This window comes from Candidatus Amarolinea aalborgensis (genome assembly GCF_900491745.1).
GTDB lineage: Bacteria > Chloroflexota > Anaerolineae > SSC4 > Amarolineaceae > Amarolinea > Amarolinea aalborgensis.
Genome location: NZ_UETR01000006.1, coordinates 1 through 57,671, shown reverse-complemented (window position 1 = coordinate 57,671; position 57,671 = coordinate 1). Strand labels below are relative to the sequence as shown.

The following is a 57,671-nucleotide window of genomic DNA, read 5'->3' as shown; positions in this document are numbered from 1 at the left end:
AAATGTTGCGGAAGGCCCGCGGCCACTGCTTGCCGAGGGTGTACAGCCTCCCCCCTGGCCGCGGCTGCACGAGTGCCCGCCGCTGGAGCCACTCGCCTGGCGCGGGGATGGGGCAGACGCCGCACCATAACCGGCCCGCGAACGGCACCAGGAGCAGGATCAACAGCGCCCACCAGACGATCCAGACGAAGACGATGCCAAAATTGCGGTTGCCGGCCGGCGTGCCTGCCAGTCCCGCGATGATCGCCAGCACGAAGAAAAGCAGCGTGATGGCGGTCAGGCTCCATTGAAGCCAGCGCGAGCGGAGCATGCGCTTGATGACAGGGATGTCTGAAATGGCGTAGCGCATCAGCGTTTCCAGAAGGCGGCCATCGCGCCGACCGCCGTGATCACGGTAGCTGCGATCGCCCGCAGCCAGGTCAGGTTCGGGCCGACTACCAGCTTGCCGATCATGAACGGATGCAGGTTACCGCAGGCCACGTTACAGCGGAAGCGGAACGCGCCGTCCTGGTCGGCGATGAAGGTGAGCTGGCCTGGCCGGCCTGGCTCGGCCTGGGTGGCGAGGCCATAGCCGTCCACGTACAATCCGTGCACCACGTCGGTGGACTCCAGGTTTACGACCAGCGTATCGCCGCGGTTCACTTGCACCGTCCCCGGTTCGAACGCAAAGGTGTGGGCCGAGATCGTGATGTGCCGTTCCTGCGGCGCTGCGCCTGTGACCGGTAGCGGCGCCAGCAGAGTCAGCAACACGAGCGACACGGTCACTCCGGCCGCCCACCACCGTGTTTTGGGTACGCTCGGCAAGCCCACCATGCGGCCTCTGCTATCTGTCATTTGCCCTCTGCTCACTGGTTGGCCGGCCCGAACTTGCTGTAGGTGTCCACGATCTGCTGCCGGATAGCGGCCGGCGACTTGCCCTCGCCGGTCATCTTCATCACGTCGGTGGCGATGTCCACGCAGAGGCTGCAACCCATGGCATGATCGTCGAAAACCGGCTTACCGTCCGCGCCGAACTCCTTGATGTAGCAGGCCAGGTTGCTCTTGTGCCCGATGGCGCCGCAGCCACAGTAGCACGGCACATTCTTCAAGGCGTCAGGGTGCATGACGGCGAACTGGTAGGCGGTGCGCACCGCAGCCGGCGCATCCTGCATCGGCTGGGGCAGCGCAGAGACAGGAGCCAGGGTGACCTTGCTAGTCTGCTGCCCACCCGCGGTGCAGGCTGCCAGCAGGAAGCTGCCGATGATGAGGGCCGGTAGTAGAAAGAAGCGTCGTTTTGACAAGGTATTGCTCCGCGAAAGTCCTTTTGTGGTGAAGAATGGTGCTAACATCAGCAAGCATCGGTAGTATACTTGCCTGGCCTCGTGACGCTAAGCGCCGTCCGGCGCGAGGAGAGTGCGCCATTTGGCGCGACGATCAGGGCGCTCACAGGTCACCTGCTATGGCCGCGCCGAATGGCCTGACGCCCTGTGCGCCAATCTACCCTTGACACGTCGTCGTCGTTGCGCGATGATAGCGGTGCAGTTGGGAAACAATGCGCGGTTGAATGTCGTTTCCATCAAAAAGAGAGTGAGGGTAGTCATATGATGGGTAGTTGGGGGTGGGGCATGGGCCTCTTGGGTGGCTTGGGCATGCTCCTGTTCTGGGGGCTGATCATCGGCCTGGTAGTCTGGCTGGTCGTGACGCTGACGCGATCCGGTGACCATGGGGCATCCCGCGGCGCGCAGCCTGACACGGTGCTGGAGACGCTGCGGCGCCGGCTGGCATCTGGCGAGATCACGCCGCAGGAATTCGACGCGCTGCGCCAGAAGCTTGGCGTTTGATACAAACGATGCGGCGACGATGGGTAGGATCGTCGCCGCATCGTTCATGAAATGGGAGCGTATCCGATGAAGAGACCGATCCTTGTCCTTCTGTTGCTCGTCGCGGGCGTGGTCTTGAGCGCCTGCGCGGCGGCTCCGACTCCGCCATCTGCGCTGCCGCCAACCGCGGCTGCCAGCGCAGCGGTCACGCGGATCACCGTGGAGCAGTTGGATCAGATGTTGGCGGGACCGAAGGATTTTACCCTGGTCAACGTGCACGTGCCTTACGAGGGAGACATAGTCAAAACGGACCTTTCGATCCCCTACGATCAGATTGACACCCATTTGAAGCAACTGTCTGGCAAAGACGCCAAGATCGTGCTATACTGTCGCAGCGGGCGCATGAGCGACATCGCCGCGCGGCGATTGGTCGAGCTGGGCTACATGCACGTTTACGATCTGACCGGCGGCATGCTCGCCTGGGAAGCCAGCGGACGCTCACTCATTCAGCGTTAGTTTTATCGCATGATCGAGGGCAGTGTACCATGACAAGTTCGGCGCCGTTGCGCGTTCTGCTCGCCGATGACCATGCCGTCGTGCGCAAGGGCATCCGAGAATTTTTGGAAGAGGACGGCGAAATCAGGGTGGTCGCCGAAGCCACGGACGGAGCGGACGCGGTGCGCTTGGCCGGTGAGCACCAGCCGCACGTGGCGGTGCTCGACGTTCAGATGCCTGTAATGAACGGCATCGAGGCCACGCGCCAGATCAAGGCCGCCTACCCGGATGTGCGAGTCCTGATCCTCACGGCCTACGACGATGATCCCTACGTGTTTGCCCTGCTGCGCGCCGGCGCCGACGGCTACGTGTTGAAGAACACCGATCCTGACGACCTGGTGCGGGCCGTGAAGGCGATCGCGGCCGGCGGCAAGGTGCTGGCGCCGGACATCGCGGCCAAAGTCGTGGCCCAGGTGACTTCAGGCAAGCCGGCTGCCGCGCAGGAGCAGGTAGAGGCGTTGACGGACCGCGAAGTGGCCGTGCTGCGGCTGGCGGCGCTGGGTTGGACTAACAAAGCCATCGCGGCGGAGCTTGTGATCAGCGATCGTACGGTGCAAGGCCACCTGGCAAATATCTACAGCAAGATCGGCGTGACCACCCGCACCGAGGCCGTGACAAAGGCGCTCAAGTTGGGTTGGCTGGTGTTGGATGCCCGCTAAAGCAACGGGCCCTCAGCCGACAGGGGGCCGGCGCCTCTTGCGCGGCGTGCGCGCGCAACTGCTGCTCTGGACGATCCTGCCGTTGGCGGTCGTGCTGATCGTGCTCTCGCTGGCCGGCGTCGCCCGCCATCGCCAGGCCATGACGCGCCTGGTGGAAGACCGCGACCGCGGCGTTACGATCGCCGAGGCGAATCGCCTGGGACGTGAAGTGGCCCAACAGACGGCGCTCCTCACGCGGCTGGCTGCTGCGCTTCCTGTTACTATGCCCCTTACAACCTTGTTGGACCCTCCGCAAGAGGTTGGAAGCAGCTACGCCGGCGGTCTGGCGCTGCTCGACAGCCAGGGTGCGCTGCGCGCGGCCTCGCCCAACGGATCCGCCTGGGCCGGGAGCGACACGGCGCGCCTTCTGGCGGCGCGAACTGCGGCCTTGGGCCAGGCGCAATACGAAACCGATCTGCCTAGCGGCGATGCCGTGCGCCTGTTAGTTGGCGTGCCGGCGTCGGCCGGGCTGGTGCTGATCGGCGCGCTGCCGGTGGAAGCCCTCAGCCTGGTCGAAAGCAACCTGTTGATGGAAGGCGAGATGCAGGGCGCCATGTTCGTGCTGGACCAGAGCGGGCGCCGCGTTCACCATCATGACCCCAGTGGTTTGGATGTTGATTCGACCGCACTGGCGAACCTGCCGCGGGCTGGCGCCGGTTCGACCTACCTGCGCGACCAGAAGGGACGGGAACTGCTCGTGTCGTACGCACACGTTGAGCCGCCGGGTTGGACCCTGGTGACCGCCGAGGATGTGCGCACGTTTGCCTCAATGGGCGTGAGTGCGGTTGAGGCTTTGCCGCTGCTCCTACTTTTCGTCGCCGTGGTCGCGTTGCTGGCGGTGTCGCTCGGCGTCGTCAACATCGTGCGTCCGCTGCAGGAGCTCGATCGGCGGGCGGCGCGGGTCGCCTGGGGTGATTTCGACGCCGTCGAGCAGCCGGTGGGCGGTGTGCAGGAAATTGACGACCTGCGCGTCACCCTGGCCCAAATGGCGGCGCGGATCCGTTCATATCAGAGCGGCATGCGTGACTACCTGAGCGCCATCACCCAAGGCCAAGAGGAGGAGCGCACTCGCCTGGCCCACGAGTTGCATGACGTCACGATCCAGGGCCTGGTTGCTTTGAAGCAGCGCGGCCAGATGGCCCGCAAGGCCATTGCTCACGATCCCCAACGCGCCGAGCAGCGGCTGGATGAGTTGAATGGGTTGATTGATGACGAGATGGCCAGCCTGCGCCATCTGATCGGCGACCTGCGACCGATCTACCTGGAAGACCTCGGGTTCGTGCCGGCGCTGGAGATGCTGCCGCGCCAGATGCAGGAACGGTACGGTCTGAGCCTGCATCTCACGGTGCACGGCGATGCGGTACGCCTGACCCACGATGTCGAACTGGCCGCCTATCGCATTGTCCAACAGGCGTTGGCCAACGTGGCGGCCCACGCGCAGGCCCGCAACGTGTGGTTGGATGTGACCTTCACCTCCGAGTCCCTGACGCTCGTCGTCCGTGACGACGGTCGCGGCTTTACCCCGCCGGATCAGCCGGCCGACCTCGTTCATCAGGGCCATTTCGGGTTGATGGGGATGCGCGAGCGTGCCCTGCTCTACGGTGGCCAGCTCACGATCACGTCCAGCCCCGGTCAGGGCGCCACCATCACAGCGCAGCTTCCCCTGCTGCGCTGATTGCGCACAAATCGGCTATCTGCAATCGCTCTCGTTCATCTGATTCGGCCGATCAGCGGCGTCCTCGCTTCACTTTCCACCACCGCGCTAAATGGCTGAGCCTACGACGCGCCGCTTGGCGCTGTACATCCCATCGCCCTTTCTCCTATCATAGACCTCGTCAGCCTGAGAAAGTCCGATTTTGAGGTGAGGACTGCCATGTGCGACCGGACTATTTCCAAGATGCTCGTCCCTCTGCTCGCTGTTTGTTGCCTGGTACCACTCGCGGCGCTCGCCGCCGTACTCTACCTCGCCGCGCCGGTGTGGTTCGTGGCCCCGGCCGGACTGCTGATACTGGTACTGCTGGCCCGGCGGCTGACGGGGCTGCTGGCCGCTGACGATGGGCCTGGCTCCTCCGGCGATTTCCCTGCACAACAAGGACGATCGCCGCATGATCACCATCCTTCATCAGCGCCTGGCGGATCGCGGGCCGGAACGCACGAAGGAATGATGCCATGACAGCTATCTCTCCATCAACTCCTGCCTCCCCCCTGGCCGTAAGAGTAGAGCGGTTCGTCCAGGGTCTACGCCGGCACTGGTTGTTCCTCTTCGGCCTGATTCTGGGCATCTGGACGACACTGCCCTGGCTGGCGCCGGTCTTGATGCACCTGGGCTGGTACCGGCAGGCCTGGTGGATCTACTTCATCTACAGCCTGTTCTGCCACCAACTGCCGCAGCGGTCCTGGTTTCTGTTCGGCCCGAGTATCACGCCCTCGCTGGCCCAGATCCAGGCGGAGAGCGGCGCAGGCGCCGACTTCTTCGCCCTGCGCCAATTCCTCGGCACACCCGCACTGGGCTGGAAACTCGCCTGGAGCGACCGCATGGTGAGCTTTTACGGCGGGTGGTTCCTATTTGGCCTGCTCTATGCGCTGGTGCATGGCCGGATCAAGGGACTGCGTTGGCCGTTGGCCCTGGCGCTCCTATTGCCGATGGCGGTGGATGGGATCACGCACATGATCAGCGACCTGTGGGGCGTGACCGCCGGCTTTCGCCAGAGCAACGCCTGGCTGGCTGCCCTGACCGGCAACGCGCTGCCGCCCACATTCTACGCGGGGGACGCCTGGGGATCCTTCAATTCCCTGGCGCGGCTGGGCACCGGTCTGTTGGCCGCGTTCGCCCTGATCTTCTGGTTATTGCCCATCGTGGATCGCGCTTTGCGCGACGATGGATCATCTACGGGTGCGACGCACCCATCTCGAGAGAGGAGCATCGTATGACAGACACGGCATCGGCGCCCCCTGAATTTGACACGGCCGCAGCAACAGGCCAGGTCGCGTCGCCGCGGGTGCGGCAGTGGCTCGCCCCGGCGTGGTTCCTGCTGGGCATGCTGGTCGGCATGTGGAACGAACCTCCACAACATCGCAGGCCGGCTGCCGACGATGTTCCGTCAAGCCGGCTTCACCGCCATGGCGCAAACGGCGCAACACATGACGATCCTCGGTACGCTCGCACTGTACCGCGGCTGTAAGTAAGTCGCTCCGTCGCGCCGTGGACCTTGGGGGGCAAATCCAGCCGGGCGTCATAACACCAGAATGAGATCCCGACAGAGCGGCTCCAGCCACGATGACGCCAAACATCGTACGCTAGAAGTTGAAAGGGTCGCCCGGAAATGCAGCTTTTTTGCTATACCAGGTCTATCGTTTGCGCTGATGACAGGGCCGATCCCTTCGGCTATGCTGTTCCTATGTACAACACTACGCCCAAAGCGAGGTTGAAGCAGGTGTGTGGGCGTCCAAGATGCCCGCGGCTGACTCCGGTGGGTCTGCTGGGCGAGCGTGAAGGGGTAATGGGGGGTGAATTTGTAACTATGAACACGAAAACAGCGGTTGCCATCGCATTACTCGTCGTCGTGACGGCTCTGTGGCTCACAGGCTGTACGCCTTCCAACGGGGCAACGGGCCCTGGCGTGGGGTCTGGTGGTACCATTGGATCAACAGGGCCTAGCGTAGGCGCAGGCGCGGGACAGGGAATGATGTCTGGTGGAACTGGGTGGGGGGCGGGAGCCTTTCGCTCGAATGGTGAACGGATCTATTTCACCGCCACGAGTGAACGCGGTACGGCCATCACCTACACGGGCGGTCCGGCGTCGAGCGGCTGGATGATGGGGAGCGGGCAACTGGCGTGCGCCTCGTGCCACGGCACGGATGGGCGGGGCGGCGTACACCGCATGGGCATGAATCAGGTGATGGACGCCAAAGACATTCGCTGGTCGGCCTTGCAGGGCGAATTCGACCTCGAAAAGTTCCGCCTGGCGGTAGTGAAGGGTCAAGATCCCGACGGCACGCAGTTGAAATCGGACATGCCGCGCTGGACAATCAACGACGACGATCTGGCCGACGTGATCGTCTACCTCAAAACACTACCCTGATAAGGGAGAAAACCCTATGGCGACTAATATTGGTATGCGCGCTAGAATCAACCTGCCCTACGAGCAAGCCGTCCAGAAAACCACGGATGCGCTCAAGGCAGAAGGCTTCGGCGTGTTGACGCAGATTGACGTGAAGGCCACACTGAAACAGAAAATCAACGCGGACTTCCGCCGTTATGTGATCCTGGGCGCGTGCAATCCCCCGCTCGCTCATCGTGCGCTCTCGGCCAACCTGGACGTGGGCTTGCTGCTGCCTTGCAATGTCACCGTGTACGAAGAAGGCGAAGGTTCTGTTGTCACCGCCGCGGACCCGGTGGAAATCCTTGGCGTCCTCAAAGAAGACCCGATTGCACATGAGGTTGCCGTGGAGGCCAGAACCAGGCTGCACCGTGTGATTGCAAGCCTCAAGTGACCTGGATGAAATGAGGCGTCAGCAACAAGCTATTTGGCGGGGTAGAGCGCCCGCCTATTGGCTTCCCGACGGCCCGGCATTTGGCACTGTACACGCGATGATCTCAGTGCGAGAATGTCGTTGAACACTTGAAGGATGTGAGTCGGTTTGATCACCGGAGTGAATGTTCTCACACTCAAGTTGAATTGAAGAAAGGAATGTGCTCATGGCCAAAGATCCCGTGTGCGGCATGGACGTAGATCCGAGGACGGCGGCTGGTATGTCCGACTACCAGGGGCAGACGTACTACTTCTGCTCGGCCGGCTGCAAGAAAGCGTTCGACAAGGAGCCGGCCAAGTACGCCGGCAAGGTAGAAGATCACAGCGCCCACAAGCGCTAGAGCGCCAGGGGTAGGCGATGTGAAGGCGGGGGGGCGGTGGATCTCCTGCCTTTTTGTTGATGGGTCCACGCGGAATTCAGGCTGCACCACCGAGATTCTGGCGGTCCCGGTGACCATAGGCCGTTTGACGCATGCCAATTCCCATGAATCGGCGCTTGTGCCGGAGGGCCTGGTCTGTTATCATGGCATCTGGCGCTGAGACGCCGAAGAAGGAACTTGCATCATGGTCAAAGATCCCGTTTGCGGCATGGAAATCGAACCCGAAGCTGCTGCGGCGACGCGCGAGCACATGGGGCAGACGTTTTACTTCTGCTCACCCAATTGCGTCGCGCAGTTCGACGCCGACCCGCACCGGTATGCGCAGGCGGCGCTGACCGCGGCGGAAGGGGTGCTGCCAGCTGGCTCGGCTACGACCGGCTTCAACCCGGCTCTGCCTTTCGTCAGCGTAAACTTGCCGGTGCTCGGACTGAAGCAAGAACACGCGGCCGGCGTCGAGGCGGCCGTGCGCGGCGTGCCGGGTGTCCGCAGCGTGCACGCGGCCACCGGTACGGGGATCGTGGCGGTCGAGTACGACCCGCAACGCGCCACCACCGTCGCGCTGACCGCGGCGCTCAAATCAGCCGGCTTCCGGGTCGGCGGCGCACAGACTCGCATCGGCATCGACAACTTGCGCTGCGCCTCGTGCGTCGGCTTCATCGAGGACGACCTGCGAGCGACGCCGGGCGTGCTCAGCGCGTCCGTCAATGTCGGCACGCAGGAAGCCACGGTCGCGTACTTACCCCAGCAAACCACCCTGGCGCAACTGCACAGCGTCATCCAAGACTGGGGCTACCAGGCTCGCCCGGCCGCCAGCGAGGAGCCGGTTGACAAGCAAGAAGCCGAGCACGACCGCGAGTACCGCAGCCTGTACCGCAAGTTCCTCTTCGCGGCCGTCATTTCGCTGCCGGTGCTGCTGACGGCCTATCCGCAGTATGTTCCGTTCGTGCGCGACTGGAGCATGGCGACCTTGCGCCTGGCGTGGCTTGGCGCAGCGCTGTTGACCCTGCCGGTACTCTTTTGGTCAGGCGGCCACTTCTTCACCGGCGCGTGGGCCGCGCTCAAGCACCGCGCGGCCAACATGAACACCCTGATCGCGCTCGGCACCGGCGCGGCCTGGCTCTACTCTACCGTCGCCATCTCCTTTCCACGCCTCTTCCCCGAGGGCACAGCGGAGCCGTTCTACGACGTGGCGGCGGTGGTGATCGCGCTGGTGGTGCTGGGCCAGGCGCTCGAATTGCGCGCCAAGGGCCGCACCAGCGAGGCGATCAAGAAGCTGATGGGGTTGCAGGCCAAAACCGCGCGCGTGATTCGCGACGGCCAGGAGCTTGACATTCCGGTCGAGGAAGTGCTGGTTGGCGACGTGGTGCAGATGCGCCCCGGCGAGAAGGTGCCGGTGGATGGCGTGATCCTGGAGGGCAGCTCGGCAGTGGACGAGTCCATGCTCACCGGTGAGTCGCTGCCAGTGAGCAAGCAGGCGGGCGACGAGGTGATCGGCGCGACGCTGAACAAGACCGGCGCGTTCAAATTCCGCACGACCAAGGTCGGCAAGGATACGACCCTCGCACAGATCGTCAAAATGGTACAGGACGCGCAGAACAGCAAGGCGCCCATCGCCCGCCTGGCCGACACGATTTCCGGCTACTTCGTGCCCGTCGTGATGATCCTGGCTGTGTTGACCTTCGTCGCGTGGTTCAACTTCGGCCCGCAGCCGCAGTTGGTGTATGCGCTGGTCACGAGCGTGACCGTGCTGATCATCGCCTGCCCCTGTGCGTTGGGCCTGGCGACGCCGATGAGCCTGATGGTCGGCATCGGCAAGGGCGCGGAGTACGGTATCCTGATTCGCTCCGGCGAGGCGCTGCAGACCGCCCAAGCCATCAAGACCGTGGTGCTGGATAAGACTGGCACGATCACCAAAGGCAAACCGGAACTGACCGACGTGGTCGTCGCCGGCGCCTGGGCGGCGGACGACCTGCTGCGCCTGGTGGCCGCCATAGAACGGTCGTCGGAGCACCCGCTGGCTGAGGCCATCGTCGAAGGCGCCAAGGCGCGCAATCTGACCTTAACCGAGCCAACGGCGTTCGAGGCCGTCCCCGGCTACGGCGTGCTCGCCACGATTGAGGGCCATAAGCTGGCAATCGGCAATCTCAAGCTGATGCAACGCGAGGGCATCGCCTTAGGTGGCTTGGAGAGCCAGGCCGCAGAGTTGGCGGACCACGGCAAAACGCCGATGTACGTCGCTGTGGACGACCTGGCCGCAGGCATCGTCGCCGTGGCCGATACCGTGAAGGCCGACTCCGCCGAAGCCATCGTGGCGCTGCACCGCATGGGCATGGAGGTGGTGATGATCACCGGCGACAACCGCCGCACGGCCGAAGCCATCGCTAAGCAAGTGGGCGTGGATCGCGTGCTGGCCGAGGTGCTGCCGGAGGACAAGGCGCATAACGTACACCTGTTGCAGGCGGAGGGCAAGAAGGTCGCGATGGTGGGCGACGGCATCAACGACGCGCCGGCGCTGGCGCAGGCCGACGTGGGGCTGGCCATCGGTACGGGCACGGACGTCGCCATCGAGGCATCGGATATCACCCTGATCAAAGGTAGCCTGCGCGGGGTGGTGACCGCCATCGAGGTCAGCCGCGCGACGATGCGCAACATCAAGCAGAATCTGATTGGCGCATTCATCTACAACGTGTTGGGTCTGCCGGTGGCGATGGGACTGCTCTGCCCGTTTTTTGGCATCTTGCTCAGCCCGTTGCTCGCCGGGGCCGCCATGGCCTTCTCCAGCGTGACCGTGGTGGGCAATGCCAACCGATTGCGCGGGTTCAAGCCGCGGGTCAGCGCCCGCTAGAGCAAAGGAGATACGACCGATGACTGCAAGTCAAATCGTCGTTACGTTGACAGGACTCGCCTTGAGCGGCTTTATTGCCTGGTTCTTCTGGTTCGCGCCGAAAGGCCAGACTCGCGCCGCGGCCGGCGCGGGTGGCGTCCAAGAAGTCGCCGTGATCGTTAAGGGTGGCTACACGCCCGACGTCATCGTCGTCAAGGCCGGGCATCCGGTGCGCCTGCGCTTCACGCGCCAGGAAAGCGCAAGCTGCTCGGAGATGGTGCTTTTCCCAGACTTCAACCGAAACGCCAAGCTGCCGGAAGGCGAGGAGGTCGCGGTCGAGTTCACGCCGGACAAACCGGGCGAGTACGGTTTCCAGTGCCAGATGGGGATGTTGCGCGGCAAGCTGATCGTCGAGTAGCGCGGGATCCCGCTAATCGCTTCTTGGCGGAGCTAAACAACTTTCTAATTCCTTACCACCCTACCGTGCCAGGGCCGCCTTTGAACGGCCCCTCAATGTCCGACGTGATCCAGCCGCCGTAGAAATCACCCGGCTGCGGCGTCACGGTTTCGCCATCCACCAGGCACTGGTCCATCCGCCCTGGATAAAAGGCGACGTAACCGGCCAGCGCCTCGTAGCCCGCCGTTGGGTCCGGATAGAACCACGCCGCATTGACGGCCGTCTTGTCGCCAACCGCGATCGTGTAATAGCCTGCCCGCCCTTTGAACTCACAAAACGAGCTGCGCGGCGTTTGTGTCAGATACGCCATGCGGATGTCCGCGGGCGCAATATAGTACACCGGCGGATGACTGGTCTCCAGGACGCGCAACGCGCGCTGTGTGTCGGCAATCAGCACGCCGTTGAAAAACACCTGCACGCGTTTATTGGTCGCCTCAACCCGCGGGGGCCGCGGATAATCCCACACCGACTCGGGCAGGAATTCTGAATGTGGAACGCTGAACGCTGACTTCTCGTTACTCACCCCTCACCTCTCATTCGTCTCTTCATCCCTACACGCGATCATCCTCTGCACTCTGCACTTTGCACTTTGCAGTCTGTATCTCCTCTTCTGACTACTCCCCCCGCACAACCGTCACTGCCAATCCATCCACGTAAGGCACGACGGTGCTGACGAGGCGTGGATCGGTGGCTAACCTCGTCATCGTGCGCTGCATGCCCTGCACGCGGGAGGAGTTCTGCGCGGCCTGATCTACCAGTTCGCCATGGAGTTCCACGTTATCCAGCACGATCGCGGTTCCGGGCCGCGCCAGGCGGATGGCCCATTCCAGGTAGGCGGGATAATTCTCCTTGTCCGCGTCGATAAAGATCAAATCGAAAGGCGCGGCCGGGGTCAGGGTGGGCAGTGTAGTCATCGCGGGGCCGCTGAGTACGGTTGCTTTGGCGCCCAGACCCAGACGATTCCACTGACCCTGGGCAAACACCGCGTGGTGGGGATTGACCTCCAAACTGATGAGGCGGCCGTTGGGCGGTAGGGCGCGCGCGATCCAGGCGCCGCTGTAGCCAGCCAGGGCGCCGATTTCCAATGCGTTGCGCGCGCCGGTCAGGGCGACCAACAGCTGCAAGAATTTTCCCTGCTCGGGGCCAATGCTGATTGCAGGCAGACCAGCCACCTGCGCCTCGACCTGGAGCTGCACCAGGTCAGGATCATCGTGATGAAAATGGGTGCGCAGGTACGTCTGAAGTGCGCTGAGCGGCATCTCTTGTTCAAGCCTTGACATCGAATCACCTCGCTGTGGATTTACGCCGAATGGCAGGGGTGATTGTATCACAAAGGGCGGCGGTTTGGCCTTGCAGGCAAGCGCGGCAAAAAAGGCTTGACAATGCAGGGGAACAGTTATAGACTGAAGTCAGTGACAGAGCCATGATTCGTTGCGCGCCTGGCGGGATGACATAGCCTCCCCCGGCGATTTGCTGAGCAGATCTGGCTGTCGCAGGCTCAACGATCCAATGGACTGCGCACACCGCGACCGCCGCGGTTGAGCACGTGGTTAGGCGAGACGAGTTGTCTACGTGGCGGGCGACTACATCCTAAAGGAGGAACGCCATGAGATACATACAGAACTTGCACGGAAAGTCACTGGCCATTGTGGCCCTGGGCATTTTGGTCATCGTGATGGTGATCGCCTTCAGCGGTCTAGGCGGGAACGCCACTGAGTTCACGGCGCAAGCGTTTCAGTCGCCCATTGAAACACCGACCCCAATCCCTTCCCCAATGCCAACCCCGCTCTCCCCGACGCCACCATCCGGCCCCTCGTTGGAAAAAGATGGTGACGCTTTGCTGGACTTCTTTGAAAAAGAGTTGGAGTTTCAGGATGCGTTTGGGGGCATTTACCTGGAGCATGCTGCGGGTAGTGAGGATTATACTGCCGGTGGCAAGTTGGTCTTGCAGCTTGTGCGAGACCACGAGGAAGTAAATGATATTCTTGCAATGCTACCATCCCTCCGGTATCCCGAACGACTGCGCATCGAGTGGGTTGATTTTTCTGGTGAGCGGCTGGAGCAACAATTTTGGGCAATTTCGAACGCTGCTTCACGACATCCCGAGCTCCGAGCGGTGTCTATTGATGAAAGAAATAATCGGGTTGAGGTGCTAATCGCTCCATCCGATGCATGGAAAATATCTGATGGAGTCGTTGACAAAGCATCTCTTCCCGACGACCTTGCCACATTGGTAGTCGATCCATGCGTTATCGTCAGGGAAGGTGAGATTGAAGATGAACCCGTTGCAGTGAGAGGGGGTGACAGTTGGAGCAATACCAGTGGTGGGAGCAATTGTACTCTTGGATTCAAAGTCGAATACAACAACACGTATTCCATGCTGACCGCCGGGCACTGCATAAGCGCGCTGGGGATGTCGGCAGGGGACGATGTATACCATAACACCACGAAGATTGGTACTTACTCAGGTGTTTATAAAGATGGAGCATCGTCAAGTAGCGGTACGGGCATTGATGCTGCCATTCTTTACATGAACGATTTTTGGACTGCTTACGAGGATGTTATTGACTACAGTTCCTACCGTGACATCGTTGGCTCAACTGATAATTACGTCACAGGATACTGGCGGTGCTGGACAGGAAAGAACTCTGGAACGAAATGCGGCGAAATAAAATGCACAAGTATTACGTATCAGTCCGGTGGACGCTGGTACACTGACGTGTTCACGGTCGACCCGGACCCGGTGGCAGGCGACAGCGGTTCACCAGTGTACAGACCAGAGACCAATTCAATGGCAAGCGTCACTGGAGTTGTGCACAGTCGTGCAAGTGGGGCGACTTGTATGAACGGCTGGGACACGTCTGCTTCAAAATGGCACAATATACACGACTATTGGAGTCTAGCATTGATAACTGGCGATGCCTATCTCCCCCTGATACTAAAATAGATAGCAAGTAGCGAAGGGTGCAGTGGACCCTAAAAATTGGACGGTAGGTAAAGAAAGTCTTGTGTACAAAGGAGGTCAAGATGAAACGTTTCATTTTGGTTGGCTTTCAGTTATTCGCCGTAACCGCAGGTTTTCTCTGTTTGACAGTGGGTTGTACGACTGGTGGTGGTACCGAGATGACCCCGACTCCCATTTACATTGTGCCGGTGACTAGCGAACCAGATCCGCTAAACGGCACACGCTGGGAATTGGTGGCCTTTGAAAGCGAGGCCAGGACACCTGATATACTCGAACAACCCCGGCTGTTTGTTGTATTCGATAGAGGCATGTTAAGCATGCAAGGCGGTTGCAACGCTGTCGGTGGGCATTATCGGATTGAAAATAACCGTATCACAATTACATTTGTGGAAGCAACCCAGGTGGACTGTTCGGATTCAATGCCAGGGATTAATGAGATAGAAGATGCATTTTCCAATGCCATGCCAACATTCGAGTCGTACATGATTGATGGTGACCAGCTTCGTATCCGCTATGGTGATGGTGAGTTATTATTTCGGGCTCTCCGGCCTTTAGCGGGAAGTTAGCTGGAAGGCCACGAAAATGTGCAGGCGAAAGTGCGCAAAGTTGCGATAACCAAAGCCGCGGCGATTGAGCATCTTGATTTTCAAGTTGACACCTTCGGCAAAGCCGTTACTATGCCGACCATTGAAGTAGTTCAGAATACCCTCGCGCCAGTTGTCGAGCGTCTTAACAAACGCTTGCAAGGAGCGCAGTTTGGTGGCTGTGGCCTTGTCCTGCCATTCCGACAGGGTCTTGTCGGCGGTCTCGCGATCCGTCGTCTGGTCAAACCAGGTGCGGAAGTCCTCCTTCAAGTCGTAGCACGTCTTGAGCTCCGGAGAGGCTTCTAACATCTTCGCCAGTTGTGTGCGTTCTTCGTCGATTAGGTTTTCGCGGTTCTTGACGAGCAGCCACCGGCAGCCTTTCAAGAGGGTTTGGGTGGCTTCATCAGCCTGTTTTTGAATCGTGCGCCGGGCGGTGGCCACAGCGTCGTTCAGATTTTTCATGACGTGAAAGCGATCGACGACCCGCTGCGCCTTGGACAGCTTGGTTTTCGCAACCGTGTGATAGGCGTCCCACATGTCGGCGCAGCACACCTCGACATCGTCGCACCAGGCCGTGCCGCGTTGTTCAAACCAGGCTTCCAGGGCTTCTTTGCTGCGGTCAGATAAAACATCGAGTACGATGCCCAGTTCCGGGGCCGAGATGACCAAGCGATAATGACCATGGCCTTTGTGAATCGTGAATTCATCCAGGCCGAGCACCTTCACCAGGGGGTAGCCACGCTGGTCGAGCGTTTTTTTCCCCAACGTTCAAAGATGCCGCGCACCGTGTCTTGGCTCAGGCCTTCGTCGAGCGCAACCTGTGCGATATCCTCATGCCGCGTGCGTTCGTAGATCTGCTGCGCATACCGCAGCGTGTGCGCCAAGCCGGGTTCGCGCCAAGCGACGCGTTCGACAAACGTGCTATGGCAGGTGGCGCAGGCAAAGCGCCGGGGCGCATAGCGCAGCCAGCATTGACGCCCCCAAATTGCCAGGTCGCGCAGCGTCTGTGGCTCAGCCACGTCATGAATCTGCGTACTGACGCGCTGACAATTGGGACATACCGCCGCGTCTAGCCTGGACTCGATGCAGACTTCGATGCGCTCGGCACTGGTGATCTGGTAGCTCACCGCTTTCACATTGGGTAAGCCCAGCAGTTCATCGGGGATCTGATAGTCGGCCATTGGCAGACCTCGCAATCAAAGATGCGCTGATCTTACCAGATTTTCTGGCAGTGCGCTACTATCCCGCTATAGGCCGGAGAGCCTTATTTCGCCGTGTTTCGGAATAAACTCCAGATTAAATGTGAAAACGAGAGTTGAAGAATAAAAACGGCCCAACATCCGGCTGAAGGCTGACGGGGCTAAGGTGCCGCGATTCAGGCGTTCTGAGGCAGAGTAACGTCTGCCAATCTTCAGTCTGTGGGGTCACATCTGTCATAAGATCCAAGCTCCTTGAGAACCTTTACCGTCCTATCTGCCGCGCCCACGTCAGCGTATCCTCACCTTTCTGTGAGGCGTTGGCTTCTTGGGCGATCCTACCCGCGGTCGGCGTGCGGCTGGTAGCCTGCTCGGATGTACACCGAGAGCCAAACGCGGGTTACACCGTTCCGTGTGTCCATTTGCCGTGACGTTAGGGTGGCACTTTACGCCGGATTCCGTTTGGATGGCTGTTGCGCTCCAATGTGCAGCGCAACCTGGAATCGTTCCCGTTTGGGCCTGCCGCTAAACCAACGTGGGCAGGGTCTCGATGACGACGCCTCGTCCGTACCTTGACTCGTCGTTATCCATAGTCACTCGCTCGACGGGTCGCGGCGTCTGGTTCGCCGCTTACCGCCTTTCTGGCCCGCTGACGACGTTTGATGACCAGTCGCCTGCCGTGGGCCAGCGCCGTCGCCCAGCCACCTGGGCGGTCGGAGTTGATGTCCCGCCCCAGTTGCGGTATCATCGCACCGACATGGACACACAGTTGTCAAAGATCAAAACGACCTTTGCCGTCCAGCCCCCGTGCGCCATTGCACGGTTTCGGACGAACGGGTCGCACACTTTGGTTCCAGTTGACGGCTATACCGTGCGCATCATTACGGGATGGGACGTATGAGTCCGCGAACCAAAATGCCCCCACAGCTGTCCGAGCAAGAGATTGACCAGACCGTGGTTGCGCAGGCCGCCGATGATGCGGCCTGGGAAGTGCCCGTGCGTGTCCACAGAACCACACCCGCCTCGCTCGCGCTCCCTGCCGAGTTAGCCGCACGAGCGGCGTTTCTTGCGCAGTTGCACCATACTCCCAGCGTTGAGGATTGGTTGCGGCGCGTGATCCAAGAACGCGTTGAACTCGAAGAAGCGGCCTTTGTCGGCATCAAACGTAGTCTGGCCGCGCGGGCACTCTGAAGTCCGTGGCAGCGGTAGGCCATTGATCCTGTTGCGCCGTGAGTGGCGCAGCAAGTAGTCAGCACGGTTCGCCGTTGTGGGCGGCGGGTCTCATCTTGGCGGTCTGGTGCTTGGGCCTTGCCTAACATTTGCTTCCACCTGACGCCGCAGCGGCGGCGGTTGTGTGCATCGCGAGAGTCACGGACGCTGCGGCGCAGCTTACCCTGACCGTTGGGCTGCCAAAAACAACACAGCCGGTTAACCACCAGAAAGCCAACCGATTTGCCGCTGGAGCCTGACAGCGGATAGAGAACTGTGCTCTTTCCTACTCGAATACGTTTTTCAGAACTTGTCTTTGTATCCCATTCGTGGTACACTACCGTCATCAACGGAGGTGTCCATGAACAAGTCAGCTATGATTCGGGCGCGGGTTGACCCTAACCTCAAGGATGAAGTCGAGAACGTCTTTGAGCAATTAGGGCTTTCGGCCACCCAAGCCATTACCCTTTTCTACCAACAGGTCAAGCTCAACCACGGCTTGCCCTTCGATGTGCGCATCCCCAATGCGGTCATGCAGCGTACCTTTGCTGAGACGGATGCCGGCGAGAACATCGTCCCGTGTGACAGTGCGCAAGACATGTTCGCGCGCCTAGGGATCTGATGCGTACGCCCAACTATACCCACCAGTTCGAGCGCGATCTACGGCTGGCGGAGCGACGTGGGAAAGACATCGAGAAGCTCAAGCAGGTCGTGACGGCACTCATCAACGCGGAGCCGTTGGCGGAACGCTACTATGACCACCCCTTGAAAGGCAATTATCGCGACCGGCGCGAATGCCATCTTGAGCCAGACTGGTTGCTGATCTATAAGCTGCAGGGTGACGAAATCATCTTCGAGCGCACAGGTAGGCATTCTGACCTGTTTGAGTAACCTGGTGATCTGTGCGTTGGCGGTGGGAGGTGGCGGGCACGTTTCGCCGTCATGGGCGGCGGGTCTCGTTGGGCGGTGGGGTGGGCCAGGGCGGGGCCTAATACCACGTGCACTTGACGCTTGCGGCGGGGGGAGCGTGGGTCGCGAACGTCATCTGGCCGCAGGCGCAGGTGACGTTTTTCATTGGGCGGGAATCCGCCAGCCGATTCGTCGGGCGGGGCTTCGACGTGAGCTCAGCCCATCGGCGACGGTCACGCAGCGCCCCAACACCTATTTGCGGCGGAGTGCTGCGGCAAGCTGGACTCGTAGATAACGAACAGGACGCCGCCAACTGACCTACACCGTTCAGCGGAGAATGCACGAGTTCCTTGACAGTTATGGCGTGCCAAATGGTTTTGCGACGATAACGACTTGATAAGAGAGGTGTGCAATGCTACAAACAATCGAGGCTGTGATTGATGAGAAGGGAAGGCTAAGATTTCTTGAGCCGATCAAGTTGCCGAAGTTGCGACGCGTGATCATTACAATTCTCAACGAAGAGCCACCAGAAGATTCTTTTAACCTTGTGCTTTTAAGCGAAGCGGTATTAGCAAGAGACTGGTTACGGCCTGAGGAGGATGAGGCATGGTCACACCTAGCCCAGCTTCCATCGTTGTAATTCCATTTCCGTTTTCGGATTTATCTGGCACTAAACTTCGACCCGCAGTCGTGCTGACAGATGCGGGACGTGGGGATTGGCTTTTGTGCCAAATCACCAGTAACCCTTACAGTGATCCAGATGCAATTCCAATTACCAGCAAAGAATTGCAGAAAGGTGTATTGACCTCTACGATTAGTTTTGCGCGACCAATCAAACTGTTCACAGCGAGCGAAAGTGTGATAGATAAGCGTGTGGCTATTGTGAAGGATGCAACTTTCAAAGCGATCTTGATGGCGACAATTGAATCCTTGCGAAAGAACATGCCGACATAGGGTGTGAACACGTCAGGCAGGATGACGCCACTGCGGGCCAGTCACGGTGTCGTGCGCAGATGTGCCTGTGGTGGTGCAGTGCCCAACAACCGTTTGCAATTGACGCCGAAGGATCTGGCGGCTTTTCAGCGAAGATGCGTGCGGCGCAACTGAAACTAGCCGTTAGGCATCCAATCCAACACTGTGGGTCAACCGGCATGATAGCGCACGACTCGCCTTTGAAGTTCACGTCAGGCGCGACCCCATGCGTACAGCCTCTACCCCAAGACATGGCGCTGTTTGAAAACATGCGTCGGAGGTGTTACAGTCGGATTGCCCGACTGTAGGGCTAATCAGGCATCAGAGCCACGCCGCCCAACACCGCAGGCAGGCGACCGGCGGAAGCGGGGAGATCTATGACAACCAGCAAACCTATTCTTCTCCTCACCGGCGCGCGCAGCTACCGCCACAACGCCTTCCTCGAGGCGGCCCATCGCTTGGAGCTGGACGTACTTGAGGTGGTTGACCTGCCGCGCGAGCTGGCCGATCTCTGGCGCATACCGTTAGCAGCGCCGTTCAGCCAGCCAGAGCTGGCCTTGCCGATCATTGTCGAGTATGCCCGCCAGCATCCGGTGTTGGCGGTGCTGGCAACCGATGACACCGGCAGCCTCCTGGCCGCGCAGGTCGCCGCGGCGCTGGGCCTGCAGCACAACTCGCCGCAGGCCGCGGCGGCCGCGCGCAACAAACACCTCATGCGCCAACTCTTCGCTGCGGCCGGGGTGCCCTCACCTCAGTCAACGCGCTATGATCTGGACACCGACCTGGCCGCATTGGCCGCGCAGCTTCGCTATCCCGTGGTGCTGAAGCCGCTCCTGCTTTCCGGCAGTCGGGGCGTCATTCGCGCCAATAACCCGGCCGAGTTTACGGCAGCCTTTGCACGCACCGCGGCCATCGTGCGCGACGCGTCGGGGCAGGCCGGCGCGGATGGGCACGCGCTGCTCGTAGAAACGTATGTCCCTGGCGTAGAGGTGGCGCTCGAAGGCTTGCTCTTCGATGGACAACTGACCGTGCTGGCGCTGTTCGACAAGCCTGATCCGCTGGAGGGGCCGTTCTTCGAGGAAACGATCTACGTCACACCGTCGCGACTGCCGCCTGCGGTGCAGGCGCAAACGGCCGGGGTCACGGCGCAGGCCGCGGCGGCCCTGGGGCTGCGCGTGGGGCCGGTGCACGCGGAACTGCGCATCAACGCGGACGGCCCGTGGATGGTGGAGATGGCCGGGCGCTCGATTGGCGGTTACTGCTCGCAAACGCTGCGCTTCGACCTGGATCGCAGCCTGGAGGAGCTGATTTTGCGCCAGGCCGCAGGCCTTGACCTGGGGCCGCTCAACCTGGCCAGCCAGGCCAACGGCGTGATGATGATCCCGATCCCCAAAGCCGGTTATCTGCGGCATGTCTCCGGCCTGGCGGCGGCGCAGGCCGTTACCGGCATTGACGAGATCACCATCAGTGCACCGCTGCACAACCCGATCGTGCCGCTGCCAGAAGGCGCCAGTTACCTCGGCTTCATTTTCGCGCGCGGACCTGACCCCGCGTTCGTCGAAGCCGCGCTGCGCACGGCGCACGCATGCCTGCACTTTGACATCGAGGACGGCCTGCCTATCGCCGAGGCTCCACATCTGCCAGTTTCAGGTCAGCCTGACCCTCCGTTGGCTCTGCTCAGCAGAACCACGCTTCGGTTAGATGGGGCGTCGGTTCCATGACGGGCAGCCCGGCCGGCGAAGGAATGTCCGCGGGCGCGGCTTCTCCTTCTGCGGCGGCGAGAGCCAGCGCCTTGAGGCGATAAAATGTGACGACCGGCGCTTCGCCGTTGTCCGCGGCGGCGGCCACCAACGCGGCCGCGTCGCGCTGCAGGGCGTCGAGCCGCGGATCGGCAGCGCGCCAATCATGCGTCAACTCGGACGCCTGCAGCAACCCCAGCCAGCCAGCGGCATCGGGCTGACTCAGCAGCGGCGAGGAGGGCGGCAGCAGCAGGCGAATGGTGTAATGCACCGGATCAATCTGACCGATCAGCCCCAGCGCCTCCACCTGCGCCAGCAGATCCACATAGTCAGCCAGGCTGGTCCAGGGCGTAAAAGGCAGGAGCGATGGCCGCATGGGAATCCCAGCGTCGGCCAAAATCGCCAGCGCGGCGTAGATATCGGCGCGGGTGTGCCCCTTGGCCAGGTGTGCCAACACCGTGTCGCTGAACGACTCGACGGCGGAGACGACAAACACGCAGCCCAGGGTCTTCAACTCCCGAAAGAGCGACCGATGCTGCAAGATGTGCTCGATCTTGGTGGTGATGTCGAAAGTGACGTGCGGAAATTCCCGGTGCAGGGCCCGCGCCATGCTCAGGCCATGGCGCGGGCCGTTGAGAAAATCGGGGTCTCCAAACGTAATGTGCCCGGCGCCGGCCTCGACCTGCGACCGCATGTCGGCCAGCACCACGTCTTGCGGAACTACAAAGAAGCGCCCCTGGTAGATCGGCGTGATCGGGCAGTGCAGGCAGGTGTGGAGGCAGCCGCGGCTGGCTTCGACGTAGCCCGCAGGAATCCGGCGGCCGTCTACGACCAGGTGCGCATAGCGGCTTAGCGGTGGGAGGCCCTGGCGCTGAGGGACCGCAAACGCCAGGCGGGCGAGATGGGGCGCGGCGGCGTGATCCCGACTGCTGACGCCCGCGGCCGGCGCTGGTTCGCCGCGGCTGAGCGCCTGCACCAGGCTGACCAGCGGGGCTTCGAACTCGCCGCCGATGACGAAGTCAACGCCAGAGGCGAGCAGATAGTCGGCGTTCAGGGCCGCGTAGAGGCCGTAGGCGCAGATCGTGGCCGCGGGATTCAGGCGGCGAATCTGCGCGATGAGCGGCAGGGCCAGGCGGGTGGCCGTGTGCATGGGCAGAGAGAGGCCGATGAACCAGGCCTGCGCGGCCAGGGCTTGCGGCAGCGGCTCCACGCTGGCGTCAATGCCCGTCGCGTCGAAACCGGCCCGCGCCAGCATCGCCAGCGGCGAAGCCAGGTTCCACGGCTGATGGCCCAGCTCATAGGTGGAGATGAGCAGGATGCGCGACGCCAGGGACGGCTGCTTGGCCAGGCTCATGCTGTCACGCTTCCGCTGCGCAGTGCCGCCGGCGCGTTGCGCGCCTTGTGCGTCTTTTCCTCGCCGCCCACAGCCATGTCAGTCCGCCTGCCGCGCGCCGGGCTTATCGCCCAGCGGCCCCGCGATGATATTCAGCCGGATCGGAATCGAGATGGCGTCGTAGGGCGCGCTGTGACGCACACGCAGCTGCGCCCGATACACCCCCGGCGCCAGGTTCGTGTCAAAGGTCAACACGACCGCCTGGCTGCTGGCCGCTTCGATGGTCCCGCTGAGGACCGACGTGGTCAGCCAGGGAATCTGCATCCAGCTGCAAGCATCGCTTTCGCCTGACTCGATTTCGAGGACGCGCTGCGTCACTTGGTTGACAGCCCACAAGTGACCGCTGCAATCCATATCCATACCAGCCTGGCTGAAGTCGGTCATACCGGCCAGGTTGAAGCCGCCGATGACGGCAAAATTGGCGGTCGTATCGAGCACGTACACATCCAGCCCCGCATTGGCGTTGGTCAGAACAAAGAGGTGTCCCGTGACCGGGTTGTAGGCCAGGCCCGATGTAGCCAGCTCGGTGACGATCGAACGCATGACCCGACCATTGGGCGACACCAGGTGGATACTGAGGTCATTCCAACCTCCCACGTAGTAAAGATCAGCAATCGGATCGTAGGCCAGCCCGCGCTGCGAGGTCGCGAGCTGTGGACAGATGCGGCGGCCCGTACTGATCTTGGCCGCGGGGTCAAGTTCGTGCAGGCAGTTATCGCCGCCCACATTGACCTGCCACAAGCGGTCGCTCAGGGAGTTGTAGGCCATATCGCCCGCAAAGGAGCCAACCCAATCAGACACATCAATGCTGTCGCCCGTCACGGCGCCGTTGCGCAAGAAGCGATAATCACGATTCAGTCCGCCGACGCTGCCGATGTTGCTCAGCCATAGGTCGTTGGCGTCGGTGTTGAAACCCACCCCCCAGCCGAAGCTGAGGTGCGTAGGCCAGCTCTGAACAATCCGGCCGCCGCCCAAGATGGGAACATCCGGCGGGACAGGCGGCCTCACGGATGCGCTCGTTGGCTCATCACTGGGAAGGACGTTGGCCGGCAGACTGGGGCGCTGGAATGGGCGCGCGTCGTCTGCGCTGGACGAAGAAGCCAGCGGCATGTTGATGGGCAGCAGTTGATAGGTCAGGCTGAGGGCGCCGGTGTTGCTCAGGCTCAGCGTAAACGAAAGCGGCGCGCCGGCCGCAGCTTCTACGTTGATCTCCAATGGCGCAACGTGCAAGTAGCCTGCGGGCAGATGAAAGTCCTGCGCCAGCACCCTGTCATCGGGGATGTCCAGGCAAACGCGGTCGCTGCCATAAGCGCCAACAGTCGTCGCCAGGAAACAGGTTTGGCCGGGCGCTGCAAACAAGGTATAGAAACCATCATCGAGCGCAGGATCAGCGGGCGTGGCCGCGGAAGTGACGATCATATTGCTTGTTTCATTCCTCACCGTGGCGCCAGTGATGCCGGCGTGGGTGTTGGCGTCGCGCACGTTGCCGGTCACAATGCTGCCTGGGGCGCTGGTGCAAGGCAGCGTCGGCGGCGGCGTGGCGTTTTGAATGGTCACATCGTCCACGTACCAGCCAGGAGCCACGACGGAATAGTCGGCCCATAGGCGAAAGCGAAAACGGAAATTGGACACGCTAAACGAGGGATCGAGGTCAACCGTTTTCTTGCCCCACCCTGTCACGTTGACGCTCCCGCTGACTGGCCCGTAGACGCGTGTCCAACTGGCGCCGTTGTCCTTACTGACGCCCAGCGCGGCAAAGTCGCAGCACACTTCGGTTTGCAGCCACTGCCACCACGTGAGACGTGCAGACCGGCCGGCGAGTCTCGATAGATCCACCGGCGGCGAAACGATGTAGCCATCCTCAAAATCGGCATAACTTCCGCTCAGGTTGGTGGCCCACACCTTGCTGCCGGAATGTGCTCGCCCCGGCCCGTTCGTTGGCGCGCCCCAGGCCCATGAACTGGCGTCGCTCACCGAGGTCTTGGTGAAGCCGCCGTTGCCACTTTCGAAGGTCTCACTGTAAAGCGTCGTCACCGGCGGCAGGGGGACGGCCCCAATCCCAATGTCGTCAAGATACCAACCGGGCGCGGTCACGCTGTTGTCGCTGTGGAAGATGAAGCGAATGCGGAAGTTGCGCACGGCATAGTCGGAACCGAGGGTGACGGTGCGGTTGGTCCAGGCAAGATCAACGGGGCCAGAGACTTCGCCGTACACCTTATTCCAGGTGGCGCCGCCGTCGTTGCTGACCGCGACGCGGGCAAGATCATAGCTGCGCTCGGTCTGCAGGTACTGCCACCAGGAAACGATGATAGCTGAGTCGGCGTGCGCGCTGAGGTCAATGTCCGGGGAGACGACGTAACCATCTTCATTGTTGCTGTAGCTGCCGCCTGGATTGGTGGCCCAGACCTTGACTCCTGAATGGGCGCTGCGCGGCCCGCTGGTCGGTTGACCCCAAGCCCAAGAAGTCTCGCCTTGCGTCGTGTAGCCGCCCGCGCCGTGTTCAAAATCTTCAAAATAGACGAATTCGCGTTGGTAGCCCAGGGCGCTGCAGGTGCCATCCTCCGGTAAGAAGAAGATATAAGTGACTCTGTCCTCGGTCGGAGTAAATACGTGGGTGACCTCCTGGTAGCCTCCGCTGACCGCATTGACGGTAATCTGATAGGCCACGCCCTGGAGGAGATTGACTTCATAGTGTCCGGTTTGCGGATCGCTGAATACGGTGCGAGTGAAGCCGGCGGCCGAGAAGCGCAGGCGGGCATAGAGGGGCTGTCTCTGGCGTCGAGAGCCATCCTTCACTCGGCCCTCCATCGTTGTTGTGGGCAGCGGTGTGAGCGCGATGTCGAGCGTTGCCGCGGCGCCGTCGTTGATCGCGATGTTGGCCGTGCTGTCGGCATAGCCGTAGACTTTCACCTGCGCGGTGTAGCTGCCGGCGGGCAAGTGGGCAAACTGGTAGTGACCATCTGCGCCGCTAAAAGCGACATAGCCGCTCAGGCTGACCAACGCGCCGCTAATGGGCTGCGTCGTTGCGGCGTCGGTTACGACGCCGGCCAAGGCGCCATGCGGCGGGGTGACACAGCCGGCGAACCGAAAGGCGCCGATGCGCGTGTGCCAGTCATAATCGGCCGTGGTTGGATAGTATTCGCTCGTGTACCAGAGCGTACAATCATCGGCTGGGTCAACAGACATCATGCTGTAGTCTCCCCAGCGCGAGGAGCTTGAAACTTGTGAGCCGCTGCCTTCCATGAAAGAGGTTTCCAAGCGCGGCAGTGTGTTCAGCGGATCCTCGACGCGGCGACCGATGTAGCGTACAGATGGATAGACCGTCGGGCTGGAGGCGGTGTAGCCAATGGCCAGGTTGCCGCGACCGTCCATGGCCATGCTCGCCATCCAGCGGTGCGCGGTGCTGCCCGACCAGTCGCCGGCATAGGTTCCCTGTTGATAGATTGACCAGGCCCTGCCCGTAAGTCGCAACTCGTACCAGCGAATGCCGGCGCGGCTGCCGCCAGCGTCCACCGTATGATTTGCCAGCAGCGTAGCATGATCGCCCCAGAAACGGTAGACCAGGCGATGCATCAAACGGTCGCCAATGGCATCCAGATAGGCATCGCTCGACACACCGGGCTGCGGAATGCAGTTACGCGTCACACCGACGCAGGGCAGGGGCGACCAGGGCGCAGTGGGCAAGATCAGGTTCGGTTGCCCGGCCTGCCCAAAGGTGGAATTGGCGGGCGTTGCCCAATCCACATGAAACTCCCACAAGCGCAAGGCGTCCTGTTCCGCAATCCAGGTTTCATCGTCCACTTCAGCGAAATAACCGGGCGCGCCCGTGGGCGGTGGTGGGCCGTCCAGGTCTGCGGGCAAGATGCCGCCGAAGTTGGGATTGACGCCGGCGAGATCGAAGTGCACCAGGCGTGCTGGCAGGCCCTGCAGCATTTGCATGCGTTCAAAAGCCCACACCCCGGCGCCAGCAAAACTACTGCTGGTAAAAAGATTGGCTGTCATGTAATAGGCATCCGGCCAGACGCCGAGTTTGGGGTAATCGTTGAACTTGTCCCGCTTGACGAGGAAGGCATAGCGATGCCAGGCGCCCAAGGGGTCGCCGCTCTGGGAAACGGCAATGCATTGGTAGACATCGCCGGGTAGGCTGCTGGGCCAGGCCATGAAACTGAGCAGCCAGCGGTCGGCCAGATGATCGTAGAGCGCCAGCGGGTCGCCGCTGTCGTACAGTTCACAGCCGGTGCCAAAGCCTTGAAAGAGAGTCGCCTCGTTGGCCGGGCCAAAGAGCAAGTCGCCAGACTTGTTATAGATGGCAAAGGAGACGTTGATGAACTGCACATAGTGGTTGGGGCCGACATCGCCGTTCGTATCGGGCGGCAGCAGGCCATCTACGTTGCCCATTCCTTCGAAGCTGAGAAGCGGCCCCGGCAGATGGCCTCCGTCCGCCGACGGGGCCTGCACAGCAACCTCGGCTGCGGCCGCGCGATTCTTGGCGCTACGCGCGGCTTTAGGCAGGGGGAACCAGGGCTGTTCCGCCAGTTTATGGCTGGTTTTGGTCACATGCGCCAGTTGGCTCAGGGGCGCCGAGGTGTCGTTCTTGACCGAGAGCAGGACCTCAGGCTGAAACGCGCCGGGCGCGGGCGGCTGATTGGGCGAAGCCGCGTGGGTAGCCGATGGCGTCATGCTGAGCAGCAGAATGAACAGCAGGCCAATGGCGAGTGGGAAGAACAAGAGGTGTCTGCGCGCACGCACGAACGAACAGGGAGCAGACACGACGGGTTGCGTGGAAAAAAGGTGCAGCATACAAGACTCCTCGTGCAATAGTTGTCGGAACGACTGCCGGCTTTAGGCATCAAAAGATCAAGGTGAGGAACCACAAGCACGCAAGTTCATTGTACGAGTGAACCGATGTGCTGTCAACAAACGCGACGTGCAGGGGTGCAAGCCCCTGCGGGGCTATCAGGCCACCAACGCCGCCGGAGGCCAGAGGCCATCCGGCTACGAGATGCAAGCCCCGCCAGGGCTGTCAGGCCACCAACGCCGCCGGAGGCCAGAGGCCATCCGGCTACGAGATGCAAGCCCCGCCGGGGCTGTCAGGCCCGCTAATGCTGCCGGAGGCCAGAGGCCATTCGGCTACGAGATGCAAGCCCCGCCGGGGCTGTCAGGCCCGCCAGGGCCTTGCGCCTCGTAGCCGGATCGGTTCACGGTCGGGCGGCGTTGTCAGGCCCTCCAGGGCCTTGCACCTCGTAGCCCGATCCGTTCACGGTCGGGCGGCGTTGTCAGGCCCGCCAGGGCCTTACACCTCGTAGCCCGATCCGTTCACGGTCGGGCGGCGTTGTCAAGCCCGCCAGGGCCTTGTACCTCGTAGCCCGATCCGTTCACGGTCGGGCGGCGTTGTCAGGCCCTCCAGGGCCTTGCACCTCGTAGCCCGATCCGTTCACGGTCGGGCGGCGCTGTCAGGCCCACTAGGGCCTTGTACCTCATAGCCCGATCCGTTCACGGTCGGGCGGCGCTGTCAGGCCCACTAGGGCCTTGTACCTCATAGCCCGATCCGTTCACGGTCGGGCGGCGTTGCCAGGCCCGCCAGGGCCTTGCACCTCGTAGCGCGATCCGTTCACGGTCGGGCGGCGTTGTCAGGCTCGCCAGGGCCTTGCACCTCGTAGCCCGATCCGTTCACGGTCGGGCGGCGTTGTCAGGCCAGCCAGGGCCTTGCACCTCGTAGCCCGATCCGTTCACGGTCGGGCGGCGTTGTCAGGCTCGCCAGGGCCTTGCACCTCGTAGCCCGATCCGTTCACGGTCGGGCGGCGTTGTCAGGCCAGCCAAGGCCTTGCACCTCGTAGCCCGATCCGTTCTCGGTCGGGCGGCGTTGTCAGGCCCGCCAGGGCCTTGCGCCTCGTAGCCCGATCCGTTCACGGTCGGGCGGCGTTGTCAGGCTCGCCAGGGCCTTGCACCTCGTAGCCCGATCCGTTCACGGTCGGGCGGCGTTGTCAAGCCCGCCAGGGCCTTGTACCTCGTAGCCCGATCCGTTCACGGTCGGGCGGCGTTGTCAGGCCCTCCAGGGCCTTGCACCTCGTAGCCCGATCCGTTCACGGTCGGGCGGCGCTGTCAGGCCCACTAGGGCCTTGTACCTCATAGCCCGATCCGTTCACGGTCGGGCGGCGCTGTCAGGCCCACTAGGGCCTTGTACCTCATAGCCCGATCCGTTCACGGTCGGGCGGCGTTGCCAGGCCCGCCAGGGCCTTGCACCTCGTAGCGCGATCCGTTCACGGTCGGGCGGCGTTGTCAGGCTCGCCAGGGCCTTGCACCTCGTAGCCCGATCCGTTCACGGTCGGGCGGCGTTGTCAGGCCAGCCAGGGCCTTGCACCTCGTAGCCCGATCCGTTCACGGTCGGGCGGCGTTGTCAGGCACCAGAGCCTTGCACCTCGTAGCCCGATCCGTTCACGGTCGGGCGGCGCTGCCTGGCCCGCCAGGGCCTTGTACCTCATAGCCCGATCCGTTCTCGGTTGGGCGGCGTTGTCAGGCCCGCCAGGGCCTTGCACCTCGTAGCCCGATCCGTTCACGGTCGGGCGGCGTTGTCAGGCTCGCCAGGGCCTTGCACCTCGTAGCCCGATCCGTTCACGGTCGGGCGGGGTGGGTGGCGCGCACGCCATCCGGCCACCCACCCGGCCGGACTCAACGCGCGCTGGTCACCCAGAACTGACGCCCATCGCTGCTCACCTCCACGGCGCCGCTGAGATCGGTGCGCAGCACAGGAATGCCCAGGTCGCGGTAGCGGGCCAGGATCTGCGGCTTCGGATGGCCGAATGGATTATCCTTGCCCACCTCGATAATCGCCAACTGTGGGTGCACCGCCTGCAGCCAGGCCACTGTGGATGACGTTTCCGCGCCATGATGGGGCACCTTGAGGACGGCCGCCTGCATCCACACGCCCTGCTGCTGCAGGTCTTCTTCCATGATCGCTTCGATATCGCCCGGCAGCAGTACGGCAAAGCGGCCAAAACGCAGGCGCAGGACAACGGAGTTGTTATTCGCATCGGCTGAGGTGTCGCTGACGAGCTGTGCGCCGGGCGCCAGCACATCGAGCCATACGCCATCGCCCAAGTCAATCTGCTCGCCCGCCTGGGCGCGCAACACCGGCGTCTGCGCGGCTGTCAAATTGGCTTGCCACTGCGTGAATTCAGGCGCGCGCGATTCGAAGCCGCTGACCAGCACCTGCCCCACCTGGTAACGCGTGACCAAAGGCACCAGTCCGCCCAGGTGATCGAGGTCAGGATGGGTGTTGATCACCAGATCGAGGCGTCGCGTCCAGAAGGGCAATGCCTCGCCGAGCGCGGAAAAGAGCGCGCTGGGCGCGGGGCCGCCATCAATCAGCGCCGTGTGGCCCGCCGGCGTTTCGATCAGAATGGCATCTCCCTGTCCCACATCCAGAAAGGTGACATGCACGCGCCCATCCGGCAGCTGCGCTAACGCCATGCCTGTCACCACCAGCGAGCCGGCGAGCGCCGTCAGGGTAGTGGCGGCGGGGAGCTGCACAACCAGGCCGGCCAACCAACGTCGTCGCCGCTCGTCCGCCTGCTGGCTCCACCACCACAGACCGCCGATGAGCGCGTAGCTGGCCCACATCCAGGCCGCGCTAAAGTGGGGCAGCTCCAGCGACGCGCCAGGCAATGCGCTGGTCCAGCGCACGATGGCTACGGTGTAACTGAGGCAAAGCCAGGGCGCTAAGGTCAACAGGCGCGCAACGGGCAAGAGCGGCTGCACGAACCCTAGCAGCAGGGCGCCGCCGCCCCAGAGCATGATGGGCGGCTGTGCGGGCAGAATGAGCATGTTGGTGAGCAACGAGATGATCGGCAAGCGGTGAAAGGTGTAGACGATCAAGGGCAAGGTCGTGACATTGGCGGCCAATGTGACCAGCAGAGCGTCGTTGAGCAGGCCAACCAGCTGCTGCGCGCGAGAGGATGGCAGTCTGCGCTGCAGAAGCCGTTCGGCGCTCTCCTTGAATCGCGTGGAAAAGAGGATCAAGCCGAGCGTCGCCAGGCTGCTCAACTGCAAACCGACGTTCCACAAATCAAGCGGATTGATGAGGGTCATGATGAACACAGCCGCAGCCAAGGAGGTAAGGGCTTCGCTTTGGCGTCCGAGATAGAGCGCGACCACCGCGAGCGCGCCCATCAACCCGGCGCGGACAACGGCCGGATCGGCGCCCACCAAAAAAACGTAAACCGTCAAGCCGCTCAGCACCAACCATACCGCCCGCCGCTTGCCAAACAGGCGCGTGGCTCCGGCCGCCAACATCGCCACGACCAGGCTGATGTTGGAGCCAGAGATGACGATGATGTGCGAGGTGCCGGTCAGGTTGAAGCGTTCGTAGAGGTCCTTGGGAATCTCGCGATCAACACCCAGCAGGATGCCTTGCGCCAGGCCGGCGGCCGGCGCAGGCATCAACTGCGTGATGATCTCAACGCCGCGGGCGCGCAGCGCGTACAGCGCAGCCCATACCCGGCTGCCCTGGCCGGCTGCCAGGCGCTGCAGACGCGCCTGGCGCAGCAAGGAAAAAACGCCTTTGCGGGCGAGGTAGGCCTGATAATCGAAATCCTCAATCTGCGGTGGGGTCTGCAATTTTCCGGTAATCCGCACCTGGTCGCCGTAGGCAAACAGGGGGTAGCGGCTGGCTTGCACCAACACCAGGCCGTGCACGGGTCGTTCTTCCTCAGCGATGGTCAGGCTTTGCGCACGCACGCGGTACTGGGTCTGCCGGTCGCGCGGATCGGGATCATCGTCAATGACCCCAACCAGGGTGACGGCCAGCGGCTGGGCGTCGCTGCCGTTGTAATACGCCACGTCGGCCGGCCCCAGGCAAGGAGTCAAGGGCGTCGCCTGGTAGCGCGCGATCCCCAGCAAGGCCATCACGCCGAGCGCAGCCGCCAGCCGCGCCTGCCGTGCACGCCAGGCAATCAGGAGGCCAACCGCAGCCGCGCCCAGCCAGATCCAGACCGGCGTCGTGCAGGCGATACGCTGCTGCTGCCAGAGCCAGTCTGCCAGCGCAATGCCGGCTAACCAGGCGATGGTAAGATGGACAAGACGTATCATGTGGTCTCCCCGTGCAGCCGCTGTGATGCAAGAACGCACCTGGGAGGCGTCAACGAATCGCGGTGGGACGATTTCGCGAGAGAACACCCTTGAATTTGCCGCCGCTAATGGCCTATTGCCTCTTGCTTGTGGTATAATATGTCTGTGAATCAGCCCTCGATCACCACATGGCACACGTGGCTTTCATGGCGTTATGTCATTTGTAACGTCGGCAGCGTATCTTGATCAGGCGCCCAAGACAGGGGCGCCAACGTTGGCAACAACGGACGAAAGACAAGGAGAGACAATAATGGATGAATTGATCAACATGGTCGCGCAGAAGGCCGGTTTGACCGCAGAACAGGCGAAGACCGCGGTGACGACCGTCTTGGATTTCCTCAAGCAGAAGCTGCCGGCCCCGTTGGCCGGGCAGATTGATGGGCTGCTCTCGGGCGGCGGCGACGCGCTGAAGAACGTAACCAACATGGCCCAGGGTCTGGGCGGCATGTTCGGCAAGAAGTAATTTCGACTCGTGACGTCGGGGCGTGGCTCGGTGTTGGCCAGCAAGGCGACTCTCGGACCACGTCCCTAGTATTAGACAGGAGGGTACTGAACAATGAAGGTGCGCATGAATGAACTACGGGGCATCACCGCGGAATTGCACAGCACACTGCGCGAGCATGGAATGCAGGACAGCGATCAACTACTGGAAGTCGGTCGCACCCTGGCCGGTCGTAAGGAATTGGCGAGCAAAACCGGCGCTGATCCCAAACACATTTTGGAGTTGGTGAACCGCGCCGATCTGGCGCGCATCAAGGGCATCGGCTCGGCCTATTCCAATCTACTCGAAGAAGCGGGTGTGGACACCGTTAAGGAGCTTGCGACTCGCCGGCCCGACAACCTGTTTGCCAAACTGATCGAAGTCAACACCGCCAAGCAACTGGTCGGTCGTACGCCGACGCTGGAGATGGTGCAGGACTGGGTGAACCAGGCGAAAGAATTACCGAAGCTCGTTGAGTATTGAGAGAAGTCCATCATCCCCACGGGACGGCGAACGCACGTCACGGCGGAGCCGTGACCTACGGTGAGACGCACGCCGTAGTCGTAGGTCACACCTCCGGTGTGACGACAACCTTTTGTCATCCATCACACCCCCTGCCGGGCGCCGAACTCACGTCACGGCGGAGCCGTGACCTACCGGGGGACGCACGTCGTAGGTCACATCTCCGGTGTGACGGCGAGCTTGTCTCGCCCATCGCACTCCCCACGGGGCGCCGAAGGCACGTCACGGCGGAGCCGTGACCTACCGGGAGACACACGTCGTAGGTCACATCTCCGGTGTGACGGCGAGCTTGTCTCGCCCATCGCGCTCCCCACGGGGCGCCGAAGGCACGTCACGGCGGAGCCGTGACCTACGGCTAGACGCACGTCACGGGGCGCCGAACGCACGTCACGGCGGAGCCGTGACCTACGGTGAGACGCTCCCCACGGGGCGCCGATTGCACGTCACCGCGGAGCCGTGACCTACCGGGTGACGCACGCGCCGCAACAAAAAAGAGGCTCGCCGGCCAGGCGAACCTCTTTTTGTTATATCACAACCGCAGAAAGTGTAAGGTTAGCTGGCCGTACGCCGACGCATGGCGGCGATCAGAAAAGCCAGCAGCCCACCAACCAGCAGCGCGCCGGCCGTGAGCGGCCAGGTTGGGGTGGCGGAGGCATCAGTCAGGGTCACAGCGGTTGGTGCACTGTAGGCGACACTGACCGGGCCGTGACGCGTGAGGACGCCGTTGACATCCACGTCCTCTACCCAGTAGTAGTACGTCGTACCGTTGACCAGGTTGGCTTCATCCGCCCACTCATAGCTGAAACCCTGGCTGCTGCCCGGCGCCTGGGAGGGAATCAAGGCGCTGTTGAGCTGGGTATCGGGCGCGCTAGGCGAGACGCCGCGCCACAGGTTGAAGCCCACGTTGCCGATCTCGCTAACCGTCTCCCAGGCGACCAGGATGGCGCTGCCCTGCTGCGCGGCGTTTAAGTCCGCCAGCGCGGCAGCCAAGGGAACGTTGTATGAAAAAGTCGTTGCACAGTCCGAGGTGGTGCAGCCGCCGCTGTTGGCGAAAATTTCAGCCCCGCCTCCACTGTGCCATGCACTGATCTTGTATTTTACTGTGGTGTTGCCAAGCTGCCCGGGTATGGTGGCATTCGCGACATCAACGAGCGGAGGAGAGCCAAATGTGCAGTCGTAGGTTGCTGCAGTAACTTGAGTCGTCCCAGTTCCCGCGCCAAATGCGCCCGACGGATTGCTGCCATCCGTTGTGTAGTACACTCGAACCTGATTGGTATAGAATTGGTACTCCACCTTGAAGCGAATGTTGACAGCCTGTCCGGCTGTTGGCGCAAGGGGATTCATGTACGCTCCAGAACCACAACCGGGGTTGTTGTTTGTCTGCTCATGATACACGTAGTTCGCTGTGGCAAGAACACCCTGCACAAACACGAGCAGAATGGCTGCTAACACGACCATGATCACCACGAAGCGTTTCATCACTGTAACCTTTCTTTAGCTGCGAAGCCTTATGACTCGTACCCAACAAGTGACTGGAGAGCACCCAGCGCAAGAATGAAGAAGATACACAGCGCTGCAAGGCGACTCGGTGTGGCCTGTCTTGCCGACAGTCGAACCCTGCATGCGCCTGCAATCAGATTGACCTCTCTTGCTATGGCTTCATTCTAACACGAAATTCAGGAATTTGGAAATCGTCTTGATCGCCAGGGTTGCATCACGAAGGTTTGGAGCACGCAGGCGCACAGGGTGCCTGGCGAGCCGGGCCTGGCTCTTGCAGTTCCGTTTGCGGGACGCGGAAGCCCAGTGGGCTGTTAGCGCCCGTGACTCAGCCGATAGACCACGACCTCGCTGCCAGCCAGCGCGGTGGGACGTTCGACGACAAAGCGCTGCAGAGGGATCAAATCGGGATCCTGCGCCAGACTGGGAAACCAGGTGGGGAAAATGACAACGTACTCGACGCCCTGCGCTCGCATCGCTTCTTTGAGCCGTTGGCTGCGCGCAGGAGCCAGGGGGCCGGTCTCGGCCAGGATGGGGATGACGTCTGGCGAGGCCAGGCCGATCAGGTCGAAAATGCGACGCTGGCTCACATAGGCCAACGCACCGATGTCGTTGGCGGCCACCAAGGCGTCAGGCGGCGTATGGGCGGCAATCCAACGCGCGGCGGCGACGTCACCCTGGTTGATGCTGCGCAGATCGTTGGCAAAGAGCGCGCCGGTGTGACGCAGCTCATTGGCCTGCCACGCCAACGCCATGCCCAGCAGCGCCGCCGCGGTCACGGTCGTCTGCAGCGAGCGCGGAGCAGGCAAGCGTGCCGCCGCCGTGATCTCATCCCACAGCATCACCACGCCGGCTGCTACGGCCATCGTCAACCCCGGCAGGAAATAGGCAGTGCGGCGAAACGTCTGAAAACCGACGCTGCCGAGATTGGCGGCAGCCGTGAGCAGGCAGACCCAGACCGTCAGGGCAAGGCACAGGCCCAAGAACGCGCGCTGAGCCGCAGTGCGGCGCTCGAGCCGCACCAGGAGCAGGCCCAGCCCGACAAGCAGCAGCGGATTCTGCGTGTTGATGGCTTCACCCACGTTGTGCAGGAAATGGTCGGCCAGGGTCAAGAGCCAACGCACCCAACCGAAGTCGGTCGCTCCGTAGGCCGCAGCCGGCTTCGCGTAGAATGTGGAAGGCAGCGGGTGTCCCCACAAGGCCAGGTGGAACAGGACAAAACCGGCGACGCTGGCGACCGCCAATAGGAGATGCCACGGCCAGGCCGTTGCGGGCAGATCGCGCCGTCGCCAATATCCCCACAGCAGCGGCAGCGCGGCCCACAGTTCGGGTCTGGCCCAGCCGGCCAGGGCCAGCCACGCCGTCGCCAGGTAAGCATGGCGCGCCGATGTCTCGCCGCGGTGCGCGCAGCGCAGCGCCAGCAGCGTCAGCACGACAAAAAGCGGCGTTTCCATGCCAGACAGCGCGCTGTAAATCAAGGCCGGCTGCCAGGCGACCAGCCATCCGGCCAGCAGGGCGATGCGATCGTCGTGCAGCACTGCACGCGCCAGGCCGATGGTCAAATAAACCGTCAGCAGATAGAGGACGCTGCCCAGGACTTTGATCCACAGCGTCGGCTCCCCCGGCAGCCAGAAGAGCGGCGTGATCGCTATCACCCACAGAGGCGAAGTGCTGGCGGCCGTCGGCGCGCCGGGATTGTAGGTCCATCCCTGCCCCGCGGCCACGTGGCGCGCAATCTGCGCGTGGATCCAGCTGTCGTCCAGCGGGAAGCCCACATTGGCGGCGCTGCCCGCGCCGTAGTGAAGGTACAAGGCCAAAGCCAACGCCGCAGCCAGCAGGCAGCCCATGACGCCGCCTCGCCACCGCCAACGGGACCAGTCAGTTCGTTCCATGGGTCAATCTCACCACCAGAAGCTAACGGCGCACCAACAGCACCCAACGAGACACGCCCGCCACCGGCGCTTCGGTATACTCAGCCAACAGCGTCGCCCACCAGGTGGATAGGCCGCTGCGCACCGCGGCCTGATCGCGGGCAAGGCTTGACGCCAACGGCGCCCCTGGCGCGGACCAGTACCCGGCGGGCATGATGACGGCGGCCGGCGGCTGCGCGGCCAAATCAGCCGCAACCGCCTGCGCTTCCGCGCCCGTGACGCCCAACCCGGCCATGAGCACATCCGCGCGTGTTGGGTTCGAGCGTTCGCTCAGCAGATACCACCCTGGGTTGAAGCCAACGGCAAACAGAGGCGCGCCAGGGGCCGCCGCGGACTGCACCGCCCGCTGCAGGGGCGTGATCTCTGCAGCCAGGTCTTGCGTCACCGCCGCCGGCCCCAGCGCGGTCGCCAGCCAGGCGCGCGGTTGATTGAAGTAGGTGTCGCGCAGCAGCGCCTGGGCCGCCAGGTTCATCACGCCAACCGCAGCGATGCCCAAGACCAGGCGCATGCGCTGCGGCCGCGACCAGGCGGCAGGCGCCTCGACCAGGGCCAGCCAGAGCGCGGCCAGCGCCGGCGCAAAAACGAACGGATTGGCTGACGCGATCAGGACGAAGCGCGCGTTGGCTGCCAACGCAAAAGCCCAAACGCCCCACCAGGCCGTGGAAGCGCCGCGCCGCTGAGCCGACCAGGCGGCCAGGAGCAGCAGCGGCGCGGACAAACCCCACACGACGGCGGCCCCCCAGGATAACGCAGCGAAGGGCTGCAGGCTCAGCGCAGACCAGTCGCCGCCGCGCAGCGCGGCCAGCGCGGCTTGTCCGCCGCCACGCGCCAGGTCAGGCAGCATCGAAGCTGCGCTGAGCGACCCGAAGCTCAGCACGGCCAGCCGCCACAGACCACGCCCACGGGTCGCGTGGCTCGCCCACCAGAGGGCCGTCAACGCGGCGCCCATACTGTAAACGCCCAACGTCCAGCGCAGCGGCGCGAGGACGCCTGGCTGCAAGCCCCACAGGCCGCGCGCCGTGGTCTGATCGTAGCCGGTGTAGCCGCGCCAAACGGCTGACCACCCCGCCAGGTATACCTGGGCGCCAAACCCCAGGCCGAGCGTGACTCCCAGCGCGGCCAGAAATGACAACCACGCCTGGCGAGAAGCCCGGCCATGCGTGCAAATGACCACGCTGGCCGCCGCCGCCGTGACGCCAAACTCCGGCTTGGCGAGAAAAGCCAGGCCGGCCGCCGCTCCGCCCAGCCACAGCCAGCGCGCGCGCCGCGTAGGCAGCCAGCGCAGCAGGCACAGGAGCGCAGCCAGGCTGGCGACCGCGCCCCAGGCCAGGGCCTGCGTGTAGGCATACAAATAAGCCCGCGCCAGATCGCCGCCCACGAACGGTCCAGCCAACACGGCGAAGCTGGTCACAAAAAGCGCGGCCCGGGCGGAAAGAATGGCCCGCGCCACGCCGTAACTGAGCATGACAGCCAGCGCGGCCAGCGCGGCGTTGAGGAGTGTTGCCAGGCCGACATCGGCGCCCCAGGCGCGAAACAGCCAGGCCAGGGCGTGCGCCGGCAGGGGGCCGTAACTCCACAGCACGTCGCGATACAGAACCTCGCCCTGACTCAACCGCCGGGCCACCTGCAAATACCAGCCTTGATCGGCGACGAGCGACGGAAAAAAACGCCAGCCGGCCGCCGCCTGCCAGGCCACGACAGCCTCCAGCGCCAGCAACACTGCGATCGTGGGCAAGGGGACGCGCTTCATGGACGCCAACCCGCCTACGGGTTTCCGCCGCCGCCTGGCTGCCAGCGGCTGGCGACCAGCATCACATCCAGGGCGCCAATCCGATCATCGCCGTCCAGGTCAAACTGGGGATCGTACAAGGGATTGCCTGCCTGCGCGGCAAAGCGCCGGGCCACTGCCTGCACATCCAGGATGTTGACGCGGCCGTCGCAGTTGACATCGGGCGCAGCCAGGTTGACCCTGGCCGTCAAGGCCAGGGTATGGCCCCAGAAATCGGTCAGGTTCGCAGGCACGCTGACGAACCCGCAGGCCGTGAGGGCCGCGGAGATGGCGCTGCTGAAGGCGACGCGCACCAGCGCCGGCGCGACCGCTCCTGCCAACGCACCTGGCGCGTGAGAATGTCGTACGACACCGCGGGCGCAGTGGCGGTCACCAGAGCGGCGCGCTCAAACTCCACGGGCAGGGTGGCCGTCAGCCAGGCAAGCGGCGAGGGCATGTTGCCGAGATTGGCGATGGTCACTGTAGGTGAGCGCCTGCCAGGCGCGGCCCACAGCCGGTTGGCGGCAAAGTTCGAGGGCGTGAGGTCAACCGTCGCCAACAGACTGCTGGCGGCTGTCAATGTCACCGTAGGCCCATCGTGCTGCCGACGGCGACAGGAAGACGAGCGGATAGGCGCCGGGGCTGACGGCTGTGGTCCCCGCCAGCTCAACGGTGATGCTGCGGCTGGCGCCTGGGGCCAGGTGCGCCAAAGTCCAGGCGATCTGGCCTCCGCCCACGGCGCCGCCGTTGGAATTGATCACGGTGGTCAGGTCTGGCGGGTAAGCCGCAACCAGGCGCGGGTTGGTCAGGGTGAACGGGCTGCTGTTGGTCAGCGTCACCGTCAGCGTCAGGCTGGCGCCTGGCGCGATCTGGGGCGCGCTGACCTGGACGCCGGAGGTGGAGAGGTCGCCCTGCGGCAGGCGCAGACGCATCGCCGGATCGCCGAAGAGAACCGTGGTGTCAATGACATCGAGCGAATAGGCGGCGTGAGCGAAATAGAAGAGTTTCATCGCCGTGAACGCGGCGCCGACGCGCGTCGTGCGCTGCGTGAAGAGCGCCTGGTGAATCCCATGGGACATGATCTGCAGCGGAAACGCGGTGTGCGCGCCGGTGGCTGAGATGTCGGCAATGCCGCCTTTGCCGGGGGTCTTCATCAGCATCTCGCCAAACGAATAGTTGGGCCAGGCGCTCGTGGGAGGCTCGATCAGGATGAAGTAGCCTGTCCAGCACCCCCATTCCAGGATCAGAGGCAGATCGGCGCGGTTCGGCAAGACGTTTTGATCGAGAACCCCTAGTGGGCGCACCGAGCCGCTGTATCCCCAGCGCCACTTGGAACCGTGACCGAACCAGTGCATCATCAATTGACCGTCGCCCAGCGCGGCTAGATTGGCCGCGCGCACGGCCGTGTAGTTCGGATAGCCCGGCGCCAGGGTGTAGATGGGCTGCGCCGCCATCTCGGCCGTCAGCCAGTTGAAACGAATCTCGTTGGAAATGTCGTGGAAGTTGCCGCCGCCGCCGGGGTCGGGCTGATTGTCGGCCACGTACGCGATTTCACGCTGCCAGCTGCCGCCCGGCGCCGCCTGATAAGCCAGGATTTTCGCCGCCATGCCCTGTACGTCCTGCACGCTGTTGGCAGGCAGGCGGCCAATCGCTATGTCGGGCAGGATGTCGGCTGGCCCGTCAACGCTGACCAACGCATTGTCGGTCACCGTCTCGATGATATAGGGATCAATCGGCTCCAGGTAGGGCGGGATGGGGTTGGGAAGATCGCGGCCGGTATCGTTGCGGAAGTCGTAGTGACCGTCGCCCAGCAGCACGACATAGGTGGGCGCGGGGCGCTGCCAGTGGAAATAGGCATAGGTCAGGAAATCGCGGATGGCCTGCGGTTCACGATGCCCACCGGCAAACTGGTCGAAGATATCCTGAATATCCACCGTCTGCACGCGCAGCCCTTCCGCGGCGCGCTGGTTCAGGAGCGGCTGCGCGGCGGCCAGGAAGTCAGATGGGCCGATCATCACATAATCGGCGCCGAGACTGGCGCTGCGCAGATCAGGGGTTGTCACCAGGGCGAGGCTCTGCGGCGCCAGGAGCGCGGCGGTCTCGCTCAGCAGGAAGTGCGCGCCGGCGGCTTCGAAGCGCTGCGTGAACTCGCCGCCTTGCTGAACGCTGGTCAAGCCGCTGAGCTGCCGCGGGTGCAAGGGGCTGCTGACATCATAGGCCAACACGGTCGCGCTGGCAAAGCCGCCAGCCACGAAGGTTTGTCTGCCCGGCAAGGCCTGTTCGATATCCAGGCGCCCAGCCGTGGCGCGCAGCCTGGCCCGGTAGCGCACGTCGAACCAATCCGGGTTGATCCAATAGGCCGTGCTGCCCGTGACGCGGGTCAGGGAGGTTTCCAGCGTGATGGTGTTGGTTGTGGAAACCACGGCGGCCGGAAGCGTCACACTGGCCGTATAGACCGTTTGCGGCCCGTAGCCATTCCACCCATAGCCGTCGCTGGTGAACGCCTGCCCATTCAACCACAGCCGCATCCACCAACGGTCGGGCGCGCCCTCGGTTTGCCCGCCCAGCACCCGCGCCGTGACCGTCACGCCCGGCTCGTTGGCTGATTCCGGCGCGCTGAAGGGAAAGGAGCCGATGTCGATGGCGTGGCCGGGATAGACGAACACATCGTCATAGAACCAGTGGTCCTCGGACGCGTCCACATAGGCCGTTCCCAGGTAGACGGTCTGCTGTTCAAGGCGCAGGGTGCGCGTGTAGGTGGTGGTCTCTGGCGTGGACCCCGTCGGCGTCGCATCTTGGACGGCCATGCGCAGGCCAGGCGCGCCTCCCCAGTAGAGCCAGTAGACCGAAGTCGTCCCGTAGCGGCTGCGCTGCGGCGCGGCATAGAAGCGAATTTCATCGCCTGGGTTGAACGCGCCGTCGTCGGCGCCGACGACCTCGATGGAGAGCTCTTGATCACGGTAGAAGACGCGCAACGTGGCCGGATCGAGATCGCCCACCGGCGCATTCAGGCCGGCCAGATCGGCGTAGGTAACGTGGTGCAGGCCGGCCGCGGCGACCGTGATGCGCACGCCGGTCTGCCAGGGCAGCGCGGGGGGCGGCGCGGCCGATTCAGGCGGCGCCGCGGTGGCCCAGGCCCGTGCGACCGGCCAATTGAGAACCTGGTCGGCCAGCAGCGCGTCGAAATCCGATTCGGTCGGCGCAGCGCCGGTCTCCGTTGCCGCGGGCTGGGAGAACGACACGTGCACTTCGATCGTGCGGCAAAAACGCAGCTGCCCGGACGCCGGCGTGGTCTGCCAGGGGTAGATGCGCACCTGCACCATGCGGCGGCCTCGCATCGTCTGCGGGCTGCTCAGCTCCACGAGCGCGGGTGGGTAAAGGGCCGCCGAGCCATAGATCGCGGGGTCTTCCGCATAGGTCTGCTGCCAGGGCGCGCCATCTTCCAGCCACTGCTGCATGGCGTCAGGCCCCGTGGAGGCGAGCGACCACGTGGGCGCGGGTTCCAGGCGCCACTGGCCGGAAACGAGCGCACAATCGGCGGCTGTCACCGCGGCGACGGCTTCGCCTTGTGCGGGAATCGCAATCGAAGTGATCACGTACGGCAGCGCGGGCGCGCCTGGCCGCGCGATGGACGGCGCCTGGGGAACCGTGAGGCGGACGTAGGGAGCCGCGCCAGCGACAAGCACGGGTGTGACCATCGGCGACTGTACGCGCAGGAAGACCCCGGCCGCATCAGCGTGACGTAAGCTCACCACGGGTGATTCGATGTCCGCGCTGGCCGCGCTGAACGCCACACACGCGACGAGAAAGATCAAGCAAGCCAGTCCCCATCGCCAATGTCGGCTCATCGTTGTCTTCCTCCCCACGGTCAATGCCCGTTGACTAAACCAATGCCGCCGGTTCTGGGTTGCGCGTGGCAGCCAAAACCGACGGCATTGGTTTGTTGGTTAGTAAAATGCGGCGCGGGCGGAATCAGGGGGTGCCGCCACAGCCACAGCGATTGAAATCGCGCCTGATGGGCGTACCGCCGGGCGTCCACCTTCATGGACGCGCGGCCGGCGCCGGCCGGCCTTGTGGCGGAACGCCCTTGCGGCCCGAATTCATTCGGCGGCTGCCGTCGGCGGCGAATGAATTCGCGCCTGAGGCGCGTACCGCCGGTCGGCGCAGGCCGACCTCGTGGCGGAACGCCCTTGCGCCCCGAATTCATTCGGCGGCTGCCGTCGGCGCCAGATGCCTGAGCAGTTACGTTAGTTCGCTCAATGCGGCGCGGGCGGAATCAGGGGGTGCCGCTGAACGGTCCGATGCCCTGCGCCAACGCTTTGAGCTCGCGCTCGATCACGATCTGCGGGGCTTGGAAGGGGCGCCGCGGGGCGGGGGCCGGCGCGGGCGGCACGGTTGTAGACGATGACAAAGCTGGTGTATGAATCATAATGCTTCTCCCAAAGCTAAACGTCACTTGAACATGACACAGCCAATGACGAACCGGCGAGTTCGTGCAGCGTCTGCCACACGGCCGGGTCAGGCCGAAACCATAAGTCGTATCCCGGCACAACCTGCGTCAAGGCTGTGCTCACATCCAACCACCGTTGACTCTCCGTCGCGGCGGCCAGGGGGACATTCTCGGTGTCCAACAGGCGCAGGAACAACTGCCCTGGCGATAGGGGGTGCAAGGCATGACTAGGCGCCTGCACCAGGTGTACAAGGCCTGCCAGCGGCGCGGCCAGCGGCCTGGCCTGCGTACGGCGTTGGCGCACGCCCGGTTCCCAATACGGAAATGAGTGAACGAACCAGTCACCTCCCTGGGGAATGAGTAAGACGGCTTCGTCGCCCAGCACGGGTAATTGCGCATCAAGCGCCAGGTGCATCAACGTGGTTTTGCCGGCGCCCGAAGGGCCAAAACAGGCATAGCCACGTCCATCCAGGACAATGCCAGCGGCCCGGAGCAAGATGCCGCCGACATCCAACGCGATCAGCTGCCCCACGTACATCAGCACGCGGCGCAGCGCCAACGCCGCCTGCTCAGCGCAGCGAACTTCAGCCACCAGCAAGCGTTGACGGCGGTCGAGCTGGCCGGTCGCCTGCGCCAGCTCGAATTCCACCGCCGCCGCGCTGTAGGCCACATGCTCGATGACCGGCGCCGGAGGCGGCGGCGCGTCGCCAGCCAGGCTGAGGCGCACGGTGTAGGCGATCGGGGCGTCTACGACAAAGCACGCCAGCGGGTCATGCTGCAGCAGCATGGGCGCCAGGGTTGGGGCCAACTCCAGGCGCACGCCCTGCCCCGCCAGGCCGAGCGTCAGGCTAACCACGCGTCACACCCAGGTCAACAGGTCGCGGGCGTGTAATTCGCCCAAAAAACGCGCCGTATGGGTCTGCGCGTCAGGCAGGTCCACCTCATACTCTGCGGTCAACACCGCGGCAATGTCGTCCGGCGTGCGGGTGCCATCGGCCAGTTCCCAGATACGGGTGCCCACCTCGTTGAGCATGCGCACCATGTGTTGAGCGGGCGAGAGCACCACCGCTTCGCCGGCCACGGTGCGGGCGGCCACATCGGGATGCGCCGCGGGCCGCCCGGAGGGTAGGGTTTCCATCATCGTTACGCTGTCCTCGCCCGGGCAAGCCGGAGGCAAATGGGAAACATGCTGCTTGCATCAGATTGTAACATAGGTCTGACCTGCGCGCAAGCATACGCGCGGGGTGGGGTGCATTTCAAACTGGGGGCGCGTCGGGCGCGCCGGAGGCCAAAGGCCATCCGGCTACGAGATGTAAGCCCCGCCGGGGCTGCCAGGCCCGACAGGGCCTTCCATCTCGTAGCCCGATCCGTTCACGGTCGGGCGCCGTTGGCTGCCCGCTGATCGCGTTAGCGACGACGGCGCCAGGCGACGGCGCCTGCGAGTGCGGCCAGCCCCGCGGCGGCCAACGGCCATGCGGCCGGAAGCGCAGCCACGGGCGCGAAGCCGCTCAGGCTGACGGCCGTCGGCGCGTTGAAGGTCGCGCTGACCGGGCCGTGGCGCGTGACGACGCCGGCGATATCCACATCCTCCAGCCAGTAGTAGTAAGTGGTGTTGTTGACCAGGTTGGCGCTGTCGGGCCACTCGTAGCTGAAGCCCTGACTGCTGCCCGGCGCCTGCGAGGGGATCAGGCTGGCGTTCAACTGCACGTCGGGCGCACTGGGTGACGCCCCGCGCCACAGGTTGAAGCCCAGGTTGCCCAGTTCAGACACCGTCTCCCAGGTGACCAAGATGTGGTCGCTGAACGCGGCGGCGTTGAAGTCGGCCAGGGTCGCGGCCAGGGGGTCACCCGTAACCAAGATATCGTCAACACCAACCCATTCATCGCTTCCAATAGCATTGGTCGTAATGATGCGTATCTGCACCTGTGCCTGATTGTCCGCGGCGCTGGGCAAAAGCACATTCACCGGCGTAACCAACGTCGCCAGGCTTGGCCCCGTCGTTGCATCGGCAACGTAGCCGGCGGGTAGATTGGTGAAATTGCCACTTGTCCCAACCCGGTACTGGAGGGCAACCTGTTGGATAGCATTGTCTGTTGAGCCATCTATATCTCGCAGATTGTAACTCACAGTGATGCTCTGTTTCCCAGTCGTGTTGACGTGGACCAGAAGAAATGGAGCATCGGCTGTGCCGGAGCCCTGAAAGGCAACCACCGGATCGGCGATGACGTCGAATTCTGCCACGCCACCAGTAGTTACGGTGTTAGGATTGATCTGATTGGCGATGACATTTACAGGTGTTGAAGTCCCGTCGGCCAAGATCGTTTGTGGATCGGTGCCAGTTGCCGTGGTGAGGTCGTCACCGCGATAGCCCATAATGCCGGGCACACCTGACCAATTGTCGTTGACTGTGATCAACCCCGTGTTGGTCCATGCCTGTGTGAATGGTAGTGACTGATAGGTGTTATCCGCAGACACCAGGGATGCCAGCGGAGTAAGTGCAACTACCAGCACCAGTACCAAGAACACTTTCAACGCCTTGTGATTCTTCATAAGCAGCTCCTTATCGTCTGAGACCAGACACCCATAGGTTAACGACTGCAGCAACCGTCGAACAGATAGAAAAACAGTCTGGCTCGGTTGGCCCTTGATCCGGTCACTGCGTTATTTGAGGCTTCGTGTAGGGTGCCACGCACAAAGCCGGCCACAGCGACTTGTTGCAAGTTATCCGGCAGAGGCGGATTCATCTCGCTTCTGCCGGATAACATCAGAATGTTCGCCGTCGAAGTAACGCCATCCCGGCCAGCGCGGCCAGCCCTACTACGGCCAGTGGCCAGGCGAGCGGGAGCGCGGCCAGGGGGGCGAAGTCACTCAGCGAGACGGCCGTCGGCGCGTTGAAGGTTGCGCTGACCGGGCCGAAGCGGCTGACCCCGCCCTGCGTGTCCACGGTCTCCACCCAGTAGTAGTAGGTCATGCCGCTGACGACATTGGCGTCGTCGAAGGTGTAGACGAAGCCCTGGCTGCTGCCCGGGGCCTGCGACGGAATCAGGCTGGCGTTGAGCTGCGTGTCCGGCGCACCCGGCGCGTCGCCGCGCCACAGATTGAAGCCAATGTTGCCCACCTCGCTGACCGTCTCCCACGTCACGCGGATGGCGTTGCCGTTCGGCGCCGCGCTGAAGTCAGCCAGGACCGCGGCCAGGGGCACGCTGGGGCTGGCGGCAAAGGGGCTGTAGTTGGCGATGCCCGTGCCTTCCACGAAGCAGTTGATAGCGGCGGTGTTGCACGTACCGCTGTCCGTCCCACGGGTCACAGCGTTCCAGGCGCTGGTGTGATAGTTCCATACGTTCTGGTTCGCCAGCGGCTGGCCGGTGGGCGTCATCTCAGGCTCACTGAAGTAGAACTTGATGCTGGCCGTCTGCACCGAGGTCGGTGTGACCTCGTAGCAGCGCTTGATCGTCGAGCTGGTGATCTGGGGACACTTCTGGTTGCCGCGGATAGAGACCGTCGTCAAGCCCATGGCGCTGGCAGGCGTGACGGAAACGCCGTAGTAATAAGTCGTGCTGCCAGCCGCGTTCTTCAGCCAGACAAAGTCGAACTGTGAAGCGCTGGTAACGTCCCTAACCTGCTTGATCGTGCCGTTGTTGGTGACAGCCGTCTCCACGGTCAGGGTATTCTGTCCCAATCCAAAGGCGCCGCCAGCATCCACCGTCAGGGTCCCACCCAACTTGTACGCGCGGCCGCTTCCGCTCGTCGGCGCCAGTGCGACGTCCGCGCCATTGGCAATCCGCAATGTTGCGCCCGTCAGGATGGTGACATTGGTGACCACGTCAATGGTCTGGGCCGCCGTTCCACCCATCACCAACGTATTGGCGCCGGTGTTGTTGAAGATCGGCTGCGTCGTGGCGGTGCTCGCAGACGTAATGTTGCCCTTGACCGTCACCGTGCCATTCGTGGCTGTCGTGCCGCCGAAGCCGCCGCCGGTATTGGACAGTGTGGGCGGCGCCAGGCTCACGTTGCCATTGACGACTACGGGTGTCGTACCAAGGTAGTTGACCGTCAAGGTACCACCAGCCGTGCCAGTGCCGGCCGTGCCACCGAAAGTGAGGTTACGGAACGTGACGTTCGACGTTGCAGGCGACGTGTCGGCCTGCAAGTATATGTTGTACGTCGAAGACGAGAAGTTCATCTTTAGGTCGCCAAAGATCGTGGCATTCACGGCGAGTATCTTAGATGAGAAGGGACCCGACTCGAACGAAATGGCTCCCGATCCAGTGGAGAGATAGGCGCCGTAGACGACGACATTATCGTAACCGGAGCTGGTGCCGGAGATCGTATATCCGCCGTCGGCAAAGGTCGTCCCTGCTTTGACGTAGATCATACCCTTCGTTGGGTCAACCCCAGAACTTCCGCTGATGGTCTTGTTACCGTTCAGCGTCTTCGTCCCGCTGCCGCCAGTTTGTATCATGGACGCGGGCGGGTGGGTCGTCGCGTCGATCGTCTGATCGCCGGCCGCATTGTATTCGACGATGGAGCCGTCTACGTACGTGTTGGCGCCTGTCGTCAGCACCGTTGCGCCGACGCCGCCCGCAGCCTTGGCTGTCCCCAGGATTGACGTCGTGGCGCTCAGATTCAGCAGGCCTGCGCCGCCAATCGTGAAGGCGCCGGCGTCAAGCCGCCCGATCACGTTCAGTGTACGGGCCGCGCCCATCGTCACATTGTCCTGCAGCGTGTAGCCCGCGCCGCTGGCCACCGTCACGTTCATCTCGAAGCTGGGCGCAGCGGTCGGCGCCAGGGACGCCACCCAGGCTGGATTCTGCACGATCGCGCAGTCGTCCAGGTTGATGATCAGCAGGCTGTCCGGACTCTTAGCCGCAAGCAGGCGTTCGACGTCGGCCTGGCGCTGGGCGTAGGTGTTCTCCAGTTGCACCGCGTCTTTGCTGACAAAACGGCTGGCATCCGTCAGGAAACTGACCTCTTGCACAGGCGTGCGGCTGTAGTCAGGCGCAGGCGCCAGTGCTGGGGCCTCCAGGGCCGCCCCGCCGATCGTCTTGCCAACGCCGGTCAGATTGAGGGTCAGGCTGCCGACATTGGCGCCGCCGGCCACACCGCCGTAATTCAGGTTACCGGCGACGTTGAAGGTCGTGGCGGTCGCTGCGCTCAACGCCAGTTGGGCCGTGCTGCCCACCGCGAAGTCGTTGTTGATGGTGCAGGTCACGCCTGCCGTGAAGGTCTTGGCATTGCCCGCGCCGCCGTTCTGCAGATTCAGGTTGTAGAAGGTGACGCCCGTGCAGTTGACGGCCCGTGCAGCCGCGCCCGACAAGAGAACCGTGCCGGTGTTTGGCGTGAAGGTGCCGCCGGTCTTGGCGAAGTCACCCCTGACCTCCAGCGTGCCGCTGCCCAGATCAATCGTGCCGCCGCTCTGGCTGAAAGCGCCGTTGACGGTCAGCGTGTTGCTGCCCAGGTTGAGCGTGATGCTGTTAGCCAACGTCAGGTTGTTGACCGCGTACGCGCCGTTGACGTTGATGGTCGTGGCGCTGGCGCTGGCCAGGGTGACATTGCTCGTTCCGGTCGGGACGCCGTCTGGGTTCCAGTTGTTGGCGTCGCCCCAGTTGGAGGTGCTGGCGCCGCCGTCCCAGGTGATGGGCAGCGACTGCTCGTTGGCCAGGACGAAGTAGTCGTCGCCTTGAACAATTGCCGTCGTCGAGGCGATGCCCGTGGTAGGCGAGGCCTGGGTCGAGCCGCCGCGCGAGGTGTACGAGCCGCTGGCTGTGTTGGCCTCCGCCACGCGAGCCGTTGGCAGGTTGCCAACGTTGTCATCGGTTCCGTAAGAAAGCTGCACGGTGGCCGTGGTCGTGCTGAAGATATTGGCCGTGTTCTGAATGCGGACGTAGCGCGCCAGGGTGAGCGCAGCCAGGGGCGAGACCGGCGTGCCGCCCGTGGGGCCGGTGATGACCTCTGCCGTGTACGTCTGCAGCACGCCGTTGGAGTGGAAGTTGCTGATCACTATCGGACGCCAGCCCGTGCTGTTGCCGACGCCAAAAGTGCGGTTGACGTTGCTGGCGCTGTTGACCTGGATCGCTAACGGACCGTTGACGTAACTGGTGGCCGAGCCGGTCGGAATCGTCGTCACCGTCGTGGCCAGCGTGGGCGTGTTGGCGGCCGAGGTGTTGAACAAGCCGGCGGTCAGCGTGAAACCGGAAGCGCCAGTTATGGTCAAGTTGCCGCCAGCCAGGGTGACGCCGTTGGTGTTGTTGATGGTCACGGAAGCCACGGAACGCGTGCCAGGGATTTCAAAGCCGGTGGTGCGTACGACCGTTTCCTGCAAATACAAGATGCTATGCCCGCCGCTGCCCGTGCTGTACGTTGGGCTGACGTCGAAGTTGCCGCCCGGCGTGGTGGCGCTAGCCTGGCCGATCTGCACGGTGGTGCTGGACGCGCCGCCATTGCCGAGGGTGAATTGGTTGCTGTTGATGAAGGTCCCCCAGAATAGGTTGACGCGGTTGGTGACGATTGGGGCGCTCAGTGTGACGCCGCTGCCATTGAAGATGCCTACAGACAGGAAAGGTGCAGCCGCTGTGCCAAACGTGCCGGAGCCGCTATAGGTCTGGGCGGAAGCGCCCTGGAAATCGAAGCGGCTGTTGGTGACCGTGCCGACGATCGAGCCGTTGTTTGTTACAGCCGGGCCCAGCATCAATACGAAAAAGCCGTTGGCATCCAACTTCGTGCCTGTGTTTACCGTGAGGTTGCGCCAGATATTGGTCTGGGCGACCGCCAGGGCGTTCTTGGCGTTGGTGGTGTTGTCAATCACCAGCGCAGGGACCTGGCCGCTCATAACGGAAGTCGAAGTTGCCGGTGTTGCCCGTAGTAGCGCTGGTTCCCACGTTGAGCGTGCCGCCGGTGATATTGGCGGCGCCCGCCACCTGGTAGTCGAGCCGGCTGGTAGCGGTAGCATTCGAGTTGATCTGAACCAGGTTGATCACGCCGCCGCTCATGGTTATGACCGAGCTAGTCGAGGTGAGGCCAAATGAAGCGGTGCTGGCCGTTGTATTGGCTACCGTGCACACGTTAACCGTGCCGCCGCTCTGGGTATAGCTAACAGCGTTAGCCGTGTTCAGGCGCCCCGCCAGGTTGAGCGTTCCGCCTTCGATCAGGAAGATTGCGCCCGCGCCCGCGCCCATTGCATTGCCCGAGGCGGTGCCGACGTTATAGGCGCCTTGGGTGAGGCGCAGCAGGCCGTTCATGGTCGGTGAACCGTTGGTACCGGAAACAGCGAAATTGGCGTTGTTGAGCCAGAAACCGGCGGTGCTAGGGATGGAGTAGCCTGCCGTCGTGAAGACAACGCTGGAGTAGGTAAACGTCCCAGAGATCTTCAGGATGCCGTTGTAGGGCGAGACGCTCAGGAAGCCGTTGGTATCGCTGGCTGCGCCGCGCACCGTGAACGAAATGGTGATCTCTAGCACCGGGCTGCTGGTCGTGACTGTGCCGCTGCCCTTGCTGATGGACAACGTCCGCAGGTCGGTAGTCGCGCCCGCGCCGCTCAGTGTGTTGTTCGTCGCGTTGACGAAGCGCAGCTCCGCGCCGGCCGTGTTGGCGTTGGTGCTGAAGTCCAGCGTGCTGTTGTTGGTCAAGTCCGTGCCAACCGAGAGCAGATGGGTGGTGGCTGTGCCGCTGGCGGCTGACTGCAAAGTGCCGCCAGCCGCGATGGTCACACTCGAGTTCACCGTTAGTGTGCGGGCCGTGGTCGGCTCGAATTGTAGAACGCCCGATGTGCCCTGGCCGACGGTCAGCTTGTTGATTGTGGCGGTTGTGTCGATGGTGACGGTGCAGCCGTCAGCGATGGTCACGTTGTCTGTGGCTGTGGGCAGGACGCCTCCAAACCAGGTGGCTGTGGCGCTCCAGTTGCCGCCTGCGCCGTTGCAGGTGATCTCGCCGGCTGGATTGGTAGCTTGAGTGCCAGAGGCTGGCCCCACTGGTGCAAATCCCTCCGAAAATGCGAACACCTGCCAGTAGTAAGTAAACCCAGGCAAGAGGCCAGTGGTCGGGTAGGAATTGGCGTTGGCGGCGGTCGTGGCGATGGTGGTGTAGTTGACGCCATCGGATGACCGCAGAATCAGGAACCCCGACTCGGTCGAGGAGTTGTCATTCCAGTTGAGGGTCATGCCCGTCTGTGTGACAACTGTGAAGTTCAAGCCGCTGGGCGCTGCCGGCGCCGCGGGCGGTGTGAAGGCGTAGACCTGTCCCGTCGCCGGTTTGGTGCTCAATGACGTGGTCTCGCTGGTGGAGCTCACGGTTGGGCTTGCGCCCGTCCCGTTCAGCGAGAGGAAACTGCCGCTGCCAGTTGCCGTCGCGGCGATGCCGATGGAGGCAGATCCACTGCTAACAGCCGCTGCATCCTGGCGATAGACAAACTCGATGTGGCCGTCAGCTTCGTACAGTTTGGCTTGGAAGGAGATGACCGCGGCGTTAGCAAGGTAGTTCCACTCCCAGTTGAGCCACTGGAAGGTGAACACGCGGCTGCCGGGGCTGCCTGTGGTCAGGTACGATCCCTGGCCCGCACTTGCGCCGTCGAGGTCGTCCCACAAGGGCGCAAGCACAAGGCGCGGCGGACCGGCTGAAAGTGCGTTAGTGAGGGATGACGAGCTAAGGGTCGCAAAGGAAAGGAAGCCGTTCGAGCTTGCCGCTACCGTCGTGTATGGGACCCCCATGTAGTAGAAGGTGAACCCGATCGGGAGACCGTTGACATAGACCTCATCGGCGTTGAAGCCGCTGACGACGGTTGCCCCAGAGAGCGGCGTAAACGTACCGCTGCTCGCCGAGAAGGCGTAGTTGGTGATGCTGCCGACGTCGTTGGGGGCTTTCGGATCACCTTCTGGGGCGGCTCCCTTAGCTGATTCAACAGCCTTCACGGTTGGCAGCGTCGAAGCTGCGACATCTTCAGTGGCAAGCGCGGCTGGCGGTGCGCCCTCCTGCGACTTCGGCGAGCTCAGTCGAGCCGCCAGCGCGGGCATCGCCAGGCTGACCAGCAGGGTCGCGAAAAGAAGGATGGATAACAGGCGCCGCCGAGGGCGGGATGGACGATAGGTTGACATAGACGATCCTCCATTCTGACGAACACGAGATGAATGAGTTGACGCCACACGGTGTGGTCAATGACCCTGGCAATGGAGCCGGCTTGACGCCTGGAGATCGTTGTGACCAGATCAACAATGAGCGAATCGGCGCTGAACCGGGTCGAGCGGGCGAGGAAAGTGAGGCTGGCTTCGTCATGGCCGCATCAGAAATGCGGTCATACGTGGAGAAGGCGAGATTTGCGCGTCGAGCGAACTCAACCAGCGGCGGCGGTGCTCGAGAGGCCAATTGGCTGCGCGTCAAACCAGGTTGACAGGTCTATTATAACCTGGTATGGTCAAAATAGGCAACTGGCGCTGACTGTGTCGCAGCCGCGCCTGGGGCGGCTCACGAATGGCGGCCATCCCTGGCCTATGGCAGGGGTTGTTCGGGCCGAAAGTTGTCGTCGTGCTGCCAGGATGTCCAGACCACCGCTTTGACGATGCGGCCCAGGTAGTAGAACGGCAGCAGGCCGCGCCAGGGGATGTGGTAGCGCGGGATCATGTAGGTGGCCGGCGGGAACAAGAGGCCGCGCCAGTAGGCCAGGCGCGAGGGATGGCCGGGCAGCGCTTGCAACCGCCCCCGCACCGACCCCAGGCTGTTGCGGCGCTGGCGGTCCAGGTCGCCAAATGCGGCCATTTCCTCCAGCGCGGGGGTCGCCGCGGTCAGCGCAGCCAGCGCGCCGGCCGGCAGCGGGGTGTTGAACCAGGTGCGCGCCAGGCGCACGCTGGCCTGCAGCGGCAGGAGCGCGGCCAGGGCCTGAGCGCGCGCGATCAAGGCGCTCCAATCCCAGGCTGCGGCGTGCGTGCGCAGGAGCAGGTCCACATCGCTCAGCCAGCCCAGGTGCCAGGTGCCCAGGTGGTGCCAGAAGAGATGGATGGCGGCATGGAGCAGGGCGTCTTCGGGACAGAGCACGCGCACCGCCACGCCGGCAATGACCGCGGGGACGCTGCGCGGCAGCCAATCTTCGGCCGCCAGGTGGGTCATGACGGCCGGGTGCTGCGCCAGCCGCCAATGCACATCCACGCCAAAACGCAGCTCGCCGGCCAGCAGAGAGGCGCGCAACGCCACTTCGCCGGCCAGGTGCGGCCGCTCCTCCGCGGCCATCCCCTGGCCCTCGAAGCCCAAGGCCAGCAGCGCCGTCTTCACCTTGCTCACGTCCGCGTGCAGCACCAGCAGGTCGAGGTCGGTCGTGGGCCGCAGCGCCAGGTTGTGATAGAGCAGCTCGCCCAGGGCCATGCCCTTGAGCACCACCGGCTCGATCCCGGCCGCGGTCAGCGTCTCCAACACCTGCCCGGCGGCCGCGGCCAGGGCGACGCCCCACAGCGCGTGCTGGCGGTACTCCGCCTGCAGCGCGTCGGTCAGCATCGCGGGCAGCGCCGCGGCCACCGGCGCCAGGCGCACATGCAGCAGCGGCCCCAGGCGGTGCCAGCGGGCCGCCTCGATGAACGCAGCCCACTCCGCCTGGGTGATCCCCGCGGGCGGCAGCCGCGGCGTCTGCGCTAAGGCCTGGCGCAAAAACTCGAGCAACGCGTCAGGAAAATTCATACTCTCCTCTACGGCGCCTCAATCCGTCGCACCCACTGATAGCCGCCGAATGAATTCGGGGCGAAGGGGCGTTCCGCCGCCAGGTCGGCCGTCGCCGACCCATCGCGTCCACGCCGGTGGACGCCCGGCGGAACGCCCTTCAGGCGCGATTTCAATCGCTCAATCGTTGGCCGCCGGCGGCGGGCGGCTCAATCGTTGGCCGCCGGCGGCGGGCGGCTCAATCGTTGGCCGCCGGCGGCGGGCGGCTCAATCGTTGGCCGCCGGCGGCGGGCGGCTCTCCTCTACGGCACCTCAATCCGTCGCACCCACTGATAGCCGCCGGCGTACATGAAATCCACCATTTTGACGTCGGCGGGCGGCGCGACAAAATAGAAGGCGCCGGTCACGCTGCTGGCCGGCGGCGCCACACGCTCAGCCCCAAAGGTAACGGTCAGGTCGCGACGTAGTGGATAGGAACGCCCGTTTTCGTCTAACAGCAGTGGGTCGGCCACCAGGGTTACGCCATCCCACAGCGTGTCGTTGTGTAGGCTGACGTCCAGGCGCAGCAAGCCATCGTCGGTGACCTCGATGCTGTTGACCCACACCGACCAGTTGGAACAGCAGTACGGCGCTTGCTGATTGACCGCGCGCCGGCGGATGGCGCGGTCAGGCGTTGCGGCGGCGGTGGTGGCTGCTTGGGGCGACGCGGCGAGCGGCGTCACCAGCCGCAGCGGGGTCACGGTGGGCGTGGCCTCGGCGGCGGTCGGCGCGGGTGTGACCGGGGGGCGTTCGTAGACTGGGGGCGCGGGCGTGGGCAAAAGGAGCAGGATCAGCGCGGCGAGGGCTACGCCTGCCGCCAGCAGCCAGGCGATGCGGCGCACCATGCTCGCAAGGGTAGGCGTCATGCTGAATCAAGCCTCGCGGGCTGGGCTTGCGCAAACAAGGCCGCGATCAGGCCCAAGAGGAGCCAAAACACCAGCCCCGGCTTGGCGCCCAACGCGACCGCATCCGTGAGACCATAGACCAGGTGCGCCAGCAGGCCGCATCCCAGCCCCAGGGCTGCATAGCGCCGCGCCGCCATCCGTGGCGCAGCCGCGGCGTCAACCGTGCGCCAGAGGCTCCACAGCATGGCGGCCGCGCCGAGGTACAGGGCGATAAAGGCAATCAGCCCCGGCAAGCCCAGGTCGAGCGCCGCCTGTAGAAACTCGTTGTGCGCGTGGCCGACATCAACGTCCGGCCCGATAGTGAACAGCGGATAGAGCAAAGGCATCACGTGACGAAACGTGTTCATGCCCATGCCCGTAAACGGGAAATCCTGTATGCCATAGATGGCGCGCGACCAGATTTCGACGCGGCCCCCCAAAGTGTCAAGCGGCAGCGTGGCGCTGCCCAGGCTGGTTTGGGCGGCCGGGTTGACCTCGCCGCGCCACACGATCGCGCCCACACCGATCAGCCCGACAACCATCCCCAGCGCCAGCCACTGACGCCAGCGCTTGGGCGCGCCCATGATCAACATCAGCGCAAGGCCGGCGGCCAGGCCGATGTAACCGCTGCGCGACTGCGTCAAGACAAACACGCCCACGACGAACAGCAGAGACAACGCGCTCAGGCTGCCTACCGCGGTCGCAAAGCCGCGGCGGGCGGCCGCCGGCTCCGGCCGCCAGAGGCGTTTGTTCTGCACCGTCGCCATCGTCATCGCCGGGATGATCCACAACAGAGCGCCCGCGACCTGGTTGGGGTTCAGCCCCTCTTCGGCGCCGGGCAAACCGCGTAGGACGATGGGCAGGCGATTCAGAATCGGCGCCAGGAGAGCGATCTTGGCGCCCGACTGCATGCCCAGCAAGCCGACGGCGGCGATCAGTACGCCCAGCGTCAGGAAGCCGGCGAAAATCCGCAGCCACCACGCCGGCTCACGGCCTAAACGCGCCGCGGCAAAAAATACACCCAGGCCCAGCGCCAGCCCGGCGACCTTGGGCAGACTGACGGCGATGTCGTACGTGGCATACAGGCTCACCAGCACCATGATCGCCAGCAGGATGAGGCTCGCATTCAACGGTGTGCGCGGCAGTAAGCCGCGGCCCGCCACGCCGGCGATGACCCACAATGCGGGCACGACCAAGATAATAGCGCTGCGTTCTGGCCTGGGGAACAACAGCCACGGAGACGCCAGCAGTAAAATCGCCCATTGCCAGCGGTCAACAAAGGCCGCCATCTTGCGGACAGCGGCCCAGAGGGTTTTCATTCAGAATCCTGTGGCTCAGCTCTTTGGCTTCGCCGCCGGTCGTGGGCGTTCCCACCACGACGCGACCCGTCGTGTCAGCGCCTGCGGCAGCCAGCGCGGGTCGCTGCGTGCGCGGCGCTCGCTCCGGCCATCGCGGCTGTAATAATAGTAGTAGTACGAATTGTAACCGCTGCTGCGCTCGCCCAGCTTGTTGAGCACCGCGCCCAACAGGCGCCCGCCCACCTTGCCCAACGTCTCCTGGGCGCGCAGAGCCTCCTGGCGCCGCGTGCCATCGGTGTCAATCACGAGCAGGGTGCCATCCACCAGGGTCGAAAGAATGGCGGCGTCGGCTGCGGCCATCACCGGCGGCGAGTCGAAGATCAGCACATCGCACTGGCTGCGCAGTCGTTCCACCAGGTGACGCATGCGCTCGCTGCTCAACAGCTCCGACGGGTTGGGCGGCAGCGGGCCCGAGGTCAGCACACGCAGCCCATGGACCGCCGTTTCCTGCAACACGGTATCCACCGCCTCCTCCGCGTGCTGCATCAGCGCGCTGGTAATGCCCACATTGTTGCTCAAATCGAACAGCTTGTGCGCGGTCGGCCGGCGCAGGTCGGTGTCCACCAGAATGACGCGCTGATCGGCCTGCGCGAGGGTGACGGCGAGATTGGCGGCCGTGGTGCTTTTGCCCTCACGCGGGCTGGCCGAGGTGACCAACAGGGTGCGCACCGGCTCATCCACGCCGCTGAACTGGATGTTCGTGCGCAGAACGCGGTACCCCTCGGCAATGGGCGAATGCTTCTTGTCAAGGGTGACGAGCGCGGACTCGGGATTGTCGCGGGGCCGCACACGCAGAATCGCGCCCAGGGTGGCCAGGCCCAGCAGTTCGCGCACCTGCTCCGAGTCATGGATCGTATCGTCCAGGTACTCAACCAGGAAGGCCAGGCCCAGCGCCAGCAGCGCGCCAACCACGGCCGCCAGCAGGGTGTTGGTGGCGGTGCGCGGACGAATCGGAAGGATGGGCGTCTGCGCCGGCGTGGTGACCGCGATGTTGTCCACGGTCTGCGCTTCGGTCAAACGCAGCTGCTCCAGAGAGTTGAGCAAGGCGGCGTAGGTCGCCTCGAATTGGCGCAGCATGGTCTGCTGGCGCGAAAGGTCGAGGCGCTGCTCATCCGTCAGGGTCGGTTGACTCTGCAGGCTGTTGATACGCGCCTGCGTCTGCTGGATATCGGTCTCCACTTTGGCCCGTTCGGTCTGCAAGTCGGCGCGGGTCTGCGCATAACGCCCCTTCTGGTAAGCTTGCGTCTGCTCGATGAAAACCAATGGCAGGGTATTAGCAATATCCTTAGCCAGGACTGGGTCGAAGCTCTCCACTGTCAGCTGAATCAACTGCGTGTCACGCACGGGCTGCGCATTGATCTGCACGCCGAGGCGTTTGAGTCCATCCAGGTCTTGCAGACCCAGGCGGCTGGCGGTCTCCTGACGCACCGGATACTCGGTGAGCAGCTGCGAATAGGTGCGCGCCACCTGCTGGCTGTAGAGCAGGTCGCTGTAGTTAGCGCCGCCGGTCGGTGAGTTGGCCTGGCTGACCAGAAGGGTGGAGACAGCCTTGTAGACTGGCGTGGTGCGCCGGCTGATGACAAAAGCCGCCAGGGCAACCACCAGGGCGCAGACAACGACCAACCACACCCATTTAAGGGTCAAGTTAACGTACTGGCGTAATTCCATGATAAATCTCGATCTTTCACATAAGGGATCCGACTGCAAACGGTTTGCATCGGGTGATAAGTCAGGCTGCGGCCAGAGCTTCGTCCCAGCCCGTGCTGCGACCATCTTGCAGAACAACCATGGGGGCTTCCTGGCTGGCCTCCAGGGCGCCCAGGGTCAAACGTTCGCCGGCCACCCCTGGCGCGGCATGCAGGCCGGCGCGCTGCAAAAGCGCAGCGCGGCGTCGCGCCCGTTCCACATCGCCGCGGTCCACGACGGCCGAAATCTCGAAGGCAACCAGTCGCTCTGGGGTGTCTGGCAAGCGGCGAGCGTGGCCCTGGATGAGCAAGTCGAGGCGCATGATGTCTTCAACGTCATCTTCGGGCAAGCGGGCTTCCAGGGTTTCGCGCAGGGCATCCGTTAAAACCAGCGAAACCGGGCGCAGCCAACGGCCAAAGAAGGCCCCGGCCCGTTCACGATAGTGGCGTTCCAGGTCGCGGCCATCCAGGCGCGCCGCCCGATCCGTGAGATGATCCAGGCGGCTGCTGACAACCTCCATCGCGGCGGTCAGTTTTTCGACTTGCACCCCAGTGCGCTTCTGCGCTTCGGCCAGCTCAGCAACCGTTGCCTCCAGGCGGTCAAGCCGCGCCTCGCTGCGCTTCTGCGCTTCGGCCAGCTCAGCAACCGTCGCCTCCAGGCGGTCAAGCCGCGCCTCGCTGCGCTTCTGGAGGCGAGCCAGTTCGGCAAGGGTTGCCTCCACGCGGTCCAGGCGGCGTTCGGCGCGCTGGTGAGATTGAGCCAGCTCGCGCAAAAGCGTCGGCATGTTGAGCATGTCGTCGGGCGTGAGCAGCTGCTGCAGTTCCACACGCCATTCCGGGTGCAGATAGAGCAACTGGCGCAGGTCGGCAAAATCGTTGACGGTAAAGGCCATCGTTTACTCCTGTTCTGGCCTCCCAGGTTGAATCAAGCCTATTGTACCTGAACGGCAAGAATTGGACAAAGGTAGATTGACGATGGTCATATCAGTTCTGAGGCCGCGTATCCGGTCGAAGGGAGGGTTCTGGTGTGGCTAAAACCGTTGCTGCTGCCTTCCGCGGCATACGGGCGCACAGGCCGCGCGATCT

46 protein-coding genes (1 of these 46 running past the window's edge) are annotated in these 57,671 nt (G+C 63.3%); 19 read left to right on the top strand and 27 right to left on the bottom strand.

The genetic code is table 11. From position 1 onward, the window contains the following. The 3 genes in view from ACPQ6D_RS10040 to ACPQ6D_RS10030 are tightly spaced (at most 11 nt apart) and all read right to left on the bottom strand, a layout consistent with a single transcriptional unit that may run on beyond the window. Positions 1–349, bottom strand: partial view of a 4Fe-4S binding protein gene (locus ACPQ6D_RS10040; RefSeq protein ID WP_423224184.1) — the beginning only. The gene continues 1,013 nt to the left of window position 1, outside the view; only the first 349 of its 1,362 coding nucleotides appear in the window; its start codon is at positions 347–349; its stop codon lies off the left edge, out of view. Then, positions 349–834 (bottom strand): cupredoxin domain-containing protein, encoded by a 486-nt coding sequence (locus ACPQ6D_RS10035; protein ID WP_423224183.1) that lies wholly within the window; start codon positions 832–834, stop codon positions 349–351. Before ACPQ6D_RS10035 ends, ACPQ6D_RS10040 begins: the two co-directional genes overlap by 1 nt. Before the next feature lie 11 nt (positions 835–845). Next, positions 846–1,280 carry a PCYCGC motif-containing (lipo)protein gene (locus ACPQ6D_RS10030; RefSeq protein ID WP_423224182.1) on the bottom strand — a complete coding sequence of 145 codons (435 nt, stop codon included), beginning with the start codon at positions 1,278–1,280 and terminating at the stop codon, positions 846–848. A 300-nt stretch (positions 1,281–1,580) separates the two neighbouring features. Between ACPQ6D_RS10030 and ACPQ6D_RS10025 the strand changes: the two genes are divergently transcribed. From ACPQ6D_RS10025 to ACPQ6D_RS10010, 4 genes are all read left to right on the top strand, one after another. Continuing rightward, positions 1,581–1,820 carry an SHOCT domain-containing protein gene (locus ACPQ6D_RS10025; protein WP_423224181.1) on the top strand — a complete coding sequence of 80 codons (240 nt, stop codon included), beginning with the start codon at positions 1,581–1,583 and terminating at the stop codon, positions 1,818–1,820. Positions 1,821–1,886: 66 nt separating this feature from the next. Continuing rightward, positions 1,887–2,315 (top strand): rhodanese-like domain-containing protein, encoded by a 429-nt coding sequence (locus ACPQ6D_RS10020; protein WP_423224180.1) that lies wholly within the window; start codon positions 1,887–1,889, stop codon positions 2,313–2,315. 29 nt (positions 2,316–2,344) lie between these two features. Further along, a complete protein-coding gene (locus ACPQ6D_RS10015) occupies positions 2,345–3,013 on the top strand; it encodes a response regulator (protein ID WP_423224179.1) in 669 nt (222 codons plus the stop codon). Further along, on the top strand, positions 3,003–4,727 hold the full coding sequence (locus ACPQ6D_RS10010; RefSeq protein ID WP_423224178.1) for a histidine kinase: 1,725 nt from the start codon (positions 3,003–3,005) through the stop codon (positions 4,725–4,727). Before ACPQ6D_RS10015 ends, ACPQ6D_RS10010 begins: the two co-directional genes overlap by 11 nt. Before the next feature lie 87 nt (positions 4,728–4,814). Here ACPQ6D_RS10010 and ACPQ6D_RS10005 read toward each other — a convergent pair whose 3' ends face one another. Further along, positions 4,815–5,159, bottom strand: a complete 345-nt coding sequence (locus ACPQ6D_RS10005; RefSeq protein ID WP_423224177.1) for a hypothetical protein — start codon at positions 5,157–5,159, stop codon at positions 4,815–4,817. A 62-nt stretch (positions 5,160–5,221) separates the two neighbouring features. Between ACPQ6D_RS10005 and ACPQ6D_RS10000 the strand changes: the two genes are divergently transcribed. The 6 genes from ACPQ6D_RS10000 (at position 5,222) to ACPQ6D_RS09975 (ending at position 11,206) form a co-directional block, all read left to right on the top strand. After that, the gene (locus ACPQ6D_RS10000; RefSeq protein ID WP_423224176.1) at positions 5,222–5,983 is read left to right on the top strand and encodes a DUF2085 domain-containing protein; all 762 of its coding nucleotides are present in this window, start codon (positions 5,222–5,224) and stop codon (positions 5,981–5,983) included. 752 nt (positions 5,984–6,735) lie between these two features. After that, positions 6,736–7,134 carry a c-type cytochrome gene (locus ACPQ6D_RS09995; protein WP_423224175.1) on the top strand — a complete coding sequence of 133 codons (399 nt, stop codon included), beginning with the start codon at positions 6,736–6,738 and terminating at the stop codon, positions 7,132–7,134. A 16-nt stretch (positions 7,135–7,150) separates the two neighbouring features. After that, on the top strand, positions 7,151–7,546 hold the full coding sequence (locus ACPQ6D_RS09990; protein WP_423224174.1) for a DUF302 domain-containing protein: 396 nt from the start codon (positions 7,151–7,153) through the stop codon (positions 7,544–7,546). A gap of 205 nt (positions 7,547–7,751) precedes the next feature. Beyond that, entirely contained in the window at positions 7,752–7,925 is a 174-nt protein-coding gene (locus ACPQ6D_RS09985; RefSeq protein ID WP_423224173.1) for a YHS domain-containing protein, read from the top strand. A 223-nt stretch (positions 7,926–8,148) separates the two neighbouring features. Next, complete coding sequence (locus ACPQ6D_RS09980; protein ID WP_423224172.1) at positions 8,149–10,809, top strand: heavy metal translocating P-type ATPase; 2,661 nt, start codon at positions 8,149–8,151, stop codon at positions 10,807–10,809. 19 nt (positions 10,810–10,828) lie between these two features. Continuing rightward, a complete protein-coding gene (locus ACPQ6D_RS09975; protein WP_423224171.1) occupies positions 10,829–11,206 on the top strand; it encodes a cupredoxin domain-containing protein in 378 nt (125 codons plus the stop codon). A 52-nt stretch (positions 11,207–11,258) separates the two neighbouring features. Here ACPQ6D_RS09975 and ACPQ6D_RS09970 read toward each other — a convergent pair whose 3' ends face one another. After that, the gene (locus ACPQ6D_RS09970) at positions 11,259–11,768 is read right to left on the bottom strand and encodes a DUF427 domain-containing protein (RefSeq protein WP_423224170.1); all 510 of its coding nucleotides are present in this window, start codon (positions 11,766–11,768) and stop codon (positions 11,259–11,261) included. A 91-nt stretch (positions 11,769–11,859) separates the two neighbouring features. Next, a complete protein-coding gene (locus tag ACPQ6D_RS09965; RefSeq protein ID WP_423224169.1) occupies positions 11,860–12,525 on the bottom strand; it encodes an O-methyltransferase in 666 nt (221 codons plus the stop codon). Positions 12,526–12,851: 326 nt separating this feature from the next. On the opposite strand from ACPQ6D_RS09965, the gene ACPQ6D_RS09960 reads away from it, so the two are divergent. After that, the gene (locus ACPQ6D_RS09960) at positions 12,852–14,192 is read left to right on the top strand and encodes a chymotrypsin family serine protease (protein ID WP_423224168.1); all 1,341 of its coding nucleotides are present in this window, start codon (positions 12,852–12,854) and stop codon (positions 14,190–14,192) included. An 80-nt stretch (positions 14,193–14,272) separates the two neighbouring features. Beyond that, a complete protein-coding gene (locus tag ACPQ6D_RS09955) occupies positions 14,273–14,776 on the top strand; it encodes an META domain-containing protein (protein WP_423224167.1) in 504 nt (167 codons plus the stop codon). Here the strand turns inward: ACPQ6D_RS09955 and ACPQ6D_RS09950 are convergent. Both ACPQ6D_RS09950 and ACPQ6D_RS09945 read right to left on the bottom strand, forming a co-directional pair. Then, on the bottom strand, positions 14,762–15,559 hold the full coding sequence (locus tag ACPQ6D_RS09950; protein WP_423224166.1) for an ISL3 family transposase: 798 nt from the start codon (positions 15,557–15,559) through the stop codon (positions 14,762–14,764). The two genes, ACPQ6D_RS09955 and ACPQ6D_RS09950, sit on opposite strands and share 15 nt — an antisense overlap. After that, positions 15,517–15,975, bottom strand: a complete 459-nt coding sequence (locus tag ACPQ6D_RS09945) for a transposase family protein (protein WP_423224165.1) — start codon at positions 15,973–15,975, stop codon at positions 15,517–15,519. The genes ACPQ6D_RS09950 and ACPQ6D_RS09945 overlap by 43 nt, the downstream gene beginning before the upstream one ends. Positions 15,976–16,887: 912 nt before the next feature. Here ACPQ6D_RS09945 and ACPQ6D_RS09940 point away from each other — a divergent pair. The 5 genes from ACPQ6D_RS09940 (at position 16,888) to ACPQ6D_RS09920 (ending at position 20,801) form a co-directional block, all read left to right on the top strand. After that, positions 16,888–17,181 (top strand): hypothetical protein, encoded by a 294-nt coding sequence (locus ACPQ6D_RS09940; protein ID WP_423224164.1) that lies wholly within the window; start codon positions 16,888–16,890, stop codon positions 17,179–17,181. A 379-nt stretch (positions 17,182–17,560) separates the two neighbouring features. Then, the gene (locus ACPQ6D_RS09935; protein WP_423224163.1) at positions 17,561–17,821 is read left to right on the top strand and encodes a type II toxin-antitoxin system RelB/DinJ family antitoxin; all 261 of its coding nucleotides are present in this window, start codon (positions 17,561–17,563) and stop codon (positions 17,819–17,821) included. Next, positions 17,821–18,090: a type II toxin-antitoxin system YafQ family toxin gene (locus tag ACPQ6D_RS09930; protein ID WP_423224162.1), complete on the top strand. Its 270-nt coding sequence runs from the start codon at positions 17,821–17,823 to the stop codon at positions 18,088–18,090. The genes ACPQ6D_RS09935 and ACPQ6D_RS09930 overlap by 1 nt, the downstream gene beginning before the upstream one ends. 624 nt (positions 18,091–18,714) lie before the next feature. Beyond that, positions 18,715–19,062, top strand: coding sequence for a type II toxin-antitoxin system PemK/MazF family toxin (locus ACPQ6D_RS09925; RefSeq protein ID WP_423224161.1), 348 nt, complete (start codon positions 18,715–18,717; stop codon positions 19,060–19,062). 395 nt (positions 19,063–19,457) lie between these two features. Continuing rightward, positions 19,458–20,801 carry an ATP-grasp domain-containing protein gene (locus tag ACPQ6D_RS09920; RefSeq protein ID WP_423224160.1) on the top strand — a complete coding sequence of 448 codons (1,344 nt, stop codon included), beginning with the start codon at positions 19,458–19,460 and terminating at the stop codon, positions 20,799–20,801. On the opposite strand, the gene ACPQ6D_RS09915 is transcribed toward ACPQ6D_RS09920, so the two are convergent. From ACPQ6D_RS09915 to ACPQ6D_RS09905, 3 genes are all read right to left on the bottom strand, one after another. Beyond that, a complete protein-coding gene (locus ACPQ6D_RS09915; RefSeq protein ID WP_423224159.1) occupies positions 20,758–22,173 on the bottom strand; it encodes a CUAEP/CCAEP-tail radical SAM (seleno)protein in 1,416 nt (471 codons plus the stop codon). The genes ACPQ6D_RS09920 and ACPQ6D_RS09915 overlap by 44 nt on opposite strands. Positions 22,174–22,251: 78 nt before the next feature. Next, positions 22,252–27,012, bottom strand: a complete 4,761-nt coding sequence (locus tag ACPQ6D_RS09910; RefSeq protein ID WP_423224158.1) for a carboxypeptidase regulatory-like domain-containing protein — start codon at positions 27,010–27,012, stop codon at positions 22,252–22,254. Positions 27,013–28,881: 1,869 nt separating this feature from the next. Continuing rightward, positions 28,882–31,299, bottom strand: a complete 2,418-nt coding sequence (locus ACPQ6D_RS09905) for a DNA internalization-related competence protein ComEC/Rec2 (RefSeq protein WP_423224157.1) — start codon at positions 31,297–31,299, stop codon at positions 28,882–28,884. 289 nt (positions 31,300–31,588) lie between these two features. On the opposite strand from ACPQ6D_RS09905, the gene ACPQ6D_RS09900 reads away from it, so the two are divergent. Next, positions 31,589–31,801 carry a DUF2267 domain-containing protein gene (locus ACPQ6D_RS09900; protein ID WP_423224156.1) on the top strand — a complete coding sequence of 71 codons (213 nt, stop codon included), beginning with the start codon at positions 31,589–31,591 and terminating at the stop codon, positions 31,799–31,801. A gap of 93 nt (positions 31,802–31,894) precedes the next feature. Beyond that, the gene (locus ACPQ6D_RS09895; protein ID WP_423224155.1) at positions 31,895–32,302 is read left to right on the top strand and encodes a DUF4332 domain-containing protein; all 408 of its coding nucleotides are present in this window, start codon (positions 31,895–31,897) and stop codon (positions 32,300–32,302) included. Between the two features lie 591 nt (positions 32,303–32,893). Here ACPQ6D_RS09895 and ACPQ6D_RS09890 read toward each other — a convergent pair. The 16 genes from ACPQ6D_RS09890 to ACPQ6D_RS09815 all read right to left on the bottom strand — a co-directional run bounded on the left by ACPQ6D_RS09890 (position 32,894) and on the right by ACPQ6D_RS09815 (position 57,478). Beyond that, complete coding sequence (locus tag ACPQ6D_RS09890) at positions 32,894–33,820, bottom strand: hypothetical protein (RefSeq protein WP_423224154.1); 927 nt, start codon at positions 33,818–33,820, stop codon at positions 32,894–32,896. A gap of 332 nt (positions 33,821–34,152) precedes the next feature. After that, the gene (locus ACPQ6D_RS09885; protein WP_423224153.1) at positions 34,153–35,730 is read right to left on the bottom strand and encodes a hypothetical protein; all 1,578 of its coding nucleotides are present in this window, start codon (positions 35,728–35,730) and stop codon (positions 34,153–34,155) included. Positions 35,731–35,752: 22 nt separating this feature from the next. Then, a complete protein-coding gene (locus ACPQ6D_RS09880; protein ID WP_423224152.1) occupies positions 35,753–37,519 on the bottom strand; it encodes a hypothetical protein in 1,767 nt (588 codons plus the stop codon). A 14-nt stretch (positions 37,520–37,533) separates the two neighbouring features. Then, complete coding sequence (locus ACPQ6D_RS09875; protein WP_423224151.1) at positions 37,534–37,878, bottom strand: dockerin type I domain-containing protein; 345 nt, start codon at positions 37,876–37,878, stop codon at positions 37,534–37,536. Between the two features lie 204 nt (positions 37,879–38,082). Then, on the bottom strand, positions 38,083–41,385 hold the full coding sequence (locus ACPQ6D_RS09870; protein ID WP_423224150.1) for a C25 family cysteine peptidase: 3,303 nt from the start codon (positions 41,383–41,385) through the stop codon (positions 38,083–38,085). A gap of 428 nt (positions 41,386–41,813) precedes the next feature. Next, positions 41,814–41,966 carry a hypothetical protein gene (locus ACPQ6D_RS09865; protein WP_423224149.1) on the bottom strand — a complete coding sequence of 51 codons (153 nt, stop codon included), beginning with the start codon at positions 41,964–41,966 and terminating at the stop codon, positions 41,814–41,816. Between the two features lie 16 nt (positions 41,967–41,982). Beyond that, the gene (locus ACPQ6D_RS09860; protein WP_423224148.1) at positions 41,983–42,843 is read right to left on the bottom strand and encodes a hypothetical protein; all 861 of its coding nucleotides are present in this window, start codon (positions 42,841–42,843) and stop codon (positions 41,983–41,985) included. Between the two features lie 3 nt (positions 42,844–42,846). Next, positions 42,847–43,128 (bottom strand): PqqD family protein, encoded by a 282-nt coding sequence (locus ACPQ6D_RS09855; RefSeq protein WP_423224147.1) that lies wholly within the window; start codon positions 43,126–43,128, stop codon positions 42,847–42,849. Positions 43,129–43,394: 266 nt separating this feature from the next. Beyond that, a complete protein-coding gene (locus ACPQ6D_RS09850) occupies positions 43,395–44,537 on the bottom strand; it encodes a hypothetical protein (protein ID WP_423224146.1) in 1,143 nt (380 codons plus the stop codon). A 214-nt stretch (positions 44,538–44,751) separates the two neighbouring features. After that, the gene (locus ACPQ6D_RS09845; RefSeq protein WP_423224145.1) at positions 44,752–48,816 is read right to left on the bottom strand and encodes a beta strand repeat-containing protein; all 4,065 of its coding nucleotides are present in this window, start codon (positions 48,814–48,816) and stop codon (positions 44,752–44,754) included. Next, positions 48,785–51,073, bottom strand: coding sequence for a fibronectin type III domain-containing protein (locus ACPQ6D_RS09840; RefSeq protein WP_423224144.1), 2,289 nt, complete (start codon positions 51,071–51,073; stop codon positions 48,785–48,787). Before ACPQ6D_RS09840 ends, ACPQ6D_RS09845 begins: the two co-directional genes overlap by 32 nt. A 391-nt stretch (positions 51,074–51,464) precedes the next feature. Next, the gene (locus tag ACPQ6D_RS09835) at positions 51,465–52,640 is read right to left on the bottom strand and encodes a nucleotidyltransferase domain-containing protein (protein ID WP_423224143.1); all 1,176 of its coding nucleotides are present in this window, start codon (positions 52,638–52,640) and stop codon (positions 51,465–51,467) included. A gap of 281 nt (positions 52,641–52,921) precedes the next feature. Continuing rightward, positions 52,922–53,524 (bottom strand): hypothetical protein, encoded by a 603-nt coding sequence (locus ACPQ6D_RS09830; protein ID WP_423224142.1) that lies wholly within the window; start codon positions 53,522–53,524, stop codon positions 52,922–52,924. Next, entirely contained in the window at positions 53,521–54,861 is a 1,341-nt protein-coding gene (locus ACPQ6D_RS09825; protein ID WP_423224141.1) for an O-antigen ligase family protein, read from the bottom strand. Before ACPQ6D_RS09825 ends, ACPQ6D_RS09830 begins: the two co-directional genes overlap by 4 nt. Before the next feature lie 15 nt (positions 54,862–54,876). Further along, a complete protein-coding gene (locus ACPQ6D_RS09820) occupies positions 54,877–56,568 on the bottom strand; it encodes a polysaccharide biosynthesis tyrosine autokinase (protein ID WP_423224140.1) in 1,692 nt (563 codons plus the stop codon). A 61-nt stretch (positions 56,569–56,629) separates the two neighbouring features. Further along, a complete protein-coding gene (locus ACPQ6D_RS09815; protein ID WP_423224139.1) occupies positions 56,630–57,478 on the bottom strand; it encodes a hypothetical protein in 849 nt (282 codons plus the stop codon). Positions 57,479–57,671 lie beyond the last annotated feature (193 nt).

Excerpts from the sequence above, each read along its gene's own strand:
- ACPQ6D_RS10035 (WP_423224183.1), bottom strand. The coding sequence starts at position 834 with ATGACAGATAGCAGAGGCCGCATGGTGGGCTTGCCGAGCGTACCCAAA.
- ACPQ6D_RS10025 (WP_423224181.1), top strand. The coding sequence starts at position 1,581 with ATGATGGGTAGTTGGGGGTGGGGCATGGGCCTCTTGGGTGGCTTGGGC.
- ACPQ6D_RS10020 (WP_423224180.1), top strand. The coding sequence starts at position 1,887 with ATGAAGAGACCGATCCTTGTCCTTCTGTTGCTCGTCGCGGGCGTGGTC.
- ACPQ6D_RS10015 (WP_423224179.1), top strand. The coding sequence starts at position 2,345 with ATGACAAGTTCGGCGCCGTTGCGCGTTCTGCTCGCCGATGACCATGCC.
- ACPQ6D_RS10010 (WP_423224178.1), top strand. The coding sequence starts at position 3,003 with ATGCCCGCTAAAGCAACGGGCCCTCAGCCGACAGGGGGCCGGCGCCTC.
- ACPQ6D_RS10005 (WP_423224177.1), bottom strand. The coding sequence starts at position 5,159 with ATGCGGCGATCGTCCTTGTTGTGCAGGGAAATCGCCGGAGGAGCCAGG.
- ACPQ6D_RS10000 (WP_423224176.1), top strand. The coding sequence starts at position 5,222 with ATGACAGCTATCTCTCCATCAACTCCTGCCTCCCCCCTGGCCGTAAGA.
- ACPQ6D_RS09995 (WP_423224175.1), top strand. The coding sequence starts at position 6,736 with ATGATGTCTGGTGGAACTGGGTGGGGGGCGGGAGCCTTTCGCTCGAAT.
- ACPQ6D_RS09990 (WP_423224174.1), top strand. The coding sequence starts at position 7,151 with ATGGCGACTAATATTGGTATGCGCGCTAGAATCAACCTGCCCTACGAG.
- ACPQ6D_RS09985 (WP_423224173.1), top strand. The coding sequence starts at position 7,752 with ATGGCCAAAGATCCCGTGTGCGGCATGGACGTAGATCCGAGGACGGCG.
- ACPQ6D_RS09980 (WP_423224172.1), top strand. The coding sequence starts at position 8,149 with ATGGTCAAAGATCCCGTTTGCGGCATGGAAATCGAACCCGAAGCTGCT.
- ACPQ6D_RS09975 (WP_423224171.1), top strand. The coding sequence starts at position 10,829 with ATGACTGCAAGTCAAATCGTCGTTACGTTGACAGGACTCGCCTTGAGC.
- ACPQ6D_RS09965 (WP_423224169.1), bottom strand. The coding sequence starts at position 12,525 with ATGTCAAGGCTTGAACAAGAGATGCCGCTCAGCGCACTTCAGACGTAC.
- ACPQ6D_RS09960 (WP_423224168.1), top strand. The coding sequence starts at position 12,852 with ATGAGATACATACAGAACTTGCACGGAAAGTCACTGGCCATTGTGGCC.
- ACPQ6D_RS09955 (WP_423224167.1), top strand. The coding sequence starts at position 14,273 with ATGAAACGTTTCATTTTGGTTGGCTTTCAGTTATTCGCCGTAACCGCA.
- ACPQ6D_RS09945 (WP_423224165.1), bottom strand. The coding sequence starts at position 15,975 with ATGGCCGACTATCAGATCCCCGATGAACTGCTGGGCTTACCCAATGTG.
- ACPQ6D_RS09940 (WP_423224164.1), top strand. The coding sequence starts at position 16,888 with ATGAGTCCGCGAACCAAAATGCCCCCACAGCTGTCCGAGCAAGAGATT.
- ACPQ6D_RS09935 (WP_423224163.1), top strand. The coding sequence starts at position 17,561 with ATGAACAAGTCAGCTATGATTCGGGCGCGGGTTGACCCTAACCTCAAG.
- ACPQ6D_RS09930 (WP_423224162.1), top strand. The coding sequence starts at position 17,821 with ATGCGTACGCCCAACTATACCCACCAGTTCGAGCGCGATCTACGGCTG.
- ACPQ6D_RS09925 (WP_423224161.1), top strand. The coding sequence starts at position 18,715 with ATGGTCACACCTAGCCCAGCTTCCATCGTTGTAATTCCATTTCCGTTT.
- ACPQ6D_RS09920 (WP_423224160.1), top strand. The coding sequence starts at position 19,458 with ATGACAACCAGCAAACCTATTCTTCTCCTCACCGGCGCGCGCAGCTAC.
- ACPQ6D_RS09915 (WP_423224159.1), bottom strand. The coding sequence starts at position 22,173 with ATGAGCCTGGCCAAGCAGCCGTCCCTGGCGTCGCGCATCCTGCTCATC.
- ACPQ6D_RS09910 (WP_423224158.1), bottom strand. The coding sequence starts at position 27,012 with ATGCTGCACCTTTTTTCCACGCAACCCGTCGTGTCTGCTCCCTGTTCG.
- ACPQ6D_RS09905 (WP_423224157.1), bottom strand. The coding sequence starts at position 31,299 with ATGATACGTCTTGTCCATCTTACCATCGCCTGGTTAGCCGGCATTGCG.
- ACPQ6D_RS09900 (WP_423224156.1), top strand. The coding sequence starts at position 31,589 with ATGGATGAATTGATCAACATGGTCGCGCAGAAGGCCGGTTTGACCGCA.
- ACPQ6D_RS09895 (WP_423224155.1), top strand. The coding sequence starts at position 31,895 with ATGAAGGTGCGCATGAATGAACTACGGGGCATCACCGCGGAATTGCAC.
- ACPQ6D_RS09890 (WP_423224154.1), bottom strand. The coding sequence starts at position 33,820 with ATGAAACGCTTCGTGGTGATCATGGTCGTGTTAGCAGCCATTCTGCTC.
- ACPQ6D_RS09885 (WP_423224153.1), bottom strand. The coding sequence starts at position 35,730 with ATGGAACGAACTGACTGGTCCCGTTGGCGGTGGCGAGGCGGCGTCATG.
- ACPQ6D_RS09880 (WP_423224152.1), bottom strand. The coding sequence starts at position 37,519 with ATGAAGCGCGTCCCCTTGCCCACGATCGCAGTGTTGCTGGCGCTGGAG.
- ACPQ6D_RS09870 (WP_423224150.1), bottom strand. The coding sequence starts at position 41,385 with ATGAGCCGACATTGGCGATGGGGACTGGCTTGCTTGATCTTTCTCGTC.
- ACPQ6D_RS09865 (WP_423224149.1), bottom strand. The coding sequence starts at position 41,966 with ATGATTCATACACCAGCTTTGTCATCGTCTACAACCGTGCCGCCCGCG.
- ACPQ6D_RS09855 (WP_423224147.1), bottom strand. The coding sequence starts at position 43,128 with ATGATGGAAACCCTACCCTCCGGGCGGCCCGCGGCGCATCCCGATGTG.
- ACPQ6D_RS09850 (WP_423224146.1), bottom strand. The coding sequence starts at position 44,537 with ATGAAGAATCACAAGGCGTTGAAAGTGTTCTTGGTACTGGTGCTGGTA.
- ACPQ6D_RS09845 (WP_423224145.1), bottom strand. The coding sequence starts at position 48,816 with ATGAGCGGCCAGGTCCCTGCGCTGGTGATTGACAACACCACCAACGCC.
- ACPQ6D_RS09840 (WP_423224144.1), bottom strand. The coding sequence starts at position 51,073 with ATGTCAACCTATCGTCCATCCCGCCCTCGGCGGCGCCTGTTATCCATC.
- ACPQ6D_RS09835 (WP_423224143.1), bottom strand. The coding sequence starts at position 52,640 with ATGAATTTTCCTGACGCGTTGCTCGAGTTTTTGCGCCAGGCCTTAGCG.
- ACPQ6D_RS09830 (WP_423224142.1), bottom strand. The coding sequence starts at position 53,524 with ATGACGCCTACCCTTGCGAGCATGGTGCGCCGCATCGCCTGGCTGCTG.
- ACPQ6D_RS09825 (WP_423224141.1), bottom strand. The coding sequence starts at position 54,861 with ATGAAAACCCTCTGGGCCGCTGTCCGCAAGATGGCGGCCTTTGTTGAC.
- ACPQ6D_RS09820 (WP_423224140.1), bottom strand. The coding sequence starts at position 56,568 with ATGGAATTACGCCAGTACGTTAACTTGACCCTTAAATGGGTGTGGTTG.
- ACPQ6D_RS09815 (WP_423224139.1), bottom strand. The coding sequence starts at position 57,478 with ATGGCCTTTACCGTCAACGATTTTGCCGACCTGCGCCAGTTGCTCTAT.